General features: G+C 35.2%; 61 protein-coding genes and 4 pseudogenes (2 of these 65 cut by a window edge). 19 read left to right on the forward strand and 46 right to left on the reverse strand.

The genetic code is table 11. The features are described from left to right. The 15 genes from glpD to JFU20_RS09945 form a co-directional block, all read right to left on the reverse strand. On the reverse strand, positions 1–7 hold the beginning of the coding sequence (gene glpD, locus JFU20_RS09875; RefSeq protein ID WP_002011108.1) for an aerobic glycerol-3-phosphate dehydrogenase. The gene continues 1676 nt to the left of window position 1, outside the view; the window shows 7 of its 1683 coding nt (coding positions 1–7); the start codon lies at positions 5–7; its stop codon lies off the left edge, out of view. Positions 8–140: 133 nt separating this feature from the next. After that, a complete protein-coding gene (gene glpK / locus JFU20_RS09880) occupies positions 141–1631 on the reverse strand; it encodes a glycerol kinase GlpK (protein WP_002011107.1) in 1491 nt (496 codons plus the stop codon). A 12-nt stretch (positions 1632–1643) separates the two neighbouring features. Next, positions 1644–2465, reverse strand: coding sequence for a glycerol uptake facilitator protein GlpF (glpF, locus tag JFU20_RS09885; protein ID WP_002011105.1), 822 nt, complete (start codon positions 2463–2465; stop codon positions 1644–1646). A gap of 228 nt (positions 2466–2693) precedes the next feature. Then, complete coding sequence (gene glpP / locus JFU20_RS09890; RefSeq protein WP_000394293.1) at positions 2694–3254, reverse strand: glycerol uptake operon antiterminator GlpP; 561 nt, start codon at positions 3252–3254, stop codon at positions 2694–2696. A gap of 90 nt (positions 3255–3344) precedes the next feature. Further along, positions 3345–3794, reverse strand: coding sequence for a helix-turn-helix domain-containing protein (locus JFU20_RS09895; RefSeq protein ID WP_002011103.1), 450 nt, complete (start codon positions 3792–3794; stop codon positions 3345–3347). 273 nt (positions 3795–4067) lie between these two features. Further along, positions 4068–5264, reverse strand: coding sequence for an oxalate decarboxylase family bicupin (locus JFU20_RS09900; RefSeq protein ID WP_002166205.1), 1197 nt, complete (start codon positions 5262–5264; stop codon positions 4068–4070). A 212-nt stretch (positions 5265–5476) separates the two neighbouring features. After that, positions 5477–5677, reverse strand: coding sequence for a sporulation YhaL family protein (locus JFU20_RS09905; protein ID WP_002087191.1), 201 nt, complete (start codon positions 5675–5677; stop codon positions 5477–5479). 77 nt (positions 5678–5754) lie between these two features. Next, a complete protein-coding gene (locus tag JFU20_RS09910) occupies positions 5755–6627 on the reverse strand; it encodes an alpha/beta fold hydrolase (RefSeq protein ID WP_002166206.1) in 873 nt (290 codons plus the stop codon). Positions 6628–6869: 242 nt separating this feature from the next. After that, positions 6870–7115, reverse strand: a complete 246-nt coding sequence (locus JFU20_RS09915; RefSeq protein ID WP_002011099.1) for a Phr family secreted Rap phosphatase inhibitor — start codon at positions 7113–7115, stop codon at positions 6870–6872. Then, on the reverse strand, positions 7115–8209 hold the full coding sequence (locus JFU20_RS09920) for a response regulator aspartate phosphatase (RefSeq protein WP_002166207.1): 1095 nt from the start codon (positions 8207–8209) through the stop codon (positions 7115–7117). The genes JFU20_RS09915 and JFU20_RS09920 overlap by 1 nt, the downstream gene beginning before the upstream one ends. 253 nt (positions 8210–8462) lie before the next feature. After that, positions 8463–9440, reverse strand: a complete 978-nt coding sequence (locus JFU20_RS09925; RefSeq protein WP_033715687.1) for a ring-cleaving dioxygenase — start codon at positions 9438–9440, stop codon at positions 8463–8465. A 550-nt stretch (positions 9441–9990) separates the two neighbouring features. Beyond that, on the reverse strand, positions 9991–10188 hold the full coding sequence (locus tag JFU20_RS09930) for a hypothetical protein (protein WP_002166209.1): 198 nt from the start codon (positions 10186–10188) through the stop codon (positions 9991–9993). Positions 10189–10576: 388 nt separating this feature from the next. After that, positions 10577–11521: a 3'-5' exoribonuclease YhaM gene (gene yhaM / locus JFU20_RS09935; protein ID WP_002011096.1), complete on the reverse strand. Its 945-nt coding sequence runs from the start codon at positions 11519–11521 to the stop codon at positions 10577–10579. 41 nt (positions 11522–11562) lie between these two features. Further along, the gene (locus JFU20_RS09940; protein WP_201038579.1) at positions 11563–14487 is read right to left on the reverse strand and encodes an ATP-binding protein; all 2925 of its coding nucleotides are present in this window, start codon (positions 14485–14487) and stop codon (positions 11563–11565) included. After that, the gene (locus JFU20_RS09945; RefSeq protein ID WP_002011094.1) at positions 14484–15725 is read right to left on the reverse strand and encodes a metallophosphoesterase family protein; all 1242 of its coding nucleotides are present in this window, start codon (positions 15723–15725) and stop codon (positions 14484–14486) included. The genes JFU20_RS09940 and JFU20_RS09945 overlap by 4 nt, the downstream gene beginning before the upstream one ends. 352 nt (positions 15726–16077) lie before the next feature. Between JFU20_RS09945 and JFU20_RS09950 the strand changes: the two genes are divergently transcribed. Then, on the forward strand, positions 16078–16263 hold the full coding sequence (locus JFU20_RS09950) for a YhzD family protein (RefSeq protein ID WP_201038580.1): 186 nt from the start codon (positions 16078–16080) through the stop codon (positions 16261–16263). 26 nt (positions 16264–16289) lie between these two features. On the opposite strand, the gene JFU20_RS09955 is transcribed toward JFU20_RS09950, so the two are convergent. Then, complete coding sequence (locus JFU20_RS09955) at positions 16290–16652, reverse strand: hypothetical protein (RefSeq protein ID WP_002064091.1); 363 nt, start codon at positions 16650–16652, stop codon at positions 16290–16292. Positions 16653–16804: 152 nt separating this feature from the next. Here JFU20_RS09955 and JFU20_RS09960 point away from each other — a divergent pair, with 152 nt between their 5' ends. Next, positions 16805–16945: a YflJ family protein gene (locus JFU20_RS09960; protein WP_000273535.1), complete on the forward strand. Its 141-nt coding sequence runs from the start codon at positions 16805–16807 to the stop codon at positions 16943–16945. A gap of 66 nt (positions 16946–17011) precedes the next feature. On the opposite strand, the gene JFU20_RS09965 is transcribed toward JFU20_RS09960, so the two are convergent. The 4 genes from JFU20_RS09965 to JFU20_RS09980 all read right to left on the reverse strand — a co-directional run bounded on the left by JFU20_RS09965 (position 17012) and on the right by JFU20_RS09980 (position 19982). After that, a complete protein-coding gene (locus JFU20_RS09965; protein ID WP_201038581.1) occupies positions 17012–17410 on the reverse strand; it encodes an Ig-like domain-containing protein in 399 nt (132 codons plus the stop codon). Between the two features lie 122 nt (positions 17411–17532). Then, the gene (locus tag JFU20_RS09970; RefSeq protein WP_002011089.1) at positions 17533–17967 is read right to left on the reverse strand and encodes a hypothetical protein; all 435 of its coding nucleotides are present in this window, start codon (positions 17965–17967) and stop codon (positions 17533–17535) included. A gap of 163 nt (positions 17968–18130) precedes the next feature. After that, positions 18131–18775, reverse strand: coding sequence for a response regulator (locus tag JFU20_RS09975; protein WP_002087211.1), 645 nt, complete (start codon positions 18773–18775; stop codon positions 18131–18133). Further along, a complete protein-coding gene (locus tag JFU20_RS09980; protein ID WP_002011086.1) occupies positions 18765–19982 on the reverse strand; it encodes a sensor histidine kinase in 1218 nt (405 codons plus the stop codon). Before JFU20_RS09980 ends, JFU20_RS09975 begins: the two co-directional genes overlap by 11 nt. A gap of 136 nt (positions 19983–20118) precedes the next feature. Between JFU20_RS09980 and JFU20_RS30565 the strand changes: the two are divergent. The 4 genes and pseudogenes from JFU20_RS30565 (at position 20119) to JFU20_RS09995 (ending at position 22946) form a co-directional block, all read left to right on the forward strand. Then, positions 20119–20300, forward strand: a pseudogene (locus JFU20_RS30565) (hypothetical protein). A gap of 343 nt (positions 20301–20643) precedes the next feature. Next, entirely contained in the window at positions 20644–21324 is a 681-nt protein-coding gene (locus JFU20_RS09985; protein ID WP_002166212.1) for a FadR/GntR family transcriptional regulator, read from the forward strand. Positions 21325–21394: 70 nt separating this feature from the next. After that, complete coding sequence (locus JFU20_RS09990) at positions 21395–22585, forward strand: MFS transporter (protein ID WP_002166213.1); 1191 nt, start codon at positions 21395–21397, stop codon at positions 22583–22585. 55 nt (positions 22586–22640) lie between these two features. Then, complete coding sequence (locus JFU20_RS09995) at positions 22641–22946, forward strand: hypothetical protein (protein WP_002011080.1); 306 nt, start codon at positions 22641–22643, stop codon at positions 22944–22946. Between the two features lie 629 nt (positions 22947–23575). Here the strand turns inward: JFU20_RS09995 and JFU20_RS10000 are convergent. The 4 genes from JFU20_RS10000 to JFU20_RS10015 all read right to left on the reverse strand — a co-directional run bounded on the left by JFU20_RS10000 (position 23576) and on the right by JFU20_RS10015 (position 25082). Further along, on the reverse strand, positions 23576–23887 hold the full coding sequence (locus tag JFU20_RS10000; RefSeq protein WP_000637510.1) for a YbjQ family protein: 312 nt from the start codon (positions 23885–23887) through the stop codon (positions 23576–23578). 93 nt (positions 23888–23980) lie between these two features. Beyond that, positions 23981–24208: a DUF4028 family protein gene (locus JFU20_RS10005; protein WP_002011078.1), complete on the reverse strand. Its 228-nt coding sequence runs from the start codon at positions 24206–24208 to the stop codon at positions 23981–23983. 166 nt (positions 24209–24374) lie between these two features. Then, positions 24375–24905 carry a general stress protein gene (locus JFU20_RS10010; protein WP_002011077.1) on the reverse strand — a complete coding sequence of 177 codons (531 nt, stop codon included), beginning with the start codon at positions 24903–24905 and terminating at the stop codon, positions 24375–24377. 36 nt (positions 24906–24941) lie between these two features. Beyond that, positions 24942–25082 carry a hypothetical protein gene (locus tag JFU20_RS10015; protein WP_002011076.1) on the reverse strand — a complete coding sequence of 47 codons (141 nt, stop codon included), beginning with the start codon at positions 25080–25082 and terminating at the stop codon, positions 24942–24944. A gap of 236 nt (positions 25083–25318) precedes the next feature. Here JFU20_RS10015 and JFU20_RS10020 point away from each other — a divergent pair. The 3 genes and pseudogenes from JFU20_RS10020 to JFU20_RS10035 all read left to right on the forward strand — a co-directional run bounded on the left by JFU20_RS10020 (position 25319) and on the right by JFU20_RS10035 (position 29336). Next, positions 25319–25568 (forward strand): annotated as a pseudogene (locus tag JFU20_RS10020) (hypothetical protein). A gap of 204 nt (positions 25569–25772) precedes the next feature. Beyond that, positions 25773–28462: pseudogene (locus JFU20_RS10030) on the forward strand (response regulator). Positions 28463–28478: 16 nt separating this feature from the next. Further along, positions 28479–29336, forward strand: a complete 858-nt coding sequence (locus JFU20_RS10035) for a CheR family methyltransferase (RefSeq protein WP_002166216.1) — start codon at positions 28479–28481, stop codon at positions 29334–29336. Positions 29337–29375: 39 nt separating this feature from the next. Here JFU20_RS10035 and JFU20_RS10040 read toward each other — a convergent pair whose 3' ends face one another. The 5 genes from JFU20_RS10040 to rsbV all read right to left on the reverse strand — a co-directional run bounded on the left by JFU20_RS10040 (position 29376) and on the right by rsbV (position 32768). Further along, entirely contained in the window at positions 29376–30518 is a 1143-nt protein-coding gene (locus JFU20_RS10040) for a fused response regulator/phosphatase (RefSeq protein ID WP_002011071.1), read from the reverse strand. 173 nt (positions 30519–30691) lie between these two features. Next, positions 30692–31132 carry a ferritin-like domain-containing protein gene (locus tag JFU20_RS10045; protein WP_002011070.1) on the reverse strand — a complete coding sequence of 147 codons (441 nt, stop codon included), beginning with the start codon at positions 31130–31132 and terminating at the stop codon, positions 30692–30694. 69 nt (positions 31133–31201) lie between these two features. Further along, positions 31202–31978 (reverse strand): RNA polymerase sigma factor SigB, encoded by a 777-nt coding sequence (gene sigB / locus JFU20_RS10050; RefSeq protein ID WP_201038583.1) that lies wholly within the window; start codon positions 31976–31978, stop codon positions 31202–31204. Next, positions 31941–32423 carry an anti-sigma B factor RsbW gene (rsbW, locus tag JFU20_RS10055; RefSeq protein ID WP_002011068.1) on the reverse strand — a complete coding sequence of 161 codons (483 nt, stop codon included), beginning with the start codon at positions 32421–32423 and terminating at the stop codon, positions 31941–31943. Before rsbW ends, sigB begins: the two co-directional genes overlap by 38 nt. Before the next feature lie 6 nt (positions 32424–32429). Continuing rightward, the gene (rsbV, locus tag JFU20_RS10060; RefSeq protein WP_002011067.1) at positions 32430–32768 is read right to left on the reverse strand and encodes an anti sigma b factor antagonist RsbV; all 339 of its coding nucleotides are present in this window, start codon (positions 32766–32768) and stop codon (positions 32430–32432) included. Positions 32769–32965: 197 nt separating this feature from the next. Between rsbV and JFU20_RS10065 the strand changes: the two genes are divergently transcribed. Continuing rightward, positions 32966–33166 (forward strand): methyltransferase, encoded by a 201-nt coding sequence (locus JFU20_RS10065; protein ID WP_002011066.1) that lies wholly within the window; start codon positions 32966–32968, stop codon positions 33164–33166. Between the two features lie 209 nt (positions 33167–33375). Here JFU20_RS10065 and JFU20_RS10070 read toward each other — a convergent pair whose 3' ends face one another. The 3 genes from JFU20_RS10070 to JFU20_RS10080 all read right to left on the reverse strand — a co-directional run bounded on the left by JFU20_RS10070 (position 33376) and on the right by JFU20_RS10080 (position 34343). Then, positions 33376–33627 carry a GlsB/YeaQ/YmgE family stress response membrane protein gene (locus JFU20_RS10070; RefSeq protein ID WP_000522906.1) on the reverse strand — a complete coding sequence of 84 codons (252 nt, stop codon included), beginning with the start codon at positions 33625–33627 and terminating at the stop codon, positions 33376–33378. Between the two features lie 75 nt (positions 33628–33702). Next, positions 33703–33903 carry a CsbD family protein gene (locus JFU20_RS10075; protein ID WP_000004264.1) on the reverse strand — a complete coding sequence of 67 codons (201 nt, stop codon included), beginning with the start codon at positions 33901–33903 and terminating at the stop codon, positions 33703–33705. 50 nt (positions 33904–33953) lie between these two features. After that, a complete protein-coding gene (locus JFU20_RS10080; protein WP_002011065.1) occupies positions 33954–34343 on the reverse strand; it encodes a YflT domain-containing protein in 390 nt (129 codons plus the stop codon). 274 nt (positions 34344–34617) lie between these two features. On the opposite strand from JFU20_RS10080, the gene JFU20_RS10085 reads away from it, so the two are divergent. Continuing rightward, on the forward strand, positions 34618–35088 hold the full coding sequence (locus JFU20_RS10085; RefSeq protein ID WP_201038584.1) for a hypothetical protein: 471 nt from the start codon (positions 34618–34620) through the stop codon (positions 35086–35088). Positions 35089–35353: 265 nt separating this feature from the next. Continuing rightward, positions 35354–35485 carry a YjcZ family sporulation protein gene (locus JFU20_RS30695; RefSeq protein WP_201038585.1) on the forward strand — a complete coding sequence of 44 codons (132 nt, stop codon included), beginning with the start codon at positions 35354–35356 and terminating at the stop codon, positions 35483–35485. 215 nt (positions 35486–35700) lie between these two features. Here the strand turns inward: JFU20_RS30695 and JFU20_RS10095 are convergent, their stop codons facing one another. From JFU20_RS10095 to JFU20_RS10105, 3 genes are all read right to left on the reverse strand, one after another. Next, positions 35701–36438, reverse strand: a complete 738-nt coding sequence (locus JFU20_RS10095; protein ID WP_002011063.1) for a class I SAM-dependent methyltransferase — start codon at positions 36436–36438, stop codon at positions 35701–35703. 449 nt (positions 36439–36887) lie between these two features. Further along, complete coding sequence (locus tag JFU20_RS10100; RefSeq protein ID WP_002011062.1) at positions 36888–37325, reverse strand: NUDIX hydrolase; 438 nt, start codon at positions 37323–37325, stop codon at positions 36888–36890. Positions 37326–37400: 75 nt separating this feature from the next. Continuing rightward, entirely contained in the window at positions 37401–38057 is a 657-nt protein-coding gene (locus JFU20_RS10105) for a uridine kinase family protein (RefSeq protein WP_002011061.1), read from the reverse strand. 330 nt (positions 38058–38387) lie between these two features. Between JFU20_RS10105 and JFU20_RS10110 the strand changes: the two genes are divergently transcribed. Beyond that, positions 38388–38489 carry a YjcZ family sporulation protein gene (locus tag JFU20_RS10110; RefSeq protein ID WP_000505688.1) on the forward strand — a complete coding sequence of 34 codons (102 nt, stop codon included), beginning with the start codon at positions 38388–38390 and terminating at the stop codon, positions 38487–38489. 146 nt (positions 38490–38635) lie between these two features. Here the strand turns inward: JFU20_RS10110 and gad are convergent, their stop codons facing one another. Next, positions 38636–40105: a glutamate decarboxylase gene (gene gad / locus JFU20_RS10115; protein ID WP_002166219.1), complete on the reverse strand. Its 1470-nt coding sequence runs from the start codon at positions 40103–40105 to the stop codon at positions 38636–38638. Positions 40106–40210: 105 nt separating this feature from the next. Between gad and JFU20_RS10120 the strand changes: the two are divergent. After that, positions 40211–40525: pseudogene (locus JFU20_RS10120) on the forward strand (Tn3 family transposase); the annotation flags it as partial. Between the two features lie 113 nt (positions 40526–40638). Here the strand turns inward: JFU20_RS10120 and JFU20_RS10125 are convergent. The 3 genes from JFU20_RS10125 to JFU20_RS10135 form a co-directional block, all read right to left on the reverse strand. Beyond that, a complete protein-coding gene (locus tag JFU20_RS10125) occupies positions 40639–41250 on the reverse strand; it encodes a DUF2812 domain-containing protein (protein WP_002125711.1) in 612 nt (203 codons plus the stop codon). Between the two features lie 16 nt (positions 41251–41266). Then, on the reverse strand, positions 41267–41581 hold the full coding sequence (locus JFU20_RS10130) for a PadR family transcriptional regulator (protein ID WP_001078071.1): 315 nt from the start codon (positions 41579–41581) through the stop codon (positions 41267–41269). Positions 41582–41721: 140 nt separating this feature from the next. Then, positions 41722–43458 (reverse strand): S-layer homology domain-containing protein, encoded by a 1737-nt coding sequence (locus JFU20_RS10135; protein WP_201038586.1) that lies wholly within the window; start codon positions 43456–43458, stop codon positions 41722–41724. 384 nt (positions 43459–43842) lie between these two features. Here JFU20_RS10135 and JFU20_RS10140 point away from each other — a divergent pair, with 384 nt between their 5' ends. Further along, complete coding sequence (locus tag JFU20_RS10140) at positions 43843–44049, forward strand: hypothetical protein (RefSeq protein ID WP_002011051.1); 207 nt, start codon at positions 43843–43845, stop codon at positions 44047–44049. A gap of 65 nt (positions 44050–44114) precedes the next feature. Here the strand turns inward: JFU20_RS10140 and JFU20_RS10145 are convergent, their stop codons facing one another. Beyond that, positions 44115–44255, reverse strand: coding sequence for a hypothetical protein (locus JFU20_RS10145; RefSeq protein ID WP_002011050.1), 141 nt, complete (start codon positions 44253–44255; stop codon positions 44115–44117). A 110-nt stretch (positions 44256–44365) separates the two neighbouring features. Here JFU20_RS10145 and JFU20_RS10150 point away from each other — a divergent pair, with 110 nt between their 5' ends. Then, positions 44366–44896, forward strand: coding sequence for a cysteine hydrolase family protein (locus JFU20_RS10150; RefSeq protein ID WP_002011048.1), 531 nt, complete (start codon positions 44366–44368; stop codon positions 44894–44896). Positions 44897–45342: 446 nt separating this feature from the next. Then, a complete protein-coding gene (locus JFU20_RS10155; protein ID WP_002166221.1) occupies positions 45343–46173 on the forward strand; it encodes a VanW family protein in 831 nt (276 codons plus the stop codon). Between the two features lie 243 nt (positions 46174–46416). Here JFU20_RS10155 and JFU20_RS10160 read toward each other — a convergent pair whose 3' ends face one another. Continuing rightward, on the reverse strand, positions 46417–48801 hold the full coding sequence (locus tag JFU20_RS10160) for an immune inhibitor A domain-containing protein (RefSeq protein WP_201038587.1): 2385 nt from the start codon (positions 48799–48801) through the stop codon (positions 46417–46419). A gap of 652 nt (positions 48802–49453) precedes the next feature. On the opposite strand from JFU20_RS10160, the gene JFU20_RS10165 reads away from it, so the two are divergent. Beyond that, positions 49454–50161 carry an IS6 family transposase gene (locus JFU20_RS10165; RefSeq protein WP_002166222.1) on the forward strand — a complete coding sequence of 236 codons (708 nt, stop codon included), beginning with the start codon at positions 49454–49456 and terminating at the stop codon, positions 50159–50161. Positions 50162–50392: 231 nt separating this feature from the next. Here JFU20_RS10165 and JFU20_RS10170 read toward each other — a convergent pair whose 3' ends face one another. The 4 genes from JFU20_RS10170 to JFU20_RS10185 all read right to left on the reverse strand — a co-directional run bounded on the left by JFU20_RS10170 (position 50393) and on the right by JFU20_RS10185 (position 56256). Beyond that, entirely contained in the window at positions 50393–52207 is a 1815-nt protein-coding gene (locus tag JFU20_RS10170; protein ID WP_002166223.1) for an acyltransferase family protein, read from the reverse strand. A 121-nt stretch (positions 52208–52328) separates the two neighbouring features. Further along, a complete protein-coding gene (locus tag JFU20_RS10175) occupies positions 52329–52556 on the reverse strand; it encodes a hypothetical protein (protein WP_033715675.1) in 228 nt (75 codons plus the stop codon). Between the two features lie 277 nt (positions 52557–52833). Continuing rightward, complete coding sequence (locus JFU20_RS10180; protein WP_002011042.1) at positions 52834–55068, reverse strand: N-acetylmuramoyl-L-alanine amidase family protein; 2235 nt, start codon at positions 55066–55068, stop codon at positions 52834–52836. Positions 55069–55197: 129 nt separating this feature from the next. Next, complete coding sequence (locus JFU20_RS10185) at positions 55198–56256, reverse strand: sensor histidine kinase (RefSeq protein ID WP_002201526.1); 1059 nt, start codon at positions 56254–56256, stop codon at positions 55198–55200. 326 nt (positions 56257–56582) lie between these two features. Here JFU20_RS10185 and JFU20_RS10190 point away from each other — a divergent pair, with 326 nt between their 5' ends. Then, entirely contained in the window at positions 56583–57290 is a 708-nt protein-coding gene (locus JFU20_RS10190) for an IS6-like element ISBwe3 family transposase (protein ID WP_002166227.1), read from the forward strand. A 363-nt stretch (positions 57291–57653) separates the two neighbouring features. Here the strand turns inward: JFU20_RS10190 and dhaK are convergent, their stop codons facing one another. Then, positions 57654–57671, reverse strand: the end of a protein-coding gene (dhaK, locus tag JFU20_RS10195; RefSeq protein ID WP_002011034.1) for a dihydroxyacetone kinase subunit DhaK. 1734 nt of this gene lie beyond the right edge of the window; only the last 18 of its 1752 coding nucleotides appear in the window; its start codon lies beyond the right edge, outside the window — the gene reads right to left on this strand; it ends in the stop codon at positions 57654–57656.

Raw genomic sequence — 57671 nt, forward strand, 5'->3', positions numbered from 1 at the left:
ATTTCATGGTAATTCCTCCCTTTGATAACGAAAAAAGAGACCACAAGCTCCGCTATAGATTTCGCCTCTATAGCGTGTTGTGGTCTCTCCAAATCTCCTACCGAATTATTAACTTGTCATCATTATAACACTGTTTATGATTATTTGAAAGCTTTAGTTGCTTCAATTGCTTTTTTCCATCCAGCATATAGCTCTTCGCTTGTTTCCGCTTCCATCGTTGGTTCAAAGCGTTTGTCCATATGCCACTGTGCTTTAATTTCATCTTGGTTTTTCCAGTATCCAACCGCAAGACCAGCTAAGTATGCTGCACCTAAAGCTGTCGTTTCATTGATCACTGGACGCTCTACAGGAACGTCTAAAATATCACTTTGGAACTTCATTAAGAAGTTATTTTTAACTGCTCCGCCATCAACGCGTAATGTATTTAGTTCAATACCTGAATCTGCTTCCATTGCGCATAGTACATCTTTCGTTTGGTATGCTAAAGATTCTAGCGTTGCACGAATGAAATGCTCTTTCGTCGTACCGCGTGTTACACCAAACATAGCGCCGCGTACTTCACTATCCCAATACGGTGTACCCAGTCCTACGAATGCCGGTACTATGTATACACCTTCAGTTGATTCAACACGGCTAGCGTACACTTCGCTCTCGCTTGCATCTTTAAACATACGCAGTCCGTCACGTAACCACTGAATTGCAGAACCAGCTACGAAAATACTTCCTTCTAATGCGTAATTCACTTTACCATCTAAACCCCATGCAATTGTTGTTAATAGGCCATGCTCAGAAGCTACTGCTTTTTCGCCTGTGTTCATTAACATGAAACAACCAGTTCCGTAAGTGTTCTTCGCCATACCTTCACCGAAACAAGCTTGTCCAAATAATGCTGCTTGCTGGTCACCAGCTACACCTGCGATCGGTACATTTTGACCGAAGAAGTGATAATCAATTGTTTCTCCATATATTTCAGATGATTGACGTACTTCTGGAAGCATGCTCTTTGGTACTGTTAACATGTCTAGAAGCTCATCATCCCACTGTAAGTCGTGAATGTTAAACATTAATGTGCGTGATGCATTTGAGTAATCTGTTATGTGCGCTTTACCGCCAGACAATTTCCATACAAGCCACGTATCAATTGTTCCGAATAATAACTCGCCGTTTTCTGCTTTTTCTCTTGCACCTTCAACGTTATCTAAAATCCATTTTACTTTCGTACCAGAGAAGTATGCATCAATTAAAAGACCTGTTTTTTCGCGAACCATCTCGCTATAACCTTTTTCTTTTAACTCATCACAAATTTCAACTGTTTGACGAGATTGCCATACGATTGCGTTATAAATTGGTTTTCCAGTCGTTTTATCCCATACAACCGCTGTTTCACGTTGGTTCGTAATACCGATACCAGCGATTTGTTCTGGCTTCACATCCGCTTCACTTAAGCAAGTTGCGATAACTGCTAAAATAGATCCCCAAATTTCTTGTGCATTATGCTCAACCCAGCCTGGCTTTGGAAAATGTTGTGTAAACTCTTTTTGAGCTGAATGAACGATTTTTCCTTCTTTATTGAAAAGAATTGCGCGTGAGCTTGTTGTTCCTTGGTCTAATGAAAGAATATATTTTTTCATATCGGTTTCCCCCTATGCTACTTTTCTACTTTTTGTAGTAGTTCCACTTTTTTTACTTGTCATATAAGAGATTGCTAGTACAATCACAGTTGTAATAATCACATAAATAAGTGCTGAATTTTGTTTTCCTTCAAATACAACTTGATGGAATAATCCTGCAAGTGATCCACCTAGAATTGGACCAACTACTGGGATCCATGCATACTTCCAGTTTGAACCGCCCTTTCCTGCAATCGGAAGGAAGAAGTGTGCAATACGCGGACCTAAATCACGAGCCGGGTTGATTGCGTATCCTGTTGTTCCACCTAATGATAAACCAATACTTACAATTAAGAAACCTACGATAAATGGATTTAAACCGTCTGCAAATTTATTTGCTCCAATTGCTAATATACCAAATACTAAAACGAATGTTCCAATCATTTCACTTAAAAGGTTTGTAAATGTGTTCGGAATTGCTGGACCTGTTGCAAATACACCTAACTTTGTTCCTGGATCTTCTGTTTCTTTCCAGTGTGGTAAGTAATGTAAATATACAAGAACTGCCCCGATAATTGCCCCAATCATTTGTGCTGCGATATACATAGGTACATCACTCCATGGGAACGCTCCCTTAAAAGCAAGTCCTATCGTTAAAGCCGGATTCAAATGCGCCCCACTAATTGATCCAACTGCATACGCTGCCATAGCAACCGCTAGACCCCAACCCATTGTAATTACAATCCAACCAGAATCTTTCGCAAACGACTTCTTTAAACTTACACCAGCGCAAACGCCGCCACCAAGTAAGATTAACAACGCTGTCCCTATTAATTCCCCTAAAAATGCTGACATAAAATCCCTCCACAATCAATTTAAATGCTTTCGAAAAGTGATAGAGGTAAAATGAATGGCCATTCGTTTTTTTTCAAAAGAAAAAGATCCACAGCTTACATGCTTCTATATAATATATATAGAAACAATAAAATGTGGATCTCTTCTTTTCTCCGTCACGTTTATTAACTTGTCTATAATGTTAACCTCTAATGAAAGCGGTGTCAACAGAATTTTTTCACATTTTCGTCACTTTTTTTGGTAATGTTTCCATAATTCTTTTTTCGATGTCGTAATTGCTGTCGCACCAGCATTTAACGCCCTTTCAACATCCTCGACAGTTCGAATAAAACCACCTGCTAAAATCGGTACACCTGTACGCTCTTTCACCTCAGCAATGACACCTGTTAACGCACCAGGAAGCACTTCTATATAATCCGGCTTCGTCTTTTCTAGCAAATTACAGCTCTTTTCCATTGCGCTAGAATCAATTAAAAAGATGCGTTGAATGGAGACGACACCTTTTTGCTTCGCCTTCATAATTACGCTCGCCTTTGTCGATAATAACCCGTACGGTTTATATTCTTGGCATAAAAACTCCGTCGCATGCCCATCACTTTGTAATCCATGGATCAAATCAACATGTAAAAATACTTTTTTATTATGCTGCTTCGCAAGCGACACAACACTCTTCAATTGACCGACATGAATATCTAAAATAACAATATACTCATACGAACTATGTAATAGCTTTTCCAAATCTTTAATTTGCCTCACTGCCGGCAAAATCTTCTGCTCATGAAATTCCATTCTAAACGTCCCCTTCCTATCTATCCTTTATAGTACACAATTTAAGTGGAAAGAACAGCTAGTGTCGGGAATTTCTTTCAAATCTTTCTTTTACCTATATATCTTCTTCAACTTATCAGAAACCGTACCACCTATAACCATTAATATGAGCGGTAAAAAATTCATTACATATGGTGCATCTGCTACAATCGTAATGCTTGATCCTGCAAACTTATTTACCATCCATACAACGATTTTTGTAACAAATAAAAATACCCCCAGCATGAATAGACTATCAAAAAACACCTTCCATTTTGGATACGCCAATTGTTTACTATCTTCGATTACTTTCTGCGTCAACTCTTCATCGCTCCTCAATAACTCATCAATTGTAATACCGAACAGATCACTTAAATGAATAATAATTTCAATGCTCGGATAGTTCTTTCCCGTCTCCCATTTCGAAACAGACTGCCTACTCACATGAATTTTTTCAGCCAAATCATTTTGCGACCAATTTCTTTTTTCCCTTTCTTCTTTTAAACGTTCGCTAAAAATCATACTGTGTTTATCACCTCTCTACGTCTAGTATGGTCAAATAAATGATGAAGAGTAAAGCTAGTTATCGTTGCGTAGCCTGTGCAACTTGTGCGTTACACTTTAAAATGGCGCCATTTCATACTCTATGTCATGCAGATTTCATATGTTTTTCTTCTATAATAATTTCCCGAACAATAATACAAATAACGAATACTAGTAAAGACAGGACTAGACATAAAAAATACGCCATTCCTTCCTATAGTTCTCCAGAAAGAATAACGCATATATCCATGTTTACTCATCTGTTTTCGGTTTATAAGAAAAACCCGGATATTTCACAACAGGCCACTTTTCTTTACGTAAAGAATCCATCAATTGCGGGCCAACATGTACATTACTTTCCACTATTTCTTTAGGAGTCAGTGCCATCCATTGATTTAACGATACATCTTCAAAACGGTTACTTTTAAACATCTCTAAAAACCATAATGTTTCATTGCCTGTGTTTTGAATATAGTGTCCAGTCGCAAACGGTACATATCCAACATCACCAGCTCTATAATCAAATGTACGAGCTGTACCATTTCCAAGAAACACCGTCATTCTCGCTTGCCCGGTAAGATAATATTGCCACTCATCATTATTCGGGTGCCAGTGAAGCTCTCTCATTCCACCGGGCTCAACCTCAACGAGCGCTGCTGCGATTGCTTTTGAAATTGGAAAGTTCGTAGAATCTACAATTCGAACGCTACCACCAGGTGTCTTAATCGGTTTTTGTTTTAACAGTTCATGTTTAAATGTTAAAGGAACTTCTCCTTCTGGCGACTGGACTTCCTGACTCTCAAGCGAACCCGGTACCTCTCCTTGATAAATATAAACTTGATCTGAAGGAATAGAGCGAAAAGCACTCTCCGGCACTCCGAAGTTAGCCGATAGAACTTCTTTTGGCGTATGTGCAAACCAATCAGAAATAGCTAAAGTAGATAAATCAGAAAAGTGTCCATCATCGAATACGAGTAGAAATTCACAATGTTCCAATCCTTGAATAGAATGCGGAATGCCAGGAGGAAAGTACCAAAGATCACCTGGACCAACATCAGCAATAAAATTCCGTCCATTTTGATCAACCGCAGTTATGCGCGCCTTTCCTAAAAGCATATATGCCCATTCTGCTTGTTTATGCCAATGAAGTTCACGCACCCCACCGGCCGTTAAACTCATATTTACCCCAGCAATCGTAGTCGAAACCGGAAGTTCTCTAACAGTAATCTCCCGGGACCACCCACCGTGTTTTAAAATCATAGAAGTGTCTGAAAATGAAAATTTCAAGTTAGGAACTAAGCCAGCATCAGTTATAGGCGGAACGAGCATATTCGGATTTTGAATATCCCGCATAACATTACGAGGTCCAGAATCTATCGCACCAGCTCCATCGCTACGGATTGGTTGTGGTATACTCCCTCCCGCTTCATTAACAGTACGTTTTTTCATCATTACACTCCTTTTTCATCCGATTATTAAGTAAAAAGCCTCCATCATAGTGTATGAATTGGGATTTGGATGGTTACTGTGACTATGGATACAAGGGGTTCTGCCTTAACAATCCACTAAAGCTTGATGCGATCTTAATTTAAAAGGGAGTATCCAACAAACTAACATATAAAAAAGAAGAGAAATCCTTTTCTCTTCTTCAAAAGTTTCTATTAAAGTAATACCGAATCTTTATCACTATCCTGATTCCGTTTCTCTCGTTCTTCTTCTAAGCGCTTCATATATACTTCGCCTTCTTTTTCGATAAAATCATTATCCATCTCTTGCTCTTTTTTCGAAGTATATAAAACCATGTAGCCACTCAATACGATCCCAATGATTACAAGATAAATCCACCATGGTAAAGTTTCCACTTTCGTTCATCCCTTTCCTTAGACAAGCCTTATTAGTTTCACTTTATGAGGAAAGAAGTGGATTTATGCTTAAAATTTTATTGTGGATTCTTCGCGAAGAACGCTTGTACATATTCCATAAACTCTATTGGTTCCTGGCGAAACGGTGCGTGGTATCCTTTTTCAATGATATGGAACGTACTATTTGCAAATAGCTCATGATACAGTTCACCATTTTTCCAAGAAACACTCTTATCGTGTCGTCCCCATATAATTAAAGTCGGTACCTTAATTTTATCTGCTTCCATCGCAATACGGCGCTCTCTCATTTTCGTAAGCTGATCATAATGCTCTTTATCATCGCGACTATTTTTCACTTCATTTTTATTATAATCCGTAATCTCTGTTACAGTTTGTAAGTCTGTCGATAGTGGCGGCACTTCATAACTTTCTTTTTGCTGGAAAGACTCTATCCCTGTAGAATCCGCTAAAACGAGATGCGTTACTGCATCCGGATATAAATACGCTAAATTTAGAGACATCTCTCCGCCCATCGAATGACCAAGTACTGCGAATTGATCGTATCCGAGTTTCTTCATTAACTTATAATATAAATTTACTTGCGCAGGAAACGAATACTGAAAATCAACCGGCTTAGAAGAACGCCCAAACCCTAAAATATCAACCGCAATAATCGTATGATCCTTTACAAGTTCCGGATAAATATCATTAAACCCATCTGAAGAACCACCGAACCCGTGAAGCATAAGTAAAGGCGGTTTCCCCTCACCAATTTGCTTAAAATAAATCGTCTGCCCATCAATCTGCGCCATACTCTCTTTCGTATTCAGCCTCATCATCACAGTATCTTTCACTTCTTCAACCTTCGCAATCGGCTTATCAACGAAGTTACATACTATTAATAAAACAAGAACAATACCGCTAATCATATAAAACTTAAACCGTTTCAAAATCCCCGTCTCCTTTCTCATGTTGCTATTTAAAGTTTTTACATTTTTTGGTTGTTTTATGTTCTCTTTTCATTGTAACTAAATAAGTTACAATGAAGCTAAAAAAATATAACTCATTTCTATTATAGGTGGTTATTTTGTAACTATTATAGTTACATATGAAAAGTAAGTCAATTCTTTTCTCTGCACGGCATAAAAATAAAGAAAGGGACTCCATGTTAAAGTCCCTTTCTTTATTTTTATTATAGTTGGCTTACTCCGCCGTCGCCTCTATTATCTGCGGGTGCTCCACCTGTATCTCCTATATTAATGTAGTCTGGTTTTGCTGGTGCTCCTCCTGTGTCACCTATATTAACGTAGTCTGGTTTTGCTGGTGCTCCTCCTGTGTCACCTATATTTACAGCTTGATTTGTAAAAGAACTATTGAATCCAATTGATAATACCCCTACTAATGCAGTCCCAACAATAGCCAAACGAAATTTCTTCATTATTTTAACACTCCCTTTTCCAATATATTTTTTTGAGCCTTATTATTCATATAAAAATATTTACTTGCCTTAACATGATCATCAAACTCATAAAATTTCAGTGCTAAAATTTCAGTGTATTCTTGAATACAATCCCATAATCTTTCTCTCTCAAAATAAGAAAGTCCTTCTAAAATTACATCTTCAATAATTGATACTGAAGATTTTCCATTGAGTTCTTTCAAAATTTTAAACCGATGTTGAAATTCTTTTTCTCCTAAATCCACACAAATATTTAAACCTTTTTCAACAATTGGATTCGCTAAATTATATTGTCCTAATTTGTAATGTTCACGTGCTTCTACAAACAAGGCTTTAAAGTGTTCTGGGTAATTTTTGGTCACCTCAGATATATGACGAATCGCTAATTCTGAAAGATTTTGACTAGCATAAAGCCAAGCTAAATTATGCCGAACCATTAGCATATATTTTTTTTGATCCGCTTTTTGCAATACTTCCATAGCAGAATTAAAGTTCTCTTCCGCTAATTCATAGTGATCTATGTCTACGCAACATAGTCCAAAAGCATTTTCACATAATCCTACTTTTATTTCATAGCCTGGATATTTCAAAAATGCCGCTTTGGCTCTATTCAAGTAATCTATTGCATGAACTTGGTCATATTTTTGATAATAGAAATTCCCCATCCGATAATTAAACTCCGCATGCTCTATCGGATCTGCAATATATTTCAATAGCTTCTCAGCTTGTTCATACTGTTCTTTCGCTTCGTTATAATTTGAAATTAATGTGCAATGAAATCCTTTAAAAAAATGATAGTAATACGCTAGAAAGCCTTCTTCCGGAATTTCGAAAGATTCCACTTTATCAAAACTATCTTCTCTAATTGAAATCCAATCAACTAATGCATCATATCTAAAATTCAATAATGTATGATAAAGCAATACATCTTGATCAACGACCAACCCACTAATCGTACTATCAATCTCTTCTTTCATTTCCGTAGCTTTCTCTATATGTTGCTGCAACATTACACGATACCAATCATCTAAAGAATGTTTCATTTGCTCCTTCGTTACTATATTCGTTCCCATACCTTCGCCTCTCCCTTGCCAAATTATAAATTTGGGATATTTATACAATTATCCAAATTGTATATTATCACCTCTTTTCTATGTATTGAAAAATAATTATCAGAAAATTTATAATTTAAATGAATTATACCAAATATTTCTATTCTAAAAACTTGAGAAACATTTTTCAGAAAATTTTATAGACCAAATAAAAAAGCAAGCAATTCCAGCGATTCGCTAAAACTACTTGCTCTCCTACTTATTATCTCTACTTTTACTCTTTAATAAATTCCTTAGTACTTCTCACTGTATCAATCGGACGAACTAATTTTTCAATTTCTTCACGTTTTGGCTCTAGGAACGGAGGTAACGATAATTTTTCTCCAAGTGTTTCGTATGGCTCATCTCCCATAAAACCAGGGCCATCTGTCGCAAACTCGAATAAAATTTGCGGCGCAACTCTTGCGTATAATGACTCAAAGAAGTGACGATTTACATAACCAGATGAAGGGAGTCCAACTCGACTTAGTCGCTCAATCCACTCTTCTAATACAGCGCGATTTTCTACGCGGAATGCGGCATGGTGCACTGTACCAAAACCTTGTTGTGCTTCAGGAAGAACCGTATTATGTTCTACAATGACAGAGGCACCGTTTCCACCTTCACCCACTTCAAATAAGTAGAACTCTCCTTCTTGATCAATCTCTTTAAATAATAGAACTTTTTCTAGCACCTCTTTGAAATAACTAAAGTTCGCGATACGAATAAATACAGGTCCTAAGCCAGTAATTGCATATTCTAATGGGACTGGCCCGTCTTGCCAAGGTGTACCTGATTCCACGCCTTTATCAAATTCATCTGAGATCAATTGATAGTGTTGATCATCAAAATCAACGAAAGAAAGAGTTTTCTTACCAAATTGCTCATTAATACCTGTATGTTTCACTTCAAGACGATCAAAACGTTTCACCCAATATGCTAATGCCGCATCACTTGGAACTCGGAATGAAGTTTTTGAAATTTCATTTGTACCGTGTACACCTTTCGGAACGCCTGGGAAATCAAAGAAAGTCATATCCGTTCCTGCACTACCTTTATCATCTGCAAAGAATAAATGATACGTTTGAATATCATCTTGGTTTACTGTTTTTTTAACTAAACGCATTCCTAAAACATGAGTGAAAAATTCATAGTTCTTTTCTGCACTACTTGTAATCGCTGTAACGTGGTGTATTCCTTTTAATTGGTTCATTTTATATTCCTCCAATAGTTTTAATTTATATTTAACTGTTTTATTTTTGCTCGCTGGTCAACGTAGCATTTGTTTATAAAAGTAATCATTCACTTTACTAGTCAAGTGATAATTAAAAAAATAATTCAATGTGTAAAACGATTCGTCCGAAAGTAATAATTCCTTTCGTCACTATCACTTTACATCTCAAGTGATTAAAAAGCAAGTAAATTATCTTTAATTCGAGATATTTTTTTAATATCTCAGTATTAGTTTAAAATGCTATATGTTTTGTGGCGTAATTATTTTCATATCTACTGGTAATAAAACCTTTTCACTCGCCAAAATAAGTAGCCTACAATCAATGAACTAATCATAGGCTATTAAAATTCTTTAATAGTTAAATATCCTTACAATAACTTGTAATTTTAGCGAATAATTAATATTAGTAATTCTCTGTTTCATTAAACGATTTATTTTATCCCGCATTAACGGGCAGTAAGACTTCCACCTCAAAATTCGGCTGGAGCGAAGAAGTTAGGTGGGAGATCCCACTGATTATAGTTTCACTTTATATATTCCAAAAATCACTATTTATATCACTGTTATATTTATAATCAACCTTTTCTTTACCACATTTTTCGCACTTATAAACATTAGCTGTCCCAATCTGCCCTGTTTTAAAATTTTCACTATCCTGAGTTTTAATAAATTTATAATTGTGTATACATCTAGGTTCTCTTACTTTATCCATCCATTTTCCTAGCATAAAGTAATCACTCTCCTTAAAAGAATATTCCTACTACAACTCTATATTTAGAATACTCTACAAAAGATTTCCAATCAACGAACACGTTCTCTTGCATCACATGGTATGCAAAAGAATGGTTTTGTTTAAGATCCGTTTTTTTATTGACAACAGACCCTCATCCATTAGCTTTACACGAGCTAATGCAATATAAATTTGCCGTATGATTTACATCTTTTTCTCTCATTATTTCTTTCCTCATCAAGGAATAAATAATGGTTTTTAAAGCTGTTTGCAGTGTCTTCCCTTATCAGGGCAATAAAAGATGGTGTGAAAACTTAATTTCACACCATCTTTTAAACAATTTTATTGTCATGCCACACTTAATGAGGCCATTCTATTCACAATCTTAATTATGGAAAGTTGGCTTATAGAACGAACGATTATCAAGTGCAAAGACACGCTCAGTGTATTCGCCTGGTTTTGTGCGTCCTAATGCGCGGTCCATCATGTTCATTTTTGCATCTAAGTTATCGATGTAATGCAGAATTTCTGCTTCTTTTACTAATGGTGGTTTTGGGCTACCCCATTCTGCTTTTCCGTGATGGGAAAGGACGATGTGCTGAAGGATTAATACTTCCTCTGCATCGATTTGTAGTTCGTCTGCTGCTTTACCAATTTCGTTCACCATGATAGAAATATGGCCTAGTAAATTTCCTTCTAACGTATACGTTGTAGAAATTGGGCCAGATAGTTCGAATACTTTACCAAGATCGTGTAAAATAACGCCCGCATATAGTAAGTCTTTATCTAACGATGGGTATAGAGCTGATATAGCTTTCGCTAAATCTAACATTGATACAACATGATAAGCTAGTCCAGATACGAACTCGTGATGGTTCTTTGTCGCTGCTGGATATTCTAAAAATTCATTTTGATGCTTATTTAACAAATGTCTTGTTAGACGCTGTATGTTCGGGTTTCTCATTTCAAATATGTATTGCGTAATTTTCTCAACCATATCTTCTTTTTTTATTGGAGCTTTTTCTACAAAGTCTGAGATGTCTGTTACTTCATTCTCATTCGCAACACGAATTTGTTTCACACGTAATTGAATACGTCCTTTATAGTTTAGAATATCTCCAGCTACTTTAACGATTGTTTCCGCTACATATTGTTTCTCAACTTCTGGCGATACGTCCCATAGCTTTGCTTCAATATCTCCACTTGGATCTTGTAAGATTACTGTTAAAAACGGCTTGCCATTGCTTGCGAGACCTTTTGTCGCTGTTTTAATTAACAAGAAAACATCGACTTGTTCACCAACTTCATATTCTACAATTTTCTTTTTCATTCGAATTCCTCCACCAAATCAGTTACTTTTAGTATAGCATACTACAACTCATTTTCTTTACGCTTACGTGTTAATTTTATAATCTCATTTTCTGTAAAATACGTTAATAAATGCGCATGGCATGTAAAGAAGATAACTTGTCTATCTTTCGCAATTTCTTTTATAAGTTCAATCGTTCGATTCGTCCTTACCGCGTCAAAATGTACGAAGCTATCATCAATAATAAATGGATAGTCATGCTCAAACGTTTTCGCTAGCGCGAATCGCAATGATAAATATAACTGCTCCGCTGTCGCTTGGCTTAGTTCATGACTGTAAAAACGCATACCATCGTTACGTTCGACAATGAACGGTTCCGCTTCTGACGGTGAGAATATTTTACTATATCTCCCGCCTGTTAAATACACGAAATACTCTTCGGATTTTTGTAAAATACGCGGAAGATGCACTTCATGATAATACTGCTTCGTTTTCGTTAGCACTGTCTTTGCGGCCGCATATGCAGCCCACTTCTTCACTTGTTCACGCACTTGCGCTTTTTTCATTTCCCACTCATGTAGCAAATCACCATACGTACTGCCTTCTTCTAAATTCGCAATTTCTATTCGATGCTTCGCAATACGCTCTGTCAGTTCTTTCTCCCCTGCCAGACAGCTTTGCGCGGCTGTGATTTCTTGCTTTAATTTTTCATCATAACCGTCAGCCTCATAATGCTCAGCTAATGACAAACTCGTTAAGCGCTGTTCTAACAAATCAATTTGAGGTAATAAACGCCCCACTTGCTTATCCGCGTCTTCACGTTTCTCTGCCAATTTTCCTGCTTCTAAAAACATCTCTTCATCTGTAGATTCTGCGATATGCCATAACCCATCTCGCTCTACTAGTAGTTGTTTTAATTGCTCTTGCATGAACTCATATTCTTCTTGCCATTCCGCCAGCTTCTCTTTCAGCTGCTTACAAGTTTGGCGCTTCTCTTTTTCATTTTGCATACGACTTTGCGCCTCATGCAAATTACTATACTTTTTACTACCGATAACAGTTTCTAGTTTATGCTCAAAGTGCGAAATCATTTCATATAATGAAGATTTCCGCTCGCCTTGTTTATCTAGCTCACGATATAATTGCTGCATTTTTTCAATCCGCTCAAACGCTGGCAACATGTGCGCATATGTAAAAAATTCAGGGAACATATAGCGCGTTTTATACGCATCTACTTGTTCTCCTATTTGGAAAGTTTCTCTCTCCCATTCTTCATAAGATGAAACGACTTTATCATAAGCACGTTCCATTTGTTGTAATTTATAAGACTCTCGCTCAAATAACTTTCGAATCTCTTCATCTTTTTCTAACTGATAACGAACAGACATCGCTTCTTCACTTTGACGCCCGCCAGCACTTTGCTGAAGAGTAAGAAGCTCTTCTTGTAATCCACCCGAAGGATCTTTATATAAAACGAGTGCTAAAACAATCCCTACAAAAACAATCACACTAATAAATAACAGCACGCGGTTATCTATAAATAGACTCGTGAATAAAACAAGCGTGTTAATAAGAAGTAACAGAAGACAAATTCTTTGCCACTGTTTTTTCTTTTGCTGAGCTGCCCCTGCTTTTTCCTCATACTTGCGCTTCATTCTCTCTGCGCCCATTCCTAAAAATGCCGCATCCTGAAATGATTTTTCTTTCTCAACTAACGTATTTTTTTCTTCATCAGCTAACATTTGCTGGCTGATTTGTCTTATATTTTCTTCTTGCTCTTCTAATTGCTCCTGAGCTGTTTTAAAACGATCATCAAGTTGTGCTTTTTGCGTTTCTAACTCTCTCGCTTTTTGCACCGTTTGCGTAATTAATTCTTTCGTCGCTAAACTTATATCAAATGAAAGAACCGTCTCTTGTTCAAAAGTGGCTCCAATTTGTTGCTGTAGTTCTGCGATTTCTTCTTTTATATTCGCAATACTTCCCGTCATATCACGCATTTCTTGGCGTGCATTTTCATAAGACATATGCTGCATACGAAGTTCTTCTACGTAACTTTCTTTTTGTAAAAATGCTTCATCTATTTCTGTGGAATCAATTTCTGATTGCACTGTTTCTATCTTTTTTTGAAGTGAATCTACTTGTACTTGGAGCGGTTCTATCTTTGCTTTTACCGCCTCATAGCGCGCCATTCCGTTTACAGGAAACTGCCCGTTCTCGTTTTCTAACACTTTCTCGTGCGCACTCTTTTCAATAACGAGAGGCTCAAGCGCCGCTAATATTTCATAGTCTTGCTTTCGTCTTTCGGCTGACTCTTTTTCCGCACGAACAGAAGCAAGTTTCTCTTCACTTTCTTTTAACTGCTCGACCTGTTTTTCATACGTGCCAATCTTCCCTTGCCACTCTTTCATCTTTTCCTCAATTTTCTTCATCTCTTGCAGTGACACGTTAATTTCAGGATTACGACCACTCGGCTTAAAACGCTGATTCATTTCTTTTTCTAACTTTTTATCTAACTGCAATAACGCATCACTTCCGACTGCGCTTGCCGAAAATAAATAATTACCGATATCCGCTTCGCCAAGCTGATGAATATTTTGAAGACCATGCATATCAAATGAAAAAACAGAATCAAATAAGCTTTCATTCACACCGCTTAATATATCGTTTAAAATATCTTCGCCGCCAGTTTTCCCGTCTTCAAAATAAACGGTCACCGCGCCTACTGCCGTCTTTTGCAATCGTTCAATTTTCAAACGGCCGTACTTCTCTGTTTGAACAGTCATCGCCCCGCCGTACTTCCCGCCTTCTTTCGGCTCATAACGGCGCTGTCCTCTCGTCGGAAAACCGAACAAAATACTTTTCACAAACGAGCGAATTGTCGATTTCCCCGCTTCATTTTCACCGTACAACACCGTCAGCAATGACAGATCCATTTCCACATTTTCTAGTTTTCCATAGCCATAAATATGGAGTTTTTCAATTCTCATTTTTTATCCCTCTCTTGCTGGAATAATTGCTCTAAAATAATATTTTCCGCTTCCTTTTGAATCTCTTTCTTCTCTTCTTCCGTAAAAGCTTCAATACTATTACGTGCTACAGGAGATGTCCAAATCGTGCGCAATACTCCATCCATATTTGTGAAAGCTTCTAACTCTTTCAGCACACTACCGACGAAATGATTTTCTTCTTTCAAACGTTCAATTTCCGCAAAAGAAACCGTCTCATTTTTCCACTTCATCGCATACACAAAGTCTTTTCGCTCTTCGCCAGCTGCTAAAATATGAAAAATCTCTTCCACGCGCTTGTCTTCACGCAAATAAGGAGAAAGTGGCCCCTGCCCTGTAAATACGACAGTTAAAAGCGTGCCTTCCTCTTCTCTTCTGCATTCATTCATCGCAGTTGACGCGCTCGTCATAAGATCATCAACGGTTTCAAGTCCATCGATACTAACTTCAATCTCATCCCACACAACATCCGCCGTATGGAAAAACGAACAATGCGATCCTTGTTTCGTGAGTTCAATAAGGTACGCACCCTTTTCCCCTGTTTCCTTACGATGACGCCCTTGTATATTACCTGGATAAATAATGTATGGCTCTTCTGATAAAATTTCACGTTTATGTATATGGCCGAGAGCCCAATAATCAAACTGCTTTTCTTTCAGCTCACGAATTTGAAACGGTGCATAGCGATTATGCTCTGCATCCCCTTCCACACTTCCGTGAAGCATTCCAATATGGAAAGGCGCATCACTCATTTTCGTATACTGCGCTGTCATATTATCCGTTACCGCTTGCTGCAAATAACTAAACCCGTAAATAGAAGCTACAAGCTCACCATTTTTATAAAATGACTTCTCTTCCACATAAGGCTCCGTAAACACATGAACATTTTCCGGAAACTCAATTGCTGCCCAGCTTCCCCCTAAATGATCGTGGTTACCGTGAATAATAAAAACGGGAATATCGTACTGCGAAAGTCTCTTCATTTGCTCACGCACAAACACTTGCGCTCTCAAACTTCTCGTCTCCGCATCATACAAATCCCCAGCTAGTAATACGAAATCAACGCGCTCTTGAATCGCTTTATCAACAATACGCTCGAACGATTCAAACGTACTCTGCTTCATTCTCTCCCAAACAGACTGTGGTACATTCATCTCCATCCCTTTAAACGGACTATCCAAATGCAAATCAGCCGCATGTATAAACTTCACTTGTTTCACAAATAACGATCCTTTCTATAGTTCAAAAGTTTCATCTTATCCGCATGAACACAAACAATAAATGCTCAATTGTTGAAAACTAGTAATAAGCAGGAAATAAAAAATCCCCCACTGATTAAAGTTTCACTTTACCCCGTATTAACGGGCAGTAGGCAAAGAAGCCAATCTGAAAGTAAACTGCCCATAAATACCCGATTGGTTCAACTAATAACTAGTGGGGATGAAAAGACTCCCCACTAGTTAAAGTTTCACTTTATTGTAACACGCAATGTCATATATTTCTTTGCATATTCTAGTGATTTATGCCAAAATAGTTATAAGATTCTGATTTTAATTATTGGAGGGAATTTTCATGGGAGTATACGTTCTAACAGTCTTTGAAAAAGATGGTTCAAAAGCATTAGATGAATCATTCGAGGCAGCAACTGAAAAAGAAGCGAAAACAAAAGGTGAATCTATTTTACAAGAAAAAGGATTGTACGAAAAAACACATCGCTGCACATCTTCTGCAGGTAAGCTCGTTTTATTCCAGCGCTAAAAAAAGAAGCGTCATCCGCTTCTTTTTCACTCTACTATATCTTCGTCACACCACGTAAACACCACATCTAGAATGCGATTACCGATACGTACGCGTTTATTCCATTTACCTGTTTGGATCTGATGTTGCAATTCCGCTTTCATCTTTTCCGTCCAGTCGTGAATCGTGTCACTACGGTCGTACGGATATACGCCCGGAAACTCTTCCTGCAGAAGATGCAAGCTCTCTGCATCAAAATGAAAATGGAAGAAGTAGTTTGCTGTAAGCGATGGTTCTTGCAATCGTAAAAAATGATCATCAACTTGCTTTCTATTTCGATAGAAAGTAAAGATATTCACTTTACCGCTCGTAATTTGGTCAATTTGAATTTCGTGCTTCTCTATAATCACGTCTTGCCCACCTCGTTATATACTACCCTTAGTATATATGTCTTTTGCAACAAAGTTAACCATTTTCGCGCGAAATTCATTTCCTTCATTATATTACCCGTACCTCCAAGTACAATCAGGACAAATAAACAAAGTTGAAGGGGAGCGATCACATGTATTTCGGAAGCAAAGGTTGGTATGTAAAAGAACTTAAAAAATTAGGGATTCGTACTTACGAAGGTAAAAAACTAGAATCGTATCGTACACATATTTTATCTAGTTTACTTGAGAGAATGAAGAAAGCTTCGGCTTAATAGATGTAGGAAGCGACTACGGTTGCTTCCTTTTTATTTACTAAATAAAAAGGAAATCATCATACCTTAACTTTTTAACTTTACCGTTATACTTCCTTGATAGAAACCGCCCATTATCAACTGAATCTCTATTACCGAATACTCTTCCAGATAATCATTTGTATATATTTTAAATTCTCCATACTTATTAACCGGTCCGCTTCCAACATACATATCGCCACTCGTTATGACAATTGTTGAATGAGGTTCTGCACGGCCCAATACACAATTATCATCATATTCCACAGAATCTATCGTTATTTTTTGATGCATATTATTAACTGAACCTATACAGTTCTTATTACACAAATTAACATCTCTTTCTTCAGCCCTCGATAGCGCTCGATTCCTACTAGTCTTTTCTGAAGAGAAAGCAACATTCCCCAGCCAACTAAACCTATCAAATGTAGTAATAGGTAGAAACATCTACGTTAACTCCCCCATTCTTCCAATACTTCCATCTCATTTTTTATCAACTACGGTCTTTTAATGAACTTACAGCAATACGTTTTATGTTGGGGTAAAAGAAAACAGCTTTGGTTTTCCATTCAATTTCGCACTGTTAATTTGTACAGAACACATAGAATACTGTTTTTCACCCCAGATGTAATGACAACACCACACAAAAGAAACCACGATCCATTAAATGTAAATCCACCTTCAAATATATTAATAATAATTATGTTGCCAATTATTAAGAGAATCCATGAAATGGAATACTGTTTTCCATTTGTAATATATAAAATTTCATCCTCATAACAGACTGTAATTCCCCCACCTTGCCAAACACCAATAGCAAAAGAAAAAAGCGTAACTGCCAGTAGCTCTGCTTGTAAATCCCTAGTTATTGGTTGCGGCGCCGTATAAGTAATACTCCCTATCATCATGAGAAAAGTTATAATATCTATCCAGTTTATTTTTCTTTGTTTGCTTTGCAGCCAAATAAAGAAAATTAATACAGGAATTAAAAGCAAAGTTTCCATTTAATTATTCTTCTTCCTTTCCTACATTAGAAACGTCTATAATTGTAATGCAATTAGATTGTTCTTAAATCTCTCATACTTTCTGAAGCATAACACGAGAAAGAAATAAAAAAATCGTACAAAAGGGCAAGCCTATAATGTACGATTGGGCATATATAATGTTTTAAAAATGAATTAACTTCCTTTCAATAGATACAGCTACTGCTTCTGACCGTGAATTAACACCTAATTTATTGTATATATTTGTTAAATATGCTTTTACCGTTCGCTCAGCTATTCCCATATCAAATGCAATTTCTTTATTCTTATATCCGCGCGCAATAGCTTTCAGCACAAATAATTCTTTAACCGTTAAGTTATTTTCTGCAACCTTATCAGCATGTACTTCTTTCCTTTTATACTTCACTATCTTTTCCATAATATTTGGTTGTAGTAAAATCTCACCTCGAATAGCCGCTTCCAATGTTCGAAATAAATTCTCACGATCCGTATCTTTTAACAAATATCCTTTTGCCCCTAACTCAATTCCCTTTAACATTAATTCATCTTCGTTATAAGTAGTTAATATAATAATCGGCGTATGGTTTTGTTTTTCATTCAAAGCCTCAATTGTTTCTAAACCACTCATTTTAGGCATATTCAAATCCATTAAAATGACATCAGGTTTCTTCTTTTCTATGAAAGAAAGGGCTTCTTCTCCGTTTGCAGCCTCACCTATAATTTGAAATGAATCACTCGTTTCTATTATTAATTTCAGACCTTCTCTTACAACGAAATGATCATCTACAATTAATACGTTATGCTTCATGGCTATCTCCTTCTTTATTTATAGGCACTTGAATATACACTTTCGTACCTTTCATCTTTTCACTCAATATATGTATTTCTCCCTTAATCAATCGAACACGCTCATTTAGACCAATTAAACCATAATGTCCAGGATTCTTACCGATATATCTAGTGTCAAAACCAATTCCATTATCTTCAACTTCAATAGTAAGTTTTTCAAAATCATCGATATATTCAACATTTAAATTTACATCTGCTGCCTGTGAATGTTTTGCGATATTCGTTAAACATTCACTAATTACATATAAACAGTGCTCTTTTACTACGCTTGAAATATACGGTGGACTTTGGATAGTGAGTCTCACATGTATGGACGTAGCTTCAGAAAAACGCTGAACCTCTTCCTTTACTGCTTCATTAAATGAATTAGTAGTATGACGCAAATCATCAATAACCAACCTTGCATCATGTAAAGTTTGTCTCGCTCTTATCATAGTTTGTTTCATGATCTCTTGAGAGCGTCCTGTATTCCCTTTTTGCATATGGGCATCTATTGCTTCCAATTGCATAATTAAGCTTGCTACACCTTGCGCTAACGTATCATGTAAATCTCTTGCCATACGCTGCCTTTCATTAGCTAATGTCAATTCTTCCACTCTCATATATGCAGACTCTAACTCTTGAATATAGCTCTGTATACGATTACGTGCATCAAATTGCTGCTTATTAATATAAGAAAAAGGAATAATAATTGCTAACACTAAAAGAAACATAGAGATAAGAATAGCTAATTTATTCACACCATAATTGATACTAATTGCAGTACAAAATATGGCGTACATAAGAGTAAAAACTGCTATTACTTTAAATATATTGTGATAAACATATAGACTTTGGGCAATTAAAATAGGTGTTAATCCAACAAAAATTGCTATCGAAGCATTTGGTACAATAAATGCAGCCAAAAACACAATGAAAAGTTGTACAAAAAAGAAGTATAACAATTGCCTATTCCTTAATGAACTAGCATACCAATGAAAAACAGTATGAATAACAATGACTATTGTAAAGAAGAAACTATCCATTGAGAGAATACTATTACGAAATTCTAAAAGCATTGAAGCTATATATACGAGTGTAATCCATAAAACAATAAACCTTCTTGGAATAAATACCGCTTCCAATACATTTTTATCCAAATTTATATTTGAATTTATTTTTTTCATATTCGACCTCCACCATTATATTATACAAGATACAGCTTACATTTTGATAAAGTGAAGGCTTTTACATACAGCCCGACTCCCACAAATAGCGGGATAAGTCACTTATTCCTCTTCATCCTCATTACCAAATACAAATATGAATTATTGCATATCGAAATGCATTGATGTTTTTGTAAGCGCTTACTATAATGAGTTTATAAAGATTTATTACATCTTACTACTAAAGGAGGCAATCATATGGAAATCGCAATGGCAGTTTTAAACTTTGTAGGTGGAGTAATTCCATTAGTTCAAGAGCTTTTAAAAGCATTCATGTAAGGTTATCATTCAGCAATTATTTATAAGAATTATCATACAAATGATCTGTATATCAAAAACAAATTGATACACAGATCATTTGTGTGAGAAAACTTTATACGAGAACTATGTCACCTAGCAGAACAATAATGATACATCTATCTCAAGTTGGAAAAAGACGCTCACAAGGGCGTCTTTTTCTTATATTACTATGTATTCAGGAGAAATCGATTTTTTCAAAATAGATTTTTTTATGTCTTATAAACCCTATTTTAGAATCCCGGCTTCAACTACCTAAAAAATAACATTGTCAACCGAACTTAAATTGGTTATTATAAAAGCGAATATAACAGGAGATGAGCAGATGAATATGAACGAAAATAAATCTTTTTCAAAAGTTTCTCGGCGGAAATTAGTCGATGAAGTGCTAGAACGTCTACAAGAGAAAATCTTTTCTGGCGAGTATGAAGTTGGCGATCGCCTCCCTACAGAGCCGCAATTAATGGAAGAGTTAGGAGTAGGACGTTCAACATTGCGAGAAAGCATAAAGATATTAGTACATGCTGGCATATTAGAAGTTCGACAAGGACAAGGTACTCGTATTGTCTCACTAAATACAACGCAAGATTCATTTGAAAAACGACTGCAAGCAGCTAATATAAATCATGTGTATGAAGCACGAAATATGTTAGATAAAGAAGTAGCGATGTTAGCGGCACAGCGCCGAAGCGACGAGGATCTTTTATACTTAAAAGGACATTTGAATAAAAGAAAACATGCCCTTCAAGAAGGTAATTATGTAGCATACATAGATGCAGACATTCAGTTTCATCTAGCCATTGCAAAGGCAAGCAAAAACGAAGTTCTACTTGATTTGTATCAATCTTTCGTACCTGCCCTTCGCCACATTTTAAGCCAACTCATATTAAATACAGTGGACTATGAAGATAACTCTGACATTCATGAAAAGTTATTCCAAGCTATTTTTAAACAAAATGCCGAAGAGGCACGAACATACGCCGTTCAAAATTTGGAGCTGAAATAAGCTCCTTATCTATTACATACAAACATCAGATGATATACTCAATAATATCTGATGTTTAAGAGAGGAGAAAATGAAATTGAAACATCAAGAACGAACTTATTTGTATATACTAGCACTATTTTTTGTTTCTATTAATTTACGTATCGGAATTACATCTGTTTCACCTGTATTAGAAACAATCCGACAAGACTTAAATATAAGCAATTTTTCCGTTAGCTTTTTAACAGCTATTCCTGTTTTTTGTATGGGGACATTCGCCTTACTGACTGGGAAGGTAATTAGGAAATACGGGGCAGAAAAATCAATTATGGCTTGTCTTATTTTAATTGGCTTGGCAACATGCATGAGAGCTTTTACCTTTTCCATTTCTACATTATTCACAAGCTCTTTATTTATCGGTATTGGAATTGCACTTGCAGGCCCGTTACTATCAGGGTTTATTAAAGAAAAATCCCCTACGAAAATCGGCTTAATGATTGGCATATATTCAGTAGGTATGGGAACTGGTGCTTCTTTAAGTGCAGGATTAACGATTCCTTTACAACATGTATTAAAAGACGATTGGAATATGGCACTCGCTTTTTGGGGTGTACTTACTATTATCGCTATTATATTTTGGTATCCCGTTATGAAACGAAAAAAGAATACGAGTACACAAAATAAAAAGAATAATAGCTTACCTTTAAGAAATAAAAAAGCATGGTTGTTCACAATCTTTTTCGGGATACAATCAGGAATCTTTTATTCCATTACGACTTGGCTTGCGCCGGCAAATCAAAGTATGGGTGTGAGTAGCGAACAAGCGGGGACTCTTATAACTGTTTTTACAGTGATTCAAATGATATGCAGCTTTTTAATTCCAACATTAGCGGATATTTATAAAAACAGAGCACTTTGGTTATTAGGAAGTATATGCTTTGTACTCGTAGGTTTATCGCTTATGATTTACCCATTAACCACACCATGGGTCCCTTCTATTTTACTAGGTATCGGGCTCGGCGGCGTATTCCCACTCGCTCTCATGCTACCGCTATATGAAACAAAAACTTCAGAAGATGCGAGTGCATGGACTGCTATGATGCAGTCAGGAGGATATATTATGGGCGGATTCATTCCTGTCCTAGCAGGAATCGCTCGTGATTATTTTAATAGCTATACGCAAGTTTTTATTATAATGGCACTTTTAAGCTTCATTTTATTCCTATTAACTTTAGTCATGAATAAAAGGAAAAGAAATGCAGAAGATCTTGTCTCCGCTTAAATTTTAAATGTTAATATATGGTATAATTTAATTAAAAACGAAAGGAGCTTCTAACATGTGGTTCATTTCGGCAATCGCGCCTGTTGTAATAGTTGGTGGAATTGTAGTATTTGTAATTAAAAGATTGGAACATAAATATAAGAACGGAAAATTAGGTAAGAAAAAATCTCAAAAAGCTCAACTGTTATTAGATAGTTTAATACCTATGGGAATGCTTGTTGGCTGTATGATTGGTTTGATTTTCGGTATGTTTTTTCCGGATTCCTCACTACTTTCCATTAGTTTAGGATCTGGAATAGGCTATTTATTTGGTTATTTCGCCTATGAAATTTATAGCAAGACAGGAAACAACTTTTCATAATCCAAAAAGAATCATCGGGACAGTACATAGTAGTCATATACAATATGTACTGTCCTTTATTTTTGCATCAACACTATCACCTTACCTTTCACATCCTATACACCTTTTTTATTGATTTTCCTCTCCTCCCTCTTTTGTATATCCGCTTTTTTGTTTTCATTGTAAATTCCTCTTAACCACCTTTAAAGTTATCCATATCACTCATTCTCTCCTTACCCCAAATAACAATTTTATTATTTATCATAAAGTTAACACTCTCGTTAAACATATATAAAGATTGTTGTATTTCTTACTTTTCTCCTTGAAAACAATATATACTACATTTGAAATAAGCGGGTACGTCTGCTTATTATCTAAATTCCCGTGCAATACCCCCTCACGAAATGCTAGGAGCAATCCTAGCATTTTTTACAATAACGTTTTGCTTATTTTAAACATATGTACAGTATAGTTTTTTCAGCTTATCCTTTAAGCGGTTATATCATTTTAGCGAGCCAGTACATTCGCCATCATCTTATTTTTTGTACTTATAATACGCCATCAACTCTTCTTCATTTTAACTTTAATCATGAAACAAAAAAATCCCCTCAAAGCATGAACTTCAAGGGGGGAGCCTGTTTTTTATTTAATTATATACGTACAGCTGTACCACTTACAGCAACCATTAACATTCCATCACGAACAACTTCATAATCTACGTCAATACCAACGATAGCGTTCGCACCTTTTTGTTTTGCAAGTTCTTTCATTTCATCCATCGCGATATCACGAGCTTCTTTTAGCTTGCTTTCATAAGAACCAGCACGGCCACCGACAACATCACGAACTGAAGCAAATAAATCACGAACAATATTTGCACCCATAATAGCTTCACCATTTACAATATCAATATACTCAATAATTTCTTTACCTTGGATTCCAGACGTTGTTGTTACAATCATGACTGACACTCTCCTAATAACTTATAGTTTTTTGATTAACTTTCTTATGTCTTTATTATGACATGAAAAAAGTAACGAATCTATTCAATTACCTTACATGAATGTGACAGTTTTGTAAGAATGAAGCGCTTTAATCTCGGGATACACAAATGATTCTCTATTTTCTCTCCAATCCTTTTCTACTTCTTTAAAAGTTGGTCGCCCTAACTCTTCCTTGTTTTCATGTTTACTAAACCATTTCTTCACATACTTCTCTCCATTTTTATTTTGAACTGTGCAAAGGAAACTATTACTACTATCCTTTAATATTTTTACAATCACGAAAAGACACCTCTTCCCTTTTAAATAACAGAATAGAACTTGATCTTTTACTATAAGCCCTTCCTCTCTTATAGTCATACGACTCCTCGGCCGCGCCAAAGTTGTAAGATCAAAAAACGATATTCACTATGTTTACATTTTGCATAATTGATATGTGAAGTAAATATTATTTAAAGAAATCAGAGTTATAGGCATTATGCTTATCAAATATTTTATAGATTTCTAACTTATCATCTAATTTTGCATCTACTAAAATTAATATATTTCCATCGTAAATGTATTCTTCATATTTCTTAGCATGTTCTTCGGGAATTCCTAATCCGATAAATGCTCCTATTAAACTTCCAGCTCCTCCGCCAATACCGGCTCCTCCAATAGCTGCTGCGATAGGTCCCGCTGCTACGATTGGACCCATTCCAGAAACGGCAAGTATACCAAGACCTGTTAATAAACCACCGAGTCCGCCTGCTACTCCTCCTGCCACAAGCCCTGTCGCTGAAAAGATATCCGCTTTATGTGCCGTTTCACTATTCACTTTTTCACCCGATTTTTCTTCCAGATGTTCAATTTCCTTTTGATCCTTCGCAATAGCTGAAATGTTACCCGCCGAGTATCCTTTATCTTTTAATTCATTAATAACGAATGCCGCATCATCAATTGTTCTAAAAATACCTACTATTTTTCTATCTACATCCATAACTATTAACCTCCTAAAGTTTTATATAATGTATCTTTATCTTTCTTCATTTCTGTATACACTAACCTTCTTATTAACATAACCATTTACGAAAAAAGCGAATAGTAAAAGCATTACAAGCGAACTACTTAACAAGTAAATTAAATCAAATGTAATATCAATCATCATTTCATTCATGTATACCAGACTCCTTTTTATTTAAAGTAAAAGTATATTTTGATAGACTAATCTACTAAACATAGAAATCTTACAATTCATCTTCAGTCAATCTCTTTGTAGTATATGTATACCCTTCGTAACCCTTTCTAAACCTAAAAAACTATAATTATATTTTTTCTTATTTATATGTTTAACATTTTTTAAAACGGGTATGTTTATATTGTTATGCTTACTATATGGAAAGGAATATTTCGATGAATGCAATCCAATCTACTACTATTCTTTATAATGAAACACCTACAATAACGCAGATTCATCATTTTTATGCTTTAATGACAACATTTCAAACTAATCTATTTATAAGTAAACACGGAACACTTACTTCTATTAAAAGCTTAAGCACATTAATATCCTTTTTCCTTACTGTAAAAAAGAGAGCTTGTATTATTTATCTTTGAAGGAATAGATGCAAAAAAAGCTTTAAGCACACTCTTTCCTTCTTAAAAGTTTTATTATCCCCCGATTCCCTCGATTGTTACTTTTCATATATGTTTATATTTCAAAATGATTTCCTCTATTCAAAACGAGACCCCCTTATACAATAGGGGGATTTCTAGTTTGGCCTTATGAAAACTGATATAATATATATTACGTTTTTCATTCTTTACAATTGAAAACTTTGAATAACCTTGAAGGTAGGAATTTTTAATGAAATCGAAAGCAAAATTTAGTATTCGCTACAAAATTATGGCTGGTTATTTAGTTATGATTTTGTTCTTACTTATTTCTTTCATTATGTTAAACAATGAGATTTCCAATTTACAAAAATCTCGTAATTTTATTATTGATCACGATTTTAAAGTTCTTAATTTAACGAATCAAGTGGAGAAAGAATTGCTAACAATTGAAAATAAAGCGAAAGGATTTATTACTTCTAATAACGCAAATTACGTGCAATCCCTGAACACTGCGGAAAAGGATTACGAAAAACATTATCAAGATCTTTTGGCTCTATTAGAGGATAACCCCTCTCAGCAAGAAAAATTAAAACAGATTAACGAAAATATTAATAGTTGGATTAATAAAGAGATTCATCCATTAATTACAAATCATAATAGTAATAACATACAAGCAATCGACACGACTCAAATTCAGTCATTACAATCGCAGCTAACTAACTTCCGTGGTGTAGAGGAGCAACTAACGAAAAAAGAGCTGCACAATTAGATACTGAAAATAATAAATTAGAGATTTGGTTATACAGTTTATTGTTCTTACTTTCTTGTATTTCTATTATCATTTCACTCTATATTTCGAATTCCATTACAAAAACGATTAAAAACGTAATTCAAGCTATTAAATCCATTTCTTCTAAAGAAAAAATTACTGAAAGAATTCATGTAAACACGCGGGATGAAATAAAAGAGCTTGCTCATACAACAAACCACCTACTAGACGAAATATCTAAAAGAGAGTGGTTACAAACCGAGCTTGCAGAATTAATTTTAATGTATCAAGGTATACCTTCTATTGAGATGTTAGGTAAAAAAATTCTTAGTGGAGTTATACAAAAAACGCAAACCTCTTGCGGTGCATTCTATGTACGTGAAGAAATTGAAGAAACTGTCTACTATGTGAAGAAAGCTTCTTTCGCTGATCAAGGTGCTGATATTGGAAAACAATCCATTAAAATGGGTGAAGGTTTAATTGGGCAATGTGCTTTAGAAAAACAAAGCTTTATTCTTCGAGAGATACCAGAAGAATTTCGTTATGTCACTAGCGGCTTATTAGAAATACGCCCTCAAAACCTACTAGTCGTCCCTATCTTATTTGAAGATGAAGTGATCGCAGTAATGGAGTTAGTAAGTGTAACTGAGATTTCAGACTTACATCAAGATTTAATTCAACAAACCGTTGATAACCTAGGTCTAACCATCCATAGTATTATGGGACGTATGCGAATTCAAACTCTTTTACATGAATCACAAGCAATGACAGAAGAGTTGCAAGTTCAATCAGAAGAATTGCAAACGCAAGCTGAAGAACTACAAATGCAAGCCGAAGAATTAAGAACAACGAATGAACAACTAGAGTCTAGAACTGAAGAGGCCGAGCAAAAGACAGCTGACTTACAAATTACTAAATCAGAATTAGAAGAAAAAGCAAGTGAAATATTACGTAGCTCAAAATACAAATCAGAATTCCTAGCAAATATGTCACATGAATTACGCACACCGTTAAATAGTATTTTACTATTATCTGAAATGTTAAGAGAAAATCATGATAATCATTTATCCGATGATGAAATTGAATTAGCAACCGTCATTCATTCATCAGGGAAAGATTTACTTACTTTAATTAATGACATACTAGATTTATCTAAAGTAGAAGCTGGGAAACTAGATGTTATTTTTGAAGCAACGAACATAAGTGACATGGCAGCAAATATGCATCAAAACTTTTTACATATAGCTGCACAAAAAAATGTCGAATTTACTATTGAAGACAGTGATATTATTCCTGATTTATTTTATACAGATGCAAAGCGGATTGAGCAAATTATTAAAAACTTATTATCCAATGCATTTAAATTCACGGAAAAAGGATCCGTCTCTTTACATTTCGATCCGATAGAAACAACCAATTTGAGTAATGAAATGCAGTCTATAAGTAATGATTGGATTACAATTTCAGTAAAAGATACTGGTATTGGTATCGCTACAGAACAGCATCAACTTATTTTCGAAGCTTTTCAACAGGCAGATGGAGCAACGATTCGGAAATATGGTGGTACAGGCTTAGGATTATCTATTTGTAAAGAGTTTGCTAGATTATTAGGTGGTTGGATTACGTTAGAGAGTAATGTAGGAGAAGGCAGTACTTTCACCGTATATATCCCTAACCTTCCAAATGGGTTAACTGATATACAAGTATCCAATTTAGAAGTTGCAGCAACGATAGAAGATGTTATTCCCGCTGAAGTTATTGAGGAAACTATCGTGACGCCAGAAACAAATAACGTCTTCCAAGAGAAAACTATTTTAATTGTCGATGATGATCATCGAAATATATTTGCATTGCAAAACGCATTAGAAAAACAACATGCCAACATTATTACTGCACAAAACGGCATAGAGTGTTTAGAAATACTAAAAAACAATACAAATATTGACCTTATTTTAATGGATATTATGATGCCGAATATGGACGGTTATGAAACGATGGAACATATCCGAATGAACTTAGGTTTCCATGAAATACCTATTATCGCATTAACTGCTAAAGCAATGCCAAATGATAAGGAAAAATGTTTATCTGCTGGCGCTTCAGATTATATAAGTAAACCATTAAATTTACATCAACTCTATTCGGTAATGAGTGTATGGTTAATAAAATAAGTGAGGTTTAGTTTAAGTGGAAAATAAGTATTATAATTTTGATCCATCCGTAGATATGGATAAGCGTACGAACTTAGAAATTGAATTACTATTGGAAGCGGTATTTAAACTGTCAGGATTTGATTTTCGCCAATATGCTCGCACATCTATTTATAGAAGAATTTGTAATAGAATGCAGCTCTCTAATATCCCTACCATTTCAAAGTTAATTGAAAAAGTAATTCATGAGGAAGGGTTTTTAGAACAGTTATTAAATGATTTCTCCATTAATGTAACTGAAATGTTCCGTAACCCTACTTTTTTTAAAGCGTTAAGAGAGCATGTTATTCCTGAATTAAAAAAGTATCCTGAAATTAGAATTTGGCATGCTGGATGCGCAACTGGTGAAGAAGTGTTATCAATGTCCATCTTACTTCACGAAGAAGGATTAAGTGAAAAAGCTGTTATTTACGCAACAGATATGAATACAAATGTGTTAGAAAAAGCAAAACAAGGCATCCTTCCGTTAAATAAAATGCAAACTTATACGAAAAACTATTTACAAGCTGGCGGTACACAAGCATTTTCTAACTATTATTCAACAGATAGTCGTTTTGCTTATTTTAATCCATCCCTGTTACAAAACATTATTTTTGCGCAACATAATTTAGTAACTGATCAGTCTTTTAACGAATTTCATATTATACTTTGCCGTAACGTTTTAATTTACTTTACGAGTAAACTTCAAAACCAAGTACAGCAACTATTTTATGAAAGTTTAGGCCACAATGGATTCCTATGTTTAGGAAATAAAGAAACTCTTCGTTTTTCTGATATAATGCCGCATTATATCCAATTTAATCCTAACGAACAAATCTATCAAAAAATACAATAAAAAGCGTATGAAATCCTATGTTTGGATTTCATACGCTTTTTATTTCGCATTCGTTTGTATCATAATTAGACACATATCATCTGATTGTGTTTTCTTCTGTTCTTCCTTGTAAAATCCTTCTATCTCTTCTTCTAAATCTCCCCATTTTCTTTCTGTAAAAGCACGTAATTTCTCTTCAGACTCAAATTCATCATTTGCAATTGCTTCAAGCACACCATCTGTAAACAATACTATTTGAGCGTTCTTCTCAAAAGGTATAACAGTCTTTTCAACTTTTATTTCATCAAAAAATCCTACCGCACAACTCCCGCGATTTAGTTCCACTACACTCGCTTCATCAACTAAAACGTACCCAGAAGGATGTCCTGCATTTACATATTCAATTGTTCTCTTTTCTGTATCAACTACTAAGTATATCGCTGTAAAATAATATGGAATATTGTCATTCTCATTATGTAAAAGAGTCATATATTTATTTAAGTCTTTAATGACAAGTTCTGGATCGATTAAACATTTAATCGATTCACGTAATACAGACGAGATAAACATACAAACTAATGAAGCAGATATACCATGTCCCATCACATCTAATAATATAATACCGTAGCGATTTTCATCGATTTTATACCAATAATACATATCTCCAGCTAGTTTGAATGAAGGTAAGTAACTTGCTTCAATTTTTATATGATCTTCTCTTAATGGGCTACTTAATAAGTTTCTTTGTACTTGTGTAGCTAAATCTAATTCATTACGAAGGTTTTCTTCTTGTTCTTTATGCCAATTTAATTCCGATTTCAAGCGTAATGCTACACGCATACGCGCTAACAATTCAACTTTATTTATCGGTTTCGTAATATAATCCATTGCGCCTATATCAAGCGCTTCAGCTAATTTATTCGCATCTTCTAAAGCTGTTACAAAAATAATAGGAATATCTTTAAACTTCTCCTCATTTTGTAATCGCCTACAAACTTCAAGTCCATCAATTTCAGGCATCATAATATCTAATAGTATTAAATCAATTTCATTATGCCTGGAAGAATCTTTTCCAAAATGGATGTATTCGAAAAGCTCTTGTGCAGAATTCAGCGATACAAGATCCTGATATCCGGCTTGTTTTAAAATTTTTTCAATTACAAAGATGTTAACCGGATTATCATCGACAATTAAAATGGACACAAGTTATTTCCCCTTTTCTTATTTAAAATGTAAATCTATTATCATTTTCTATTTTTCTAGTATTGCATACTCAGTTATAAAATGAAAATTTCCTACTCAAACATATTTACACAGCAAAAGAACAAACCCCCTAGAAATGAGAGTTTGTTCTTTCACTCTATAAATTTCCACTTTTAATTTAACACCATTGCTTTGTCATTTAAAAGGCGATCTAATTCTTCCATATGATTTGTTTCATCTGCAATCATATCTTCTAACTTTACAACTAACTCTGTCATATTTAATTTCGCTGCCTGTTCTTTTCTCGTTTCATAACGCTTAATTGTTTCATATTCTGATTGTCTAGCTGCTTCTAACATTTCTCTAACATCTTCTACTTGTTTCACTGGTAAAGGGATCGTAGTAGGTGTACCACCTAGCGTCTTAATTTTCTCCGCTAAATATAGGGCATGTCCTTGTTCATCACTAATTTCAGATTCAAAGAAAGGTTTTAACACTTGTCTATATATACCAGAAACCGTAGCTGCATTATGGTTATACATTATAATTGCCGAGTATTCTCCTGCTAAATCTTCATTCAATCCTTCGATTAGTTCTTTCACATCGTGTGACATTTTAATATCTCCTCCTATACTTAATAACTACCCCTTTTCTCATGTTTTAAACATAATTATTTAAAATTTTTATGTATCTAAAAACGCCGCTTGCTTCAATTTACTTATCGCTTGTCTTTTAATACGAGAAACGTGCATTTGTGAAATACCTAACCGTTCCCCTGTATCCTTTTGATTTAAATTTTCTCCAAATATACAATGAATAACACTCTTTTCCGTATCATTTAATACGTTAAAAATATCATCTAAAACGAGACGTCTTTCTGTCTGTTCATATCCTTGCTCTACTTCACCTACAGATTCAATTCTCGCTACCGAACTTCCATCAGATGAATTTTCAACTACATCATCTAAAGAAGATACTTGATAATTATTTTTAGCATCCATAATTTCTAAAACTTCCTCTTCGGATAGTCCTAAATGATCCGCAATCTCTATAATCTTCGGTGAACGTTGTAGGTGATCTGTTAGCTCCTCTATCGCAAGTTTAATTTTCCCGCCTAAATCTTTAATTCGCCTTGGAACATGAACGCCCCAAGTTTTATCACGTAAATACTTCTTTATTTCCCCTACTATCGTAGGTATTGCAAACGGCTCAAAAGCATTCCCTATCGAATAATCATACCTTCTTATTGCGCCTAAGAGCCCTAACATCCCTACTTGTATAATATCCTCATGCATCGGCCCACCTTTTGAATAGCGATATGCAATTGAATATACGAGATTTTTATAATGATTAACCAATCTTTCCTGTGCTTCATCACATTGGTTTTGTTGGAATTCTGCAATTAGTTTAATAACGTCTTCTTTAGTAAGATTTGTAGGTTGAGATTGGATTTCCATCATTCTCCACCTGCTCTCTTTGTATATATTTTGTCATTAAAACTGTCATGCCCTCATCATGCATAATTTGTATATCATCCATTAACGTATTTATTAAATATAAACCTAAACCATTTTCCGGCAAATGTTCTACTGGTTTATTAATATCATACGGACCAACTTTACTTTTTAAGGTACTAAAATTAAAGCTAACCCCATTATCCGCAACCATAATTTCTAATCGATCTTCATATAGACCAAAGACAATTGTAATTTCTCCAACGTCTTCTTTATATGCATGTTGTACAATGTTTGTACATGCTTCACTAATAGCAATTTTCATATCTTCTATATCGTCATAAGCAAATCCCATTCGATTCGCAACACCAGCCATTGTTAAACGAATAATAGCTACATATTCTGCTTTTGCAGGAATTTTCATTTCTATCTTTTCAAATTTCTCCATCATCCCTAGTCACCTTCTTTCTACTTTTTCAAAATCTGAATTCAAATTTAATATTTCTGTTAGTCCTGTAATATCGAATAATCTTTTTAACCTTTTAGATACACCAATAAACTCTAGTTTTCCATCATTTTTCTTAATTGCTTTTAATAGCGCTATAAAAACGCCTAAACCTGTACTATCCATATAATCTACCTTATTAAAATCTACTACTATATAAACCTCTTTCTCACTTGCAATAGGCATTACCTTATTTTTTAAATCTGATGCCGTATACGCATCAATCTCACCATTAAGTTGTACTGTATAACCTAAATCATTTTGCAAAATATTTATTGCCAAATTCATCATTTCCGCCCCCTTATCTCAAACTACTACTATTTAATTACCCATAAAAATTAGTTTTAAACATATTTTTTCATTTTAATTATAAAAAAATTTTCTACACCTTTCTCAGCTTAACACTAAAAAAAATACTACCAAATGTTTAAACCTTATAAATTTGTGTATGTATAATGTATAAACATTATTTTTAGGGGGATCTATCTATGGAAGAGCACAATTTTAAAAAGGGAGATTTTGTTCAATTTTCTTATCGACACGATCATGCTACAAAATTAATTGGTTCCATTATTAACATACTAACGAATACAATTGTAGTTGATATAGGTAATACCGACGACTTATCTCATATAGAGCCAAGGCAGGTCGTAAGAATAAATAATTGTAAAAAAGTAACGATGGTTTAATACCTAATATAAAGTGTAATTTCAATCAGTGGGTTCATCCTCACTGATTATTTATTGAATAAAGCTGAAGATTGCGGGCAACCTTCATACAGATTACATAAAAAAAGCATCCAAATTATTTTAACTGGATGCTTTTTTATGTATATTTATCAGTTTATTAACTTTATAGCTATATATAATAAACTTAAGATTACTATTCATTATAATGCTTATGCTTTCCGTAGCATTCTAGAAAAGAATGTAACGATTAAAATAAAGACGATTGCACCTAATAACGCTGGAAGAATAAAAATACCTCCCCATTCAGGACCCCAGTGACCAAATAAGGCACTACCTACCCAAGATCCGATTAATCCCGCAATAACATTACCAACTATACCTAAAGGAAAGTCTTTTCCTGTAATCATTCCAGCTAACATACCAATAAGTCCACCTACAATACACGTAATAATAAGTCCCACAATTAGACCTCCTATATTATTTTTATAATGGGTTTATCAAGCTTTGGCGTTTAACCAAAGCTTGATAAACATGTATTATTCTTTGTTATCCAATCCATCACTTATCTTTTGTTTCACTTTTCCGACTTTTTCTTTTACAGTTCCCTTCGTCTTCTCCCACTTCCCTTCATTTTTCAACTCTCTATCTTCTGTAACTTCACCAATTCCTTCTTTTACTTGTCCCTTTTTCTTTTCAACTTTACCAGTAATTTGTTCTTTTAGCCCGCTCTCACTCATATTTCCAATCTCCTTTTCGTAATAGATTTGTAGATTTAAAGAGTATGAATTTAAATAGAATACGTGCATCTTCTTTCTTGTAACCATTCACCGACTCTTTCTAAATCCTTAACGAATAACAAGATTTTTCCTTCATCCAGTTTTTCTTCATAAAAGTTAGCTTCTTCCTCATTAAGTCCTAACTCTTGCATCTTATTTCTTAACTGATCTCCCTTTTTTTGAAAGACGTTAATAATGCTTGTCCCAAGTCCCTCCTCTTTTATTCCAATTGTATTCACGTCTGCATTGTCTGCGATTCTATCTGTCCTTTCTTTCTCATGTGTTAATACGTAAATATCTTTTTGGTCTATTCCTTTCTTCACTAGATCATTCGCCGCATTCATGACCTCTTTCTCCGTAATAAATTCATATACAAAAGGTTTACTATACTTCGTTTCCATCTTTAACTTCCTCCTCTAGAATGAATTATTTGTTATATTATATGTAATACACCCATTTTCGAAATGTTAAACATAAAATATGAAAAAAGTTATGTGAATTTTGATTTTGATAGAGAATGAACCGCATATTTTTCATATATACGCTTCATATTATTCATACGAACATCATTAAAACTAGTAAACATGTCTCCCTACGATTTACAACATTATCTTCTTACAATAACTACCTGAATTAACGGAATATTGTTATAATTAAACTAGAGGAGGAGATAAAATGAAAAAAATCACTTACATATGTGCTCTAAGTGTTCTATCTTTAACTTTAATAGGCTGTACAAGCACTTCTACTACAAATAATACTCCAACAACTAAGCAAGAAAATACGAAAAATGCCATTCAATTAAACTCTGCAGACATTACCAACATTGAGATGCTTAGAACAACAAGTAATACTAGTTCCAAATCTCAAACAGATAACGAGGAAATGATACAATCAATCGCTTCAGTAGTCCAAAAAGGAACACCGAAAACAATCACACTAGATCAAAAAAAGAGGGCATCTGCGCATTCTACTATAACCGTTACATATAAAGATGACTCAAAAGAAGAGTTTCTTGTGTGGGTTGATAATAAGGAACAAATTACGATTGCTAAAGATGAGAAGAAAGATAAAGTAGAAGCTGTGACGGTGAATATTAAAGGCGCTAAGATAATGAAGGATTTTTTTAAAAATGATAAAACGTAAAAGGATCCCCATCAACTTAAGGATTCAAAATCAGCACAAAATTTTGTTCAGAAACACTATAAAATTTCAGCCTAATAGGTCAGTGGCGAGACCGTATATTATTAAACTTAAAATGTTTCAAATCGAAGGAAGACACCTTATAAGGTGTCTTTTCTTTATTTTCAAAAGGACCTGCTCCATTCATAAATGCATAAAGTAAATTGAATCCGTTAAAACACATGAGTGAACCTTTGTCTTCCCCCTCCTATCTAAAGGAGGAACTGTTATGGGCTTTGGTGGTAGTTGTGGCGGCTGTGGCTTCGCTGGAGGATTTGCTGGAGGATTTGCTGGAGGATTTGCTTTATTAGTTGTATTGTTTATTTTATTAATCATAGTTGGAGCTGCTTGCTTCTGCTAAAAAACTATCGGAAAAGATCCCCTTGCTAAACAAAAAATAAAATAAGCTGCCCATATGGACAGCTTATTTACATAATTATCGAAAGCGGAAGTTAAAAATTCTTAGTTTCTTGCTCAATTAAAGCACCCGTTACTTTAAGTGTATTTCTTTACAATCTTATGGATTTTACTCTTTTTTAAAAATAAAGCCAGTAGGTAATCAACGAGGGTTCAATCTCAATATTTTCTTGATTTAATGATAATAGAAGATGGTCTCCGTTTTTCATTTATTAATTCTGGCATTTTTTCTAATCCTGTTGGAGTTGACTCTGGCTCAATAATTTTCTCAATTACAAGACCGTTGTCTATAAGAGTATTAATTAATGTTGAAATTGTTCTGTGATATTTAACAACACCATCTATCCACCAATGTTCCTCCCTTTTTCCTTCTTCTTGGTAATTATCTAATGCCCAATGCGATCTGTTTCCATTATTATCCTTAAACCAATTATTCATTTCCTTTCGAGCTGTTACTATTGGATGTTCTGTTGAAAAGATAAATTCACCATCATTTTTTAACAGACCTCTTATTTTCTTAATTAGATGTGAGTAATCTTCTATGTAATGTATAACTAAAGAACTTGTTATTAAGTCGAATTTTTGATTTGGCAAATTAAGTTCTTCTATTGGTACACACATATAATCTATTTTTTCGTTTTTGTTATACATTTCAGCTTGTTCAATCATATTTCTTGAGATGTCCACTCCTATAACTTTCGAGGCACCACTTTCTACACAGTACATAGAAAAATGACCATTTCCACATCCCAAATCTAATACAGACTTATCTGTAAGATTAGCAATTATAGATTTAATTGCTGGCTGTTCAACAAAATCATTAAAGGTAAATCCAGTTTCACGTAATGACTTATACTGTTTAAAGAAAAACGGATTATCATAAATGTTTTGTTTCATTATATACCTCCTATAATACAATCTATATTTTTTATATTCTAGGGGCATCCAAAAAATTCCTATATTAACCAAAATACAATTCAACTAACCTGCCATTTAGTTGAATAAGGAACAGTGTATATCCTATACATGTTAGGTTAACATAACGTCCCATTATCGGTAGCAAGAATAAGGAGGAACCCTAATCTCACAAGTAAATCTTCTTTTTTTGTTCTATGGATCTATGCATTTTTTATACATTTCTATCCTAGCGCGGTTTTAGGGTTCTCGTTTGTTATTGGATTAGCAGAAAAATTGTATAAAATCTTGCATACTCTTAGCGGGGTACCGCCAACAAAACACGATTTCGTACGCTAAGAAAAAAGCCTTGCTACATAGGTAATGTAGCAAAGCTTTTTTAAGTTGTTTAATTCTCGCTCCACTATCGGCTTTGTTAACTAACACTTTAATTATTTTAACAGCCTTTTGTTTAATTCCCACAAAGCCGTTTTATTACTATCCCATTTTAAAAGCGTTACGGCTTCCTCAAAGCACAGCCATTTATAATTGAAGTGTTCTTTAGATAATTTAATATTTTTTGTAGGAACTTTAACTCCAAAAGAAAATTCTTTTATTACATAAACATCTTCACCCCAAAGAAATTCACCAACTACATCCTCTACTGGTAGTGAAGACACAGAATCTAGTTTTATATATGGACTTTCTCTTGTAATACCAGCCTCTTCAAACGCTTCTCGTTTTGCTGATTCAATAGGAGTCTCATCATCTTCTCCACCACCAGCTATTCCTTGCCAATAACCATAATCACTTCGATTAAAAATAGCATATTGAATGGAATCATCAGTTTTTATATAAGGAAATATCAATACTTGATACGGCGCTCTCATTGCTTAATCTCCTTCCGAAAAAATATGAACAATTTATTCACTAACTTGCTATTTTAATAAATAAAGTATTTGCATTTAAACTTTATAAAACTCAAATGTATTTTTTTCTAAACATATTGTTTCATTCGAATTTTTGATAATAATATCGAAACGTTGACTATACGGATGCATAAACACTTCATACTGAATCCGACGTTCTTCATGAGACTTCCTTAAGTAATTAATATCGGCTCCTCTTTCAATAATATCACGGCTAGACCTTCTCATTAATTCTGTTTCTCCATCTGTATAGAAGTAAATTTTCAAATCAAATAAATTTGGATTAATAAATGCGACACTCATTCCTTCTACAATCGTCACCTTATTTTTCGAAGAAATTAACTCACTTTTTATATAATGTGTATCCATTGTATAAAAATCTAAACCAGCTCTTACCATTTGAACATCTCTTTCTAACGCAGACAAATGATGGGCTGATGGATGACAAGCTGTCATTTTATCATAATGATTTTCATTCTGATATGTATAGTGGATATTTGTATACTTTCGTACATTTGAACTAACAATGTATGGATCTGTATTAATATAATTCACTTTATTTTGATTTAATTGGTTTATGAGCTTATTGGCGAATGTTGTTTTTCCGGCAGCACCGTGTCCTGAAATGCCAATAGCAATCTGTTCATCGGTCATACTGATCCAATTTATAATTTCTTGTAATAACTTTTTCATTATTCTCCCCCTGTTACTAATATATCCCCTTATTTACATCATCTTAATATAGAGGTATTATACTGTAAAATCATACATGAAGTGAAAAAATGGTATGATTATCCATCATATCATCTCTATTTTTAAAAAACTATATTAATTTCCTAAGGATTTTATTGTTATTTGGGGTAGTACCCCATCCGCCATCAAGCTAAAATTTTATAGTACCCCCAGAACGAAATTTTTATCTCTCTACAATTATTTATGTGAATTCAGCTCGTTTTTTTCGTTTTGGGGGATACTTGAGTGACACCTTGTTTTCTCCTCTTATCTAAAGGAGGAAGAACTATTATGGGCTTTGGTGGTAGTTGTAGTAGTTGTGGCGGTGGCTTTGCTTTATTAGTTGTATTATTTATTTTATTAATCATAGTTGGAGCTAGCTGCTTCTGCTAAACAAACTATTAGAAAAGACACTCATATATGGGTGTCTTTTCTTTATGGGGTGCGTCAGAAAAATGCTGATTTACAACGTTAAGGAAATTTCAATATTAAAAAGCCTAATTTCTCAATTAAATATGAAGAAATTAGGCTTTTTTCATTTAGTGATGAAACCCATTATCACATTTCGTATCATGTGGCATAGGCCCGTCCAGGGAATCCAGAAAGGCAACGGTCTGTTTGAGGTTCCTCAAAAATAAATGCGCGAGATCCATGGAAAATCCATTTCGAACCACAACGCGCATAATCGTCACCGCTTCCATATCTGGAGGCAATGGATAGGCGGGTACTTGCCAGCCGAACACACGCAATTGTCGAGATAAATCATAAAGATTCCAGTTTAATGTGTAACCATCTTTCAATCGCCAAGCGAAAACCGGAATATCCGAACCATCGGACAAAAGTTCGAACGGTTCCATCTTCTGAATCGCCTTGCTAAGAAAAAGAGCGACTTTCTGAGAAGCCCTTTGGACATCATAGTACCCACTTTTCCCCAAACGCAGGTAATTGTAATATTGCAGGAGCACTTGTGCGCCAGGACGAGAGAAATTCAGGGCAAAAGTCGGCATGTTCCCGCCCAAATAGGAGACGCGGAAGATTAGATCCTCAGGGAGATCTTCAGCTTCCCGCCAAATTATCCAACCCAATCCAGGGTAGACTAATCCATATTTATGTCCGGATACATTAATGGACTTCACCCTCGGTAATTGAAAATCCCAGACTAAATCTGGCTGAAGAAACGGTGCTATAAATCCCCCCGAAGCCGCATCCACATGCATGGGAATGTCGAGGCCCGTCCTCTCCTGCAAATCGTCCAACGCTTTCGCAATGGCGGCAACCGGTTCGTAAATCCCGGTATAAGTCTCACCGAGAATCGGTACCACACCAATCGTATTTTCATCCACGGCAGCGAGGACCCCCTGAGGATCCAATCGGGGATGCTCTGGGCTAACCTTCACATAGCGTGGTTCAACCTCCCAATAGTTCGCGAATTTTTCCCACACGACTTGAACAGCAGAACTAAACACAATATTGGGCCGATCCACCGGCTTCCCTTCGCTTTTGCGTGCATTTTGCCAGCGTCTTTTTAACGCAAGCCCCCCGAGCATACATGCTTCCGACGATCCAGTTGTTGAAACGCCCATAGTCGTAAGGGGGGTGGGCGAATGCCAGAGGTTTGCTAAAATGCGGACACACCGCTCCTCAATTTCGGCTGTCTGTGGATATTCATCCTTGTCAATCATGTTCTTGTCGAATGATTTGGCATATAAGTGCTCTGCGGCAGGCTCCATCCATGTGCTAACGAATGTTGCAAGATTCAAGCGTGCATTGCCATCAAGAGCAATTTCATCATGGACGATTTGATACGCTGTTTCTGGTAACATGCCTTCATCAGGCATGTGAAAGCGCGGAACGACTGATTCTCCTTCGCGGGCAAACAGAGGATTTACAGAAAATTCGTGAGGCAGCTCCATTTGCACATGACGCGGTAGATATTGTGGATTATCTGGCATGATCTCTTTTCCTTCGTATGCATCGTTTTGAACTTTTTCTTTTCGATCCTGTGGCATACAAGTCCCCCTTAATTAATTGTTTAACAAACATATTATTTACAAAAAAGCAGTTGTTACACCAAATGGACAATTCTAATAAAAGGTGCTGCCACCATTCGAATTAAAGAAGAAGCCATGAATGGACTTGCAAGAACTATTTTCTTCGGAAAACAAGGTGAGCTTAGGGAACAAACCATACAGCATCAATTGCAAAGGGCCAGTTCCTTAAACATAATTATCAATGCCATCAGTATCTGGAATACTTTACATCTAACAAAAGCAGTTAAATATCAAAAACGGATAGGTAGTTTTAATGAGGACTTATTGCATCATATGTCACCTTTAGGTGGGGAACATATCAATTTACTAGGAGAATACCATTTTAATTCAGAGAAAGTGGTCTCATTAGATTCTCTAAGACCATTGAAACTTTCTTAGTGTTGTAAATCCGCATTTTCCTGACTCTACCCCATGCCCATCAAGCTAACCAAGTACACCATTTACAAATTCAAAAGAATCCCCCTCAAAGCATCAGCTTTAAGGGGGTCCTCCTAGTATTTTCTCTCTTCATACAATCGATTTGCTTTATATGAGAAAAAGAAAAACATACCAATCGCAGCTGGGATAAACAACCATGAAATGCCCCTCATTAATGCAAATGGTGTTTCAAATAAAAATGATCCTAAAAATGCTGCGCCGTGCATATCCCATAATCCTGGTGTATAGTATAGACCTTTCGGATTTAACATCACTCCTAAATCAATTGTATTATTAAACATAAATAGCATTAATAGAGGAAAATAACATATTGCTAATTCTAAAAATGTCTTAGATAAACGTTTATACTTCCCTGCTCGTGACATTTGATCTGAAAAAATGTCATCTTCACTTTCCTCATCTATCTTTTTAAAATATTGCGTGCCTGCCCACCATTTACCGGCTATATGCTTCCAGCCGCTATCTTCAAATAACGTACAATAATTAATAAAATCACTTCGTCTATAAAATATTCTATAATCTATTTTAATTGTCGCATCCTCTGGTTCTGCGATTTTAAATTTATAACCAAATGTATTACTTTCTAGTTGATAGCCTTTCCAAGCCATCTCTTCTAACCATTTTTCCTCTTTCTCAAAGTCCAAAAAGAATTTCAATCTCCACATCTTCGCTTCCCCCTAACTATACATTTAATAAGCTTTTTGTAACCCCAATAATGTGCTGCATTCTCATAAAGTCTAAGTGCAATACTTCCTTCCCGCGTTCCGTAATGACATACACTTTTCTTCGTTTATCTTCACTTTTTACCGATTCTATTAATTGTTGCTTTAATAAATTTTCAACCGCACCATACAATGTACCCGCCGCGATTTTCACTTGATGATTACTCAGTTCCTCCACCTTTTGCATAATTAAATATCCATGAGCTGGCTCTAATAAAGCTAAAAGAACGTAATACGTTGTTTCCGTTAATGGTAAATTTTTATCTCTATTCATAAAGACCTCCAGTGTAACGATTAATATATAGCTAAACTATATAGTTGAACTGTATAGTTTTATTTTATACAGTCTAACTGTATATGTCAAATTTAGGTACAAAAAAACAACCTAGATCTCATAGGATCTAGGTTGCTTTTTTACATAAACGTAATCGTCACTAAAGAATATCCTTCTTTCGCATTATACGGCTCAGCTTTATAAGAAACACGGTTCGCTCCTTGCGGATAACCGATTTCTCCAATTACTTTTTTCACATCTTGCAATGCGCCATCCATTGATTGTTTATAAAGGATTTCAATCTTTGCTGACTTTGTGCTATAACGTTGCTGCATTTTATTTTTGAATTCATTATAGTTATTTGCAATATATTCATTTCCTAAATAATTTAACTTTGTATCTTTTAATATTTGCTGATATGCAGGGGCTTTCGTACCACCCACCGCAATTTTATTTGTTAATGTACTATAATAGTTTGTTGTAGCTTGCGGATAATCCCCGTGGTTCCACTCATGATTTCTTGCGATTTGCTCATCTGATAAGTTGAAATAAGAATACGTTACGCGGCCTTGTACATCTGGCACTGGATCATCAAATGTTGTATCAATATGGTACCATTTGTTATCGATTTTCACTAAGTTCCAAGCATGAGGCTGACCGTCTCCAGTTCCTACTACAAAATGATTCTCAATTCCAGCTTCTTTTAATAATTGATAGGTTAATAGTGTGTAACCTTGGCAAACGGCAGAACGATTCGCGAGTGCCTCATATGCTGTATAGGCTTTATAAGACGTATCGTAAGAAACATGTTTTACAACATAATCATGAATCGCCTTCACTTTTTCATGATCATCCATCCCGACTTGAATAATAGAAGAAACGATCGCTTTCGCTTGTTTCATCACATATTCTGTTTGTTCTTTCGTTTCACGATATGTAATATTTAGCGTAAACGTATAATTCCCTGGCGATCCAGATAGTGAGTATGAAACATTCGATCTATTATAATTTGTATACTCATTTTTACTTGCGACTTCTTTATATGCGGTGAAAAGTGTATTCATCACTTCTTCTGTATTACTATTTTTCGTTTTATATGGAAGTGTAATATTCGTTTCATACGTATTAATACGCGTTTGTACTTCATTTTTGAATGCTGCTAATAATGCCGCATCTCCTGTATCTTGCACCGCAACCTCAGGCTTTTTATATTTCAATGCATTATATAAAAACTGTGCATACTGTTCACGCGTTACCGTTTTAGCTGGTTCAAATTTCCCGTCTCCTGTACCAGATGCAATCCCGTTTGACTGCACCGCACTAATCGCATTTTCTGCCCAAAATCCATTTGGAACATCATTAAATGTATGTTTTTGTTTAGCTGAAACTTGGAACGCATTTTTAATAATTTGCGCCATTTCTGCGCGGCTAACAGAATCTTTCGGTCTAAAACCGCCATTTCCATCACCTTTAAAAATCCCCAATTTCGTTAACGTTAAAACCTCTTCCGAAAACATTGTAGAACCTGAGCGAATATCACGATACGGATTATTTAAAGTAGACCTATCTTGTAATACATAACGAGCACCATCATTACTAAACGTACCGCCTTGCTTATTCGGTACTAACACACGATAAATTAAAGCTGCAACTTGCTCCCTCGTCGCAACATCACCAAAACCAAACTTTCCATTTCCATAGCCTGAAATAATATTTTTGCTCGCTAAATCTTTAATCGCAGGATACGACCAATGCGATGTAGGCACATCAGAAAAAACGCCCGCTTCAGCAGCTTTCACATCACTGCCATTTGTATATAATAAAGCACCACCTATTAGTGATAATGATGTAATTGATTTTAATAGTTTTGTGTACATAATGCCTTCTCCCAATACGTCTTCTATTTTTTGTTATTTTTTGTCGAAAAATCTAAAAGAATATGACAAAACACATTATACAATTAAAACTTTTCGGAGGATATACTGAATTTCAAAATATGCAAAAATTCATATTACTATAGGGATTCATACTGATATCATGCTATTTTACTTGCGAATATATAAATAAAAAGGAAATATAACATACAGACAGCCCTCCGCAGCATATTTCACAAAGTTTTACAAAGGGACATGGTGTATCATGTCGAAAACACTATTTATAACCAAGTTAATTTACTTCTATTTGTAAAGGAGATGGAGAAATGTATTTTACAATAGAAAAACACACCAAAATAAATATCAACCTAAAGAGGTGTTAGTACTATGAAAAATAAGAGATGTGATAATTGCGGTTCTACTAAATTTAAAGAGGGGAAAGTTGGATTTGCTTATCATGCATATGTTTGTGAAGATACGTCTAGTTCGCTCTTTAAAGCAGGAGACCGTTCTAAACTATTAACAACATTCTGTTTAGAGTGCGGTGAGGTGAAATCATTCAGAGTGGAAAAACCAGAAATATTTAAAGGATAAAATATTTCCAAGACACTTAAATTATTTATACTTTTGAGTGTCTTGGATATTAATTTGAAGTCGATTTATTTAAAGAGACGCTTCGTTCCGGCAACAACATTGGCTAGAATAGCAATTATAGCTGCACCAATAATTATATATTTGATTTCAGGTTTAATAACAGATTCTAGAAAAAGAATAGATACAATTATTGGAATCCACTTCATACCTCCATGCAATATTCTTTGGAACTTTTGGATACATTAAATATGCATAGCATTGTAGTTTGCATATATTTCACTTTTGTATTTTTGAACCAAGTATTAGGAGGGTATTTATGATGAAAAGCTGTACAGCATTCCTTATTATTGATGTACAGGTAGGTTCATTTGAGGAGAGAAAAGTCCTATATAATAGAACGGAATTATTAAGAGTCATTCAATTATTGATTTCTAAAGCCCGTTCTGCTTCAGCCCCTATTTTTTATATGAAGTTTAATGGGAAGTCTGGTTCTTCGCTTAGACAAGGGACACCTGGATGGGAAATTCATAAATCAATTACTCCAGCAACAGGAGATGTCGTTCTTGAAAAGAATCATCCGGATTCTTTTCATAAAACGAGTCTTCAACAAGAGCTGGAAATGAGAAATATAAAACGAGTTGTTATAGCAGGAATTCAATCTGAAATTTGCATAGATGCAACATGCCGGCGTGCATACAGCTTAGGATATGACGTTACTCTTGTAAAGAATGGACATAGTACATATAACTCTACATTATTATCGGCGTCTCAAATTATTGAGCATCATAACGAGATAATAGGTCAATGGTTTGCCCGTGTAAAAAATTCCGAAAGTATAGAATTTTGATTCTATCTCTATATAAACGAAACCGCAGTCAGGGACTAGACTGCGGTTTTTCGACGTACAATGAATTACAGTAATTACTAAGAGTTGCATAATCTTTCATTGTAATTAACTTAACTTTTTATTTGCTACGAAGCATTGCAACAGAACCTAGTAAAGTCTCAAAAAACAACTTATTATCAATCAATATTTAGTAAAAACATATTAATACTTTAGAATTTCTTTAATTTTCATTATTTTTTATTTAAGATTGTCCTTTATATTTATAATGTGTTATTTGAATTTATCGTATTGAAGCGGATTTTCACATCACTATAAGCAATTTAAAAATGGAAAAAATAAAGTCCCCATTAGATTAATTATCCTGTTCTTTTGCGTCTTTTATCTATTTATGTTAATTATTATGCAGCTAAAAAAAGTACAACTTATTGATGGAGAGAGGAAATAAAATGAATTTAGTGAACTTACGTCCTAAACAGCGGTCTAAGTATCGCATTCTACTAGGGACATGGTATTACTCTACAAAGAGGTACATTCAGTGGTTAGCAGACGGAAAAACATATGCAAAAACGTTTCAACAAGAAAAGTTACCCTATACAGCGATTCAGCACCGAACGATACTACTTCGTAAGCTCAAAGATGTAGATATGTGGTATCAACAAAATAAAGTTGTTAATTTGAAGATTGCTATTAAACAACTAAATGGTATCGTCATTAGACCGGGAGAAACATTCTCTTACTGGCGTTTAATAGGTAAGCCTACGAGGAGAAAAGGGTATGTAGAGGGCATGATACTACACTATGGATCTTTTCAAGCAGGCATTGGAGGAGGGCTTTGTCAGCTTTCAAATTTAATATATTGGATGACCTTACATACACCATTGACAGTAACAGAGCGATATCGTCATAGTTTTGATGTCTTTCCTGATTCCAAGCGGACCCAACCATTTGGAAGCGGCGCAACTTGTTCTTATAACTATTTGGATTTACAAATCAAAAATGAAACGGACCAATCGTATCAACTTCACCTTTATATTACAGATAAGCATTTAGTCGGTGAATGGAGAGTTACCCATCCGCAGCTTTATCAATATGAAGTATATGAAAAAGAACACTCAATCCAATCTGCATACTGGGGTGGTTATATACGACATAATGTTATTCAACGTAGAGTATATAATCAACAGAAACAGTTTATAGAAGACCACTATGTAACGGAGAATCACGCTATAATGATGTACGAACCACTATTAGCTTATAATAATGAGGAAAGCGAGTGACGGTAACATTCGTGTATCAAGTATTTTTGTCTAATAACACAATACATGCCTTTCTTCATATAATTAATAGGCCCATTCCTTTTTGTAACATAACTTTTTCGTTTTTATTGAAAATGAATTTTATATCTTCCTTTCCAACAAACTGGTTCCTAAACTAAACTGCCTCGTTTCCACAATAAAAATAGAGCTGTCCATAAGTCAGTTTCACCAACTTATGGACAGCTCTCATAGTTTCACCTTATTCTATCGATGAATCCAAACTGCACCTGCAGATTTGTCTTCAGCTTGACCTACTACTTCAAACTTCAACCCTAGTTTCGGCAACTTACGTCCTGCATCTGGAATAGCGCTGTTGATGTACTGCTTAGAATCATCAAATTTTGCAACGCCCGGTAATCCTTTATAGTCAAAGATACCGCGAGTTGGCGAATCTACTCTCCATGCTGGCGTTTGATCAAATGAGAATGCAGCATCGGCAATTTGATAACGCGTACTGCTCTTCACAGTCGGTTGTCCGTTTAATGTACCTACGATTGCCTCTGGATGAGAATCTACTACTCCTAAGAATCCTTCACCTGGATGAACACCTACCCAGTTATCTGTAAAGCTTTGATCCGCATACCATACAACCATTCCTGTATTAAAGACTGGACCACGCGCATGTTTTAACGCCGTGTCAGAACCAGCGTAATTTCTCCACTCTACGTAGTAGTTATTTTTTTTCTGTTCCAATCCGTTAGATACAGTAAATCCTTTTAACGTCATTGCTGGCCCGCCTTCTGCATCATCTGAGAAAACAACTTTGCCATCTACAGTTAATGCAGCATTATCTAACGCAAATCCTTTATAAGCTACTGCAATATCTGTTAAATACTCAAATTGCAGTTTTACTTTTTTCCCTTTGAATTGGCTTAAATCGTATGATTTATCAACCCACTTACCATCAGTTGTATCCACGCCGCCTTTTACATCTTTTTCGCCCATTCTATCAATACGTGTCTTCGTTCCATCTTCTGCAATCGCATATACGTCAAGGAAATCATACTTCGCTTCAAGTTCATAGAATGCCTTATAATCGAACTTAGCATCCTTGGCATTTGTTAAGTCAAATACTGGTGTCTCAAGTGTTGTATGAATATCATTTCCTTTTGTGCTGTAATAAAACTTCTTACCAAATGCTGACTCGATATTTTTAATATCTTTGTCTGGTAAGTTAACACGAACGATTCCTGGTCGTTTTGATTTTGTAACACTTTGATCTAAATATGTTGCAACACCGACTCCCGTGCGAAGTTTATCATAATCTACCTCAACGATATTCGCCCAGTTGCCATTCATATTCTTTTGGAAAAACTCTTTATTTTGTGGTGAGAAACTTGTTGGCTCTGTTCCTGCAATTTTTCCAGCCCAGCTGCCGCCACTCATAATAGACCATGACTCAACAGGTTCACCTTGTCCTGAGTACTTCGTATCGTATTCATCTGGTAATCCTAAATCATGACCATACTCATGCGCAAACACACCAACTGCTCCGTCCTCAGGCTCGATTGTATAATCGTATGCAGCCATCTTTCCGCCCCAATTCGAAACAGAAGATTTTGTGCCATCAATCGCATATGGTTTTGATCCAAGTTTTGAACGATGAGACCAAATCGCATCATCTTTCAATTTACCGCCGCCAGCTTCTTGACCAACGCCAGCATGTACAACCATTAAATGATCAATAATGCCATCTGGCTCGTTTTTATTTCCATCACCATTTTGATCGTATTGATCAAATTGGTCATAATCAGCTAAGTTAATTCCTTTTGCTACCGCTGCTTTTAATGCTTCTTTCACAAGATCACGCGGCCCTAAAGGACCTTTGTTATCATGGCCAGTACCTGCATCCGCACCATAATCTGAAGCTTTTCCTGGAACAGTAAGCCATTCCGTTACAGTTCCATCCACTGTGTAGCTGCCGCCAGATTGTTCTTCATAATATTGTTTAAATGTGTTAATCTTCGATCCATCAAATAACGTAAATGGTTCATTACCAAATAACATTTTTTGATAATGTTCACGATTGAAGTCCTTAGAATACATGTATCCTGGCTCTTGATCAATATTGTTATGCTTAAAATCGCTAAATTCTACAAGTAAAACAAGTACTTTATCCTTTCGAACAGCACCGTTGTACTCTTCTTGCTTCGCTGGTGCAGTAGGTACTTTTCCATTTAATTTACTAGAATTCAATCCTGCACCTTGTCCAGCTACTGGCCCTACTGTTGGCTGTTGCGCCTGTTCATTTTCCTTCATTTTTGCATCTTTTACTTTTTTCAGAAAATCAGAAGCTTCTTGCGTAAGACTATCTCCTGTCAAGATTTCTTTACCAGGGTTTTCCCCTTTCTTTTTCTCAACATATTTTTCGACAGCCTTTGACGTCTCAGCTTGTGATGCAGATTGATCAATTACGCCCCGTTGTTTTAGCGCTTCTGCCAAACGCTCCTCCGGTATTAAATGCTCATCTATTGGTAGAGATGATGGCGAATCAGCATACGCCGCATGACTTCCAAAAGCAAAACTACTACTTAGTACTGCCGCTGTTGCTAAAACTGATAATGGTTTTAACTTCTTATTCTTTTTCAATGCATTTCCTCCCCAGTGTCTGCGAATTATCGTTTTTTTTGCCGATAGCAACATAATATTCTCTTTATAGAGAATATTCAATGTTTTTCAACAATTAAATGTTGAGAAATATTTTTTTGTGCAGGGTGGGATACATAAGATAAAAAAATACAAACCTTCTACTAGTTTATGTTTTGCACATAACCATAAAGTGGAATCACTCGTTCTTTTGTTTTGATGGCGATAGAGTAGTGCTAGGAAAGGAAAGGAAATAACAAACAGTCCAAGTTTCTCATTGCAACTTGGACTGTTTGTTATTTGTATGAATACTTTTCATATGGATTCTTATAAGATTCTGAATCAGTTTATGCAAATTCACTTTACAAAAAAGCTGTTATTTATTTTAAGTGCAATAGTCATATTGGCTCGATTCACTTATTTTTTGGCAGTAAATAAATGATTACCACCTAAGGAATCCTATTGAATTCCTTTTCTATTTATATTCTAATTACCCTTTGAATTATCAGAAGATTATTGAAAAAGTTTTTTCCTTTCAATCTATCACTCTATCACACTTAATTTGGTTCTGGTGCAAACACTCCAAAACGCTTGTAAGTAACCTCCTAAACTTGGACATACTGATACTAGTACTCTAAAAAAGGATGTGATTGGTATGGAAAAGAAAAATCTATTCAAGTGGAAACATTATCAACCGGATATTATTTTATTAACCGTGAGATGGTACCTACAGTATAACCTCAGTTTTCGTGATTTAGTCGAAATGATGGAAGAACGCGGGCTCTCCCTTGCTCATACAACTATCATGCGATGGGTTCATCAATATGGTCCCAAATTAGATAAGCGAGTACGACGTCATCTTAAGTCAACCAATGATTCTTGGCGAGTCGATGAGACGTATGTGAAAGTCAAAGGTCAATGGATGTACCTATATCGTGCTGTTGATTCGAAAGGAAATACAATTGATTTTCATTTAAGCAAAACAAGAGATCATAGGGCTGCAAAGCGTTTTTTCAAGAAAGCTTTGCAGTCTTTTTATGTTTCAAAGCCCCGTGTGATTACAGTGGACAAAAACCCGGCCTATCCTATAGCGATTGAAGAGTTGAAGACAGAGAAAAAGATGCCTGTAGGCATCCAAATAAGGCAGGTAAAATACCTTAATAACATTGTAGAGCAAGATCATCGTTTTATTAAAAAGAGAGTTCGTTCAATGCTAGGATTGAAATCTTTTCGTACAGCTAAATCTATTCTTTCAGGAATAGAAGCGATGCATATCATTAAAAAAGGCCAACTTATTTTACGGGACAAGTCTGTCCAAAATGAAGTGAAGTTTATTCATCAACTATTCGGAATGGCTGCATAAGAATAGATTCCATTAGGCATCTATATACCTCTTTCAAATAAATACAATCTTTGCACCAGAACCCCAAAAACTAAAAGGTTTGAAATCTTTTTATAAAAAATAAAAAAGGTGAAGGACCAATATGTTCCTTCACCTTTTCCTATAAATGCATTACTAATTTAAATTCAAGCCATATGCCCTTGAGCCACGTTTATGTTTGTAAATCTTTGCGCCAGAGTCGTTTCCGTACCCCTATTGATTCACTTCTTTTGCTACAAGAGCAGCATATGCTTCTGCACCTGTTTTCGTTAAATGTACGCCATCTGGTTCAAAGTACGCCTTATTTCCAGCACTTGCTGAATACCAATCAACTAACACCACATTTTTGTAAGATGCTGCTGCTTCTTTTAACTTCTCATTCACCAGCGATTCCCACGGACGTGGTACCCTCGTATTGATTAATATAATTTTACGTTCATTCCCGATTACTTCAATTAATGATGCTAATTGCTCCTTGGTAAAGGCTCCATTTGTACCTAATCCAATAATGACATGACTTCCTAAGTTCCCCTCATTCTTTAGCTGTTCCACAGCAGAGATTGCCTGTGACATTTGCCTTCCTATTTTCGCGTCAATCCTAATATTAGGAAAAGCACTTTTTAAATATGGAGCAATATCAATCATGATTGAGTCTCCTACAGCTGTAACTGTTAGAGGATCTTTAGGCTGTGCGGGATTCTCTTCTTTTTGTTCTTCTTTATTTTGAGGTGGTTCATCGGCTGGTTTTTCCCAAACTGCAACTGGATGTTTAGCCTGTTCTTCTTGCACTGCTTCCACCTTTTCTTTTTGAGGATTCTCCTTTTCTTTACTAGCTGTTGTTAATCCAAAAGTAGCTATCGAAGAAATGCATACTGCACATATTAAAGCTAACTTACCACTTAAAGTTAAGTTTCTTATTTTCAAGTTCTTAATCCGAATATTCTTCAATGCGCCTTTTCGTATTGGATTTTCAATAAACTTCCACGAAATTTGTGCAACAATTATAATAAGAAGAAATTGAAGAATTGCTCTTGTAGACGAAAACTCCCCAGCATTTACCTTCGGAGTCGTCAATGTAATAATCGGATAATGCCAAAGATATATCCCATATGATCGTACCCCCATCCAACGCAGTGGTCTAAATCTCAAAAATTGTGCGATTCTGCTAGCCGGATGAGCGAGGTTAGCGACTAACAAGGCAGTAGCCAGTGATAAAAGAACCATTCCCCCACGGTATAGAAACGGCTCATATTGATTCGTCTTCCAAAACATAATGAGAATGATGATAAGAGCAAGTCCCCCAATGACATCAAGAATTAGACGTGCTTGCGGAATAATTTTATTCGCAAGCCTACTGCTTGGCCAAATTAAGGCAAGTGCCGCTCCAATTAGTAAAGAAAAAGCCCGTGTATCAGTACCGTAATAAATTCTACTCGGGTCAGAGCCTGGCTCATATAGGATTGCCATTGCTAAAGCGGAAGCAATCGCTCCTAGACAAATAAATAAGATCATGCGTGATTGTTTTTTTATGTAATAAAACCCCAAACTAATAACGAATGGCCAGACCACATAAAATTGTTCCTCAACAGCTAACGACCAAAAGTGATTTAGCGGGGAAAGCTGACTAAAGCTATCAAAATAAGATAATTTATGATAAATATACCACCAATTACTAAAATATAATAAAGCAGCTAGTGAGTCTCCTCGCATTTTTACAAGTAAAGAACTATGAAAAATTGTAATCCATGCTAAGGTGACGATGAGCATGATAAGCATTCCAGGAAGTAATCTCCTTGCCCTACTGAGCCAGAATTTCTTCAGGTCAATTCTCTTATTATTCTTCCATTCTATAGCCAGAATATCTGTAATTAAATAACCGGAAAGTACAAAGAATACAGTGACACCTAAAAATCCACCGGGCATCCAATTAAAATTGATATGATACAAAATGACACCTAGTATGGCTAGGCCCCTTAGACTGTCCAATCCAACCATATAGCGACTATTTTTCTTTAATGGTTCGGGCATTCACAGTCACCCCCTATATTCATCTGAAAATTACGCAAATACTTTTACTATAAAAACCTATTAATTTCATTCTCTCTAAAAAGTATGAACTATTTCCAAAATATAAAGATTACAAAACTCTTTAACAAAGAAACTTACTTTTTATGATTAGATACACAGCAACTAGAATTTTATCACGGTATCTAGTTTCATAAAATAGTTTTTGCACCAGAACCGCCAAGATACCTATCCAACCAAAAGCATTTTCAACAAACCAAGGTAAAAATGGCAGGGCTGAAGAAAATATAAATAGATTCAAAACTAGAAGAAATAATTGTATGAGAGATAATCTTACATGTAGTTGTTTCATTTTGTTACACCTCCGATATCATACAAATTTAATTATGTCTTATTTTTTAATGGTGGTCATTTTTGTACAGCAAAGAATTCTCAAGGCTTCATAGCATGATTTCAATTGAGTAAAAATATCTATGTTTTATTCAGTCTCAAAGAATCGAATTGGCAAGCAATAATAGGGAGTATACCTAAAAAAACTAAAACGGATCATAACATGGAAAATAAACTCAGTCCATGTCATGACCCATTTTTATACGTATAGGCTAACTTTTCAAACTATCATTATGTTATTACATTTTATGTCCCCACTGGTCAAAGTGATAATCTTTACCATCAATTTTAAACCAACCGTCTGAATAAAGGGAACCATCTTCTCTAGCACAATACCAAAGGTATCCGTATGCAAGAGGGAAAGGTCTATATCCACCACCAACTTGGAACCATCCTGTTTTAGCTGCCCCATTTTCATCGAAGTAATAATATTTATTATCGATCGTTTGCCAGCCCGTTTGTGCTACGCCGTTATTGTCAAAATGGTATAGCTTACCATCGATTTTTTCAAATCCTGCGCGATTAACTGATCCATCTTCATGAAAATAATATTTTTTTCCGTCAATGTTTTCATAAGCATTGAACGTGTAATTGCGACCATTTGTGAAATAGTATCTTTTACCGTCTATCATTTTCCAACCGGTATAGAAAATTCCATCTTCTAAACTATAATATTCCAGTAGTTGTTCACTTTTGTTGAGCCCTGTTTTATAAAGCGAACCGTCATGCTTAAATGATAATATTTTGTTGTCCAACTCAACATTAACAACGCTGTCTATAACTTTTCCATTTAGATCAGAAACTCTCTCAAGCACACCTTTGTCGGAAAAGTGAAGGATAACCCCTCGATCTTCTATACGTACTTCCTTTTTATTTACATTGTAATTTTGGAAGTAATAAATTTTACCATCTACTTCTTTTAGACCTTCTTTAACGAATGCTCCAGAAGCATCGGCATAGGAATCTCCCTCCCAGGTTGATCGTTGTAAAACACCATCATCATTAAAGTAGTAGTATTTATTCTCAATCTGTGAATCACTTCCATTTCCAGCAACCATGTAGCCATAAGGCGCTGAGAAATAATAAGTCTTCCCCTTAATTTCTTGCCAGCCTGTCAAAATGACTCCTTCAGCATCTGTAAAGGAATACCCATCACCTCGGTTTATCCAACTGTTCTTTATCACGTTTCCAGAGGAATCTTTTGCAATCCATTTAGTAGAATCTTTTTCATCAGCTATAGCCTGTACTTCATCATACTTCTGTCTCTCATTTTCTTTACCCGGATACCACTCTATTAACCAATTGTTAATTTCATTGTTGCTTTTATCATCGAAACGAATTTCAGATTTGAAACTCCAATCCGTAGCGAATCCAGAAATATACTGATTACCAGCTAAACTTACTCCATTCTTGTTATTCAAACGGAACTGAAATTTACCATCGTTAGAATTTCCTATCTGAACAAGTTCAAACACTTCATCATCGCCAAGCAAATCGGAATATTGAAGTCCGTTTCCTTCTTTTCCTGAAAGATATTTTGAACCTGTTTTTACGATTACTTTATTCGTTCCTTTTTTATAAGGGATAATTTGATAAGGTTTACCGTCATTTAGTGTAATGAATGGCAGTGCCATAGATGTCTCTAGGACGTTAGTACGCTCCGCCAATATATCAGATAATCGATCATAAAAATCTGCACGAGCTTTAGGATCATTATTAACATAGTTGTTAAGGACATCTTTATCTACTGGCTTTGAAGTCAATGTTATCAATCGTTTTTGCTCATCTGATAATTTATTTGCTATCTGATCAAATAGGTAATCTGAATTTCTAGCAATCACCGTCCAATCGCCAAAGGAGTCACCGGAATATTTTTTGTAAAGTGGACCAAGAAATCTTGGGTTTTTACCAGCTGCTTTTTCTACAAATGCATGTTGGCCCTGATTTATCACAACTCCGGTCTTTCCTTCATCTAATTGTGCTTGTGTAATGTAAAGAAGATCGTGTTCTGAGACATTTGCTGCATTAGGGTTTAAATCTATAATTGCTCCTGCGTCAGTAATTTTAAGCTGCTGCCCAGATTTTAGTTGATGAGTTTCAATTCTTCCATTTGGATAGCGTACTTTAACTTGTTTAATAAAATTCGAATCACCTTGTGTATGATACATGGAAATATTAAATTCCCCAGATGTAAAACTAGGAGCCTGGTAAGTTTCATTTTCTGCATATACATCAATGTGAGTGCCTGGGTCTCGATCCCCAGGGGCTAGTCCAAGCGTTTCATAAGTGTTTGCTACAGCACCTAATACAGTAATACCTATATCTACTACTGCACCTATCCCTGCGCTAGCCTTATTTTCTGCTACAGGAGCCATAGAAAAAAGAATACCTAGTGCTGCTGTTGCAGAGATTACCTTCTTTCCAATTCCTACAGGGAGGATCTTTTTTACCCTTTTTGTTGCTTTTCCATTCATAATGTCATTCCTCGCTTTTTATTTGTTTTTTATCTACATACTTCATCCGAATTTCATTTTCGGAAGTTCAGTTTAATTTAAATACCTTTCAAATCCCTTTCATAAATGTTACAAAAGTCTTTCATAACCTTATTTCTTTTCTGAGGTAACAGGAAGAGTAAACCAAAATTCACTTCCTTGTTTGCCATCTGAACGATCTTGCACACCAATTTCACCTTTGTGCATTTCAATTAACGATTGTGCAATGGCTAATCCAAGTCCGGACCCTCCAGATTGTGAACTTCTTGATGGATCTGTTCTAAAAAAGCGTTCAAATATGCGCAGTTGATCACTATAAGCAATGCCTTTTCCTTCATCACGTAAAATGAATTGAACATGCTGCTTCTGCTTATTTTCCTCTATAATTAACTCGATTGCTCCACATACTGGAGAATATCGAATCGCATTATGTAACAAATTACTGATAACCCGTGCTATCTTACAAGGCATAATCCAGAGTTTAGGCAATGTATCAGAAACGCGTAATTGTAAATGGATCTGTTTTTCTTTTAATAAAATAGAATGCGAATCTAGCACTTCTAATAGAATACGATCCATATGTGTAAAACTTGGATAAAAATCTTCTTGTCCAAGTTCCAACTTAGAAAGATCAAATAAATCATTGATAAGTCCACTTAATCTTTGTATTTCTTTATGGATTGTCGTTAAGCACTGCGCCTTCATTTCGGGATTCTCAATTACATCATCTTGTAATGATTCTATCATCAACTGTATGCTAGCTATAGGTGTTCGTAAATCATGTGAAATATTCGCAATAAGCTCTGTACGCGCTTTCTCTCCTTCTTCTAACTGAATAAACCCTTCCTCTAAATTTTTAGCCATTTGTTGAAAAGCAGTCGCTAATTCTTTAAACTCTTGTGGTCCATACCCAATCCTATACATCGTTCCAAATTGTCTATCACTATATTGTTTTGTTAATGCAATTAAATTTTGAATCGATTCCGTAATAGGGCGTGTTAATATCCAGTAAATCATCGTTGAAAACGCCATTGCTACGATTACAATTCCTATAAATAATTGCGTTTGTTCTGGTCTAAGTAACATTTTCATTTCGCTATACCAAATAGCAATTAGCATAATACTGGTGCTTAATATATTCATCAATAATAATTGATTTCGTAATTTCATATTGTAGTTCCCCCTTGTTGTAACATAAAACGAATATCAGTAAACCCATCTTATCTTAAACATCTTTCAATTTTCTTTCAAAACTGTAACAAAATTCTTTCAAGAGTATCACTAAAGATCAAAAGGCTGGATTGAAATTGCGAAGCTCACCTTAAACCAAAATTAAATTAATATTTTCATAGCATACCCACAGAAACCTTTTTAAAATTCATTGATTTAAACACAGAAGAAATAGGGTTCTGGTGCAAAAACTATAAGATTTATGTAACTAATCTCTGAAACTTGGACATACTGATACTAGTACTCTAAAAAAGGACCTGATCAGTATGGAAAAGCAAAACCTATTCAAGTGGAAACATTATCAGCCTGAACTAATCTTATTAACAGTAAGGTGGTACCTACGGTACAATTTGAGTTTCCGTAACTTGGTGGAAATGATGGAGGAAAGAGGATTATCCATTTCTCACACAACGATTATGCGCTGGGTTCATCAATATGGACCTCAATTAGAAGAGAAAGTACGACATCATCTAAAATCAACCAATGATTCATGGAGAGTCGATGAAACCTATATTAAAGTAAAAGGGCAATGGATGTATTTATATCGTGCCGTTGATTCAAAAGGGAATACCATTGATTTTCATCTAAGTAAATCAAGAGATAAACAAGCCGCCAAGTGCTTTTTCAAGAAAGCCCTGGCTTTTTCGTACGTTTCTAAACCTCGCGTGATAACAGTAGATAAGAACCCTGCCTATCCTGTAGCAATTCAAGCGTTGAAAGAAGAAAATCATATGCCTGAAGGCATTAAGCTAAGACAAGTTAGATATCTCAATAATATAGTGGAACAAAATCATCGTTTTATTAAGAAACGTGTGCGTTCTATGTTAGGGTTCAAGTCTTTTGGCACAGCTACATCCATTCTTGCAGGAGTAGAAGCTATGCATATGATTAAAAAAGAACAGATTGATTTACGGGATCAGTCTGTTCAAAATCAGAAAGAATTCATCCATCAATTGTTTGGGCTAACAGCATAAAATACAATTCTGCTCGAAATATATGCGCTATATTCTCTTTTATTTTATCTTTGCACCAGAACCTGGAATAATCTCTTTATCCCACTCAAACCACTTCAGAAGGTGGCCAACCATAATTTTGAAGCCCAAAACAATAAACACCACCTTTTGAAATGCTTCCTGTCGATTAGTCAGTTTTCAAAAATACAATTAAACAACCTGAATTCCATATTTATAGGAACTCACGTTGCTTCTTTTAACACTATTATCTTAGTATTTATAAACATACATATCTTTCTGGGGAAAGCATCTAGCAAAATTATATATCAATCAATAATATAAAAAAATCCCCTCCACCTTAAGGTAGAAGGGATCTTCTAATTTCTATTTCAAACTACCCGA

The sequence above is a fragment of the Bacillus sp. TH30 genome (assembly GCF_016650875.1).
In the GTDB taxonomy this organism is placed as follows: domain Bacteria; phylum Bacillota; class Bacilli; order Bacillales; family Bacillaceae_G; genus Bacillus_A; species Bacillus_A mycoides.

Excerpts from the sequence above, each read along its gene's own strand:
- glpK (WP_002011107.1), bottom strand. The coding sequence starts at position 1,631 with ATGAAAAAATATATTCTTTCATTAGACCAAGGAACAACAAGCTCACGC.
- glpF (WP_002011105.1), bottom strand. The coding sequence starts at position 2,465 with ATGTCAGCATTTTTAGGGGAATTAATAGGGACAGCGTTGTTAATCTTA.
- glpP (WP_000394293.1), bottom strand. The coding sequence starts at position 3,254 with ATGGAATTTCATGAGCAGAAGATTTTGCCGGCAGTGAGGCAAATTAAA.
- JFU20_RS09895 (WP_002011103.1), bottom strand. The coding sequence starts at position 3,794 with ATGATTTTTAGCGAACGTTTAAAAGAAGAAAGGGAAAAAAGAAATTGG.
- JFU20_RS09900 (WP_002166205.1), bottom strand. The coding sequence starts at position 5,264 with ATGAAAAAACGTACTGTTAATGAAGCGGGAGGGAGTATACCACAACCA.
- JFU20_RS09915 (WP_002011099.1), bottom strand. The coding sequence starts at position 7,115 with ATGAAGAAATTTCGTTTGGCTATTGTTGGGACTGCATTAGTAGGGGTA.
- JFU20_RS09920 (WP_002166207.1), bottom strand. The coding sequence starts at position 8,209 with ATGGGAACGAATATAGTAACGAAGGAGCAAATGAAACATTCTTTAGAT.
- JFU20_RS09925 (WP_033715687.1), bottom strand. The coding sequence starts at position 9,440 with ATGAACCAATTAAAAGGAATACACCACGTTACAGCGATTACAAGTAGT.
- JFU20_RS09930 (WP_002166209.1), bottom strand. The coding sequence starts at position 10,188 with ATGCTAGGAAAATGGATGGATAAAGTAAGAGAACCTAGATGTATACAC.
- yhaM (WP_002011096.1), bottom strand. The coding sequence starts at position 11,521 with ATGAAAAAGAAAATTGTAGAATATGAAGTTGGTGAACAAGTCGATGTT.
- JFU20_RS09940 (WP_201038579.1), bottom strand. The coding sequence starts at position 14,487 with ATGAGAATTGAAAAACTCCATATTTATGGCTATGGAAAACTAGAAAAT.
- JFU20_RS09950 (WP_201038580.1), top strand. The coding sequence starts at position 16,078 with ATGGGAGTATACGTTCTAACAGTCTTTGAAAAAGATGGTTCAAAAGCA.
- JFU20_RS09960 (WP_000273535.1), top strand. The coding sequence starts at position 16,805 with ATGTATTTCGGAAGCAAAGGTTGGTATGTAAAAGAACTTAAAAAATTA.
- JFU20_RS09965 (WP_201038581.1), bottom strand. The coding sequence starts at position 17,410 with ATGTTTCTACCTATTACTACATTTGATAGGTTTAGTTGGCTGGGGAAT.
- JFU20_RS09970 (WP_002011089.1), bottom strand. The coding sequence starts at position 17,967 with ATGGAAACTTTGCTTTTAATTCCTGTATTAATTTTCTTTATTTGGCTG.
- JFU20_RS09975 (WP_002087211.1), bottom strand. The coding sequence starts at position 18,775 with ATGAAGCATAACGTATTAATTGTAGATGATCATTTCGTTGTAAGAGAA.
- JFU20_RS09980 (WP_002011086.1), bottom strand. The coding sequence starts at position 19,982 with ATGAAAAAAATAAATTCAAATATAAATTTGGATAAAAATGTATTGGAA.
- JFU20_RS09985 (WP_002166212.1), top strand. The coding sequence starts at position 20,644 with ATGAATATGAACGAAAATAAATCTTTTTCAAAAGTTTCTCGGCGGAAA.
- JFU20_RS09990 (WP_002166213.1), top strand. The coding sequence starts at position 21,395 with ATGAAATTGAAACATCAAGAACGAACTTATTTGTATATACTAGCACTA.
- JFU20_RS09995 (WP_002011080.1), top strand. The coding sequence starts at position 22,641 with ATGTGGTTCATTTCGGCAATCGCGCCTGTTGTAATAGTTGGTGGAATT.
- JFU20_RS10000 (WP_000637510.1), bottom strand. The coding sequence starts at position 23,887 with ATGATTGTAACAACAACGTCTGGAATCCAAGGTAAAGAAATTATTGAG.
- JFU20_RS10010 (WP_002011077.1), bottom strand. The coding sequence starts at position 24,905 with ATGGATGTAGATAGAAAAATAGTAGGTATTTTTAGAACAATTGATGAT.
- JFU20_RS10015 (WP_002011076.1), bottom strand. The coding sequence starts at position 25,082 with ATGAATGAAATGATGATTGATATTACATTTGATTTAATTTACTTGTTA.
- JFU20_RS10045 (WP_002011070.1), bottom strand. The coding sequence starts at position 31,132 with ATGTCACACGATGTGAAAGAACTAATCGAAGGATTGAATGAAGATTTA.
- sigB (WP_201038583.1), bottom strand. The coding sequence starts at position 31,978 with ATGATGGAAATCCAATCTCAACCTACAAATCTTACTAAAGAAGACGTT.
- rsbW (WP_002011068.1), bottom strand. The coding sequence starts at position 32,423 with ATGATGGAGAAATTTGAAAAGATAGAAATGAAAATTCCTGCAAAAGCA.
- rsbV (WP_002011067.1), bottom strand. The coding sequence starts at position 32,768 with ATGATGAATTTGGCAATAAATATTTTGCAAAATGATTTAGGTTATACA.
- JFU20_RS10065 (WP_002011066.1), top strand. The coding sequence starts at position 32,966 with ATGGAAGAGCACAATTTTAAAAAGGGAGATTTTGTTCAATTTTCTTAT.
- JFU20_RS10075 (WP_000004264.1), bottom strand. The coding sequence starts at position 33,903 with ATGAGTGAGAGCGGGCTAAAAGAACAAATTACTGGTAAAGTTGAAAAG.
- JFU20_RS10080 (WP_002011065.1), bottom strand. The coding sequence starts at position 34,343 with ATGGAAACGAAGTATAGTAAACCTTTTGTATATGAATTTATTACGGAG.
- JFU20_RS10085 (WP_201038584.1), top strand. The coding sequence starts at position 34,618 with ATGAAAAAAATCACTTACATATGTGCTCTAAGTGTTCTATCTTTAACT.
- JFU20_RS30695 (WP_201038585.1), top strand. The coding sequence starts at position 35,354 with ATGGGCTTTGGTGGTAGTTGTGGCGGCTGTGGCTTCGCTGGAGGATTT.
- JFU20_RS10095 (WP_002011063.1), bottom strand. The coding sequence starts at position 36,438 with ATGAAACAAAACATTTATGATAATCCGTTTTTCTTTAAACAGTATAAG.
- JFU20_RS10100 (WP_002011062.1), bottom strand. The coding sequence starts at position 37,325 with ATGAGAGCGCCGTATCAAGTATTGATATTTCCTTATATAAAAACTGAT.
- JFU20_RS10105 (WP_002011061.1), bottom strand. The coding sequence starts at position 38,057 with ATGAAAAAGTTATTACAAGAAATTATAAATTGGATCAGTATGACCGAT.
- JFU20_RS10110 (WP_000505688.1), top strand. The coding sequence starts at position 38,388 with ATGGGCTTTGGTGGTAGTTGTAGTAGTTGTGGCGGTGGCTTTGCTTTA.
- gad (WP_002166219.1), bottom strand. The coding sequence starts at position 40,105 with ATGCCACAGGATCGAAAAGAAAAAGTTCAAAACGATGCATACGAAGGA.
- JFU20_RS10125 (WP_002125711.1), bottom strand. The coding sequence starts at position 41,250 with ATGTGGAGATTGAAATTCTTTTTGGACTTTGAGAAAGAGGAAAAATGG.
- JFU20_RS10130 (WP_001078071.1), bottom strand. The coding sequence starts at position 41,581 with ATGAATAGAGATAAAAATTTACCATTAACGGAAACAACGTATTACGTT.
- JFU20_RS10135 (WP_201038586.1), bottom strand. The coding sequence starts at position 43,458 with ATGTACACAAAACTATTAAAATCAATTACATCATTATCACTAATAGGT.
- JFU20_RS10140 (WP_002011051.1), top strand. The coding sequence starts at position 43,843 with ATGAAAAATAAGAGATGTGATAATTGCGGTTCTACTAAATTTAAAGAG.
- JFU20_RS10145 (WP_002011050.1), bottom strand. The coding sequence starts at position 44,255 with ATGAAGTGGATTCCAATAATTGTATCTATTCTTTTTCTAGAATCTGTT.
- JFU20_RS10150 (WP_002011048.1), top strand. The coding sequence starts at position 44,366 with ATGATGAAAAGCTGTACAGCATTCCTTATTATTGATGTACAGGTAGGT.
- JFU20_RS10155 (WP_002166221.1), top strand. The coding sequence starts at position 45,343 with ATGAATTTAGTGAACTTACGTCCTAAACAGCGGTCTAAGTATCGCATT.
- JFU20_RS10165 (WP_002166222.1), top strand. The coding sequence starts at position 49,454 with ATGGAAAAGAAAAATCTATTCAAGTGGAAACATTATCAACCGGATATT.
- JFU20_RS10170 (WP_002166223.1), bottom strand. The coding sequence starts at position 52,207 with ATGCCCGAACCATTAAAGAAAAATAGTCGCTATATGGTTGGATTGGAC.
- JFU20_RS10175 (WP_033715675.1), bottom strand. The coding sequence starts at position 52,556 with ATGAAACAACTACATGTAAGATTATCTCTCATACAATTATTTCTTCTA.
- JFU20_RS10180 (WP_002011042.1), bottom strand. The coding sequence starts at position 55,068 with ATGAATGGAAAAGCAACAAAAAGGGTAAAAAAGATCCTCCCTGTAGGA.
- JFU20_RS10185 (WP_002201526.1), bottom strand. The coding sequence starts at position 56,256 with ATGAAATTACGAAATCAATTATTATTGATGAATATATTAAGCACCAGT.
- JFU20_RS10190 (WP_002166227.1), top strand. The coding sequence starts at position 56,583 with ATGGAAAAGCAAAACCTATTCAAGTGGAAACATTATCAGCCTGAACTA.